Origin of the sequence: Moraxella sp. CTOTU47618, assembly GCF_032017425.1 — a bacterium.
Lineage (GTDB): Bacteria > Pseudomonadota > Gammaproteobacteria > Pseudomonadales > Moraxellaceae > Faucicola > Faucicola tetraodonis.
Genome location: NZ_DALZPW010000005.1, coordinates 56,593 through 114,263 on the forward strand (window position 1 = coordinate 56,593; position 57,671 = coordinate 114,263).

At 44.5% G+C, this 57,671-nt stretch carries 55 protein-coding genes and 1 tRNA gene (1 of these 56 running past the window's edge); 24 read left to right on the plus strand and 32 right to left on the minus strand.

The window, feature by feature from the left end; genetic code table 11:
* From rplP to RTS09_RS05680, 12 genes are all read right to left on the minus strand, one after another.
* Window positions 1–144, minus strand: partial view of a 50S ribosomal protein L16 gene (gene rplP / locus RTS09_RS05625; protein ID WP_007115552.1) — the 5' end (the start) only. Its footprint begins 270 nt before the window's first position; only the first 144 of its 414 coding nucleotides appear in the window; the start codon lies at window positions 142–144; its stop codon lies beyond the left edge, outside the window.
* 5 nt (window positions 145–149) lie between these two features.
* The gene (gene rpsC, locus RTS09_RS05630) at window positions 150–902 is read right to left on the minus strand and encodes a 30S ribosomal protein S3 (RefSeq protein WP_007115551.1); all 753 of its coding nucleotides are present in this window, start codon (window positions 900–902) and stop codon (window positions 150–152) included.
* Window position 903: 1 nt separating this feature from the next.
* Complete coding sequence (rplV, locus tag RTS09_RS05635; RefSeq protein WP_007115550.1) at window positions 904–1,233, minus strand: 50S ribosomal protein L22; 330 nt, start codon at window positions 1,231–1,233, stop codon at window positions 904–906.
* Between the two features lie 10 nt (window positions 1,234–1,243).
* Entirely contained in the window at window positions 1,244–1,519 is a 276-nt protein-coding gene (rpsS, locus tag RTS09_RS05640) for a 30S ribosomal protein S19 (protein ID WP_007115549.1), read from the minus strand.
* 11 nt (window positions 1,520–1,530) lie between these two features.
* Entirely contained in the window at window positions 1,531–2,361 is an 831-nt protein-coding gene (gene rplB, locus RTS09_RS05645; RefSeq protein ID WP_007115548.1) for a 50S ribosomal protein L2, read from the minus strand.
* Between the two features lie 10 nt (window positions 2,362–2,371).
* The gene (gene rplW / locus RTS09_RS05650; protein WP_007115547.1) at window positions 2,372–2,695 is read right to left on the minus strand and encodes a 50S ribosomal protein L23; all 324 of its coding nucleotides are present in this window, start codon (window positions 2,693–2,695) and stop codon (window positions 2,372–2,374) included.
* Window positions 2,692–3,294: a 50S ribosomal protein L4 gene (rplD, locus tag RTS09_RS05655; protein WP_007115546.1), complete on the minus strand. Its 603-nt coding sequence runs from the start codon at window positions 3,292–3,294 to the stop codon at window positions 2,692–2,694. Before rplD ends, rplW begins: the two co-directional genes overlap by 4 nt.
* Window positions 3,295–3,308: 14 nt before the next feature.
* Window positions 3,309–3,947: a 50S ribosomal protein L3 gene (rplC, locus tag RTS09_RS05660; RefSeq protein WP_007115545.1), complete on the minus strand. Its 639-nt coding sequence runs from the start codon at window positions 3,945–3,947 to the stop codon at window positions 3,309–3,311.
* Window positions 3,948–4,015: 68 nt separating this feature from the next.
* On the minus strand, window positions 4,016–4,327 hold the full coding sequence (gene rpsJ, locus RTS09_RS05665; RefSeq protein WP_007115544.1) for a 30S ribosomal protein S10: 312 nt from the start codon (window positions 4,325–4,327) through the stop codon (window positions 4,016–4,018).
* A 347-nt stretch (window positions 4,328–4,674) separates the two neighbouring features.
* The gene (locus RTS09_RS05670) at window positions 4,675–6,240 is read right to left on the minus strand and encodes an Rne/Rng family ribonuclease (protein WP_312115660.1); all 1,566 of its coding nucleotides are present in this window, start codon (window positions 6,238–6,240) and stop codon (window positions 4,675–4,677) included.
* 70 nt (window positions 6,241–6,310) lie between these two features.
* Window positions 6,311–6,958 (minus strand): HAD family hydrolase, encoded by a 648-nt coding sequence (locus tag RTS09_RS05675; RefSeq protein WP_312115663.1) that lies wholly within the window; start codon window positions 6,956–6,958, stop codon window positions 6,311–6,313.
* Window positions 6,951–8,048, minus strand: coding sequence for an RluA family pseudouridine synthase (locus tag RTS09_RS05680; RefSeq protein ID WP_312535101.1), 1,098 nt, complete (start codon window positions 8,046–8,048; stop codon window positions 6,951–6,953). The genes RTS09_RS05675 and RTS09_RS05680 overlap by 8 nt, the downstream gene beginning before the upstream one ends.
* 661 nt (window positions 8,049–8,709) lie before the next feature.
* Between RTS09_RS05680 and RTS09_RS05685 the strand changes: the two genes are divergently transcribed.
* Window positions 8,710–8,856, plus strand: coding sequence for a hypothetical protein (locus RTS09_RS05685; RefSeq protein WP_219331656.1), 147 nt, complete (start codon window positions 8,710–8,712; stop codon window positions 8,854–8,856).
* A gap of 50 nt (window positions 8,857–8,906) precedes the next feature.
* Complete coding sequence (locus RTS09_RS05690; RefSeq protein ID WP_312535102.1) at window positions 8,907–12,716, plus strand: Rne/Rng family ribonuclease; 3,810 nt, start codon at window positions 8,907–8,909, stop codon at window positions 12,714–12,716.
* Window positions 12,717–12,821: 105 nt separating this feature from the next.
* Here the strand turns inward: RTS09_RS05690 and RTS09_RS05695 are convergent, their stop codons facing one another.
* Window positions 12,822–13,739: a DUF808 domain-containing protein gene (locus RTS09_RS05695; RefSeq protein WP_312535104.1), complete on the minus strand. Its 918-nt coding sequence runs from the start codon at window positions 13,737–13,739 to the stop codon at window positions 12,822–12,824.
* A gap of 416 nt (window positions 13,740–14,155) precedes the next feature.
* Between RTS09_RS05695 and RTS09_RS05700 the strand changes: the two genes are divergently transcribed.
* The 3 genes from RTS09_RS05700 to RTS09_RS05710 all read left to right on the plus strand — a co-directional run bounded on the left by RTS09_RS05700 (window position 14,156) and on the right by RTS09_RS05710 (window position 17,905).
* Window positions 14,156–14,998 carry a DsbC family protein gene (locus RTS09_RS05700; RefSeq protein WP_312535106.1) on the plus strand — a complete coding sequence of 281 codons (843 nt, stop codon included), beginning with the start codon at window positions 14,156–14,158 and terminating at the stop codon, window positions 14,996–14,998.
* A 176-nt stretch (window positions 14,999–15,174) separates the two neighbouring features.
* Entirely contained in the window at window positions 15,175–16,512 is a 1,338-nt protein-coding gene (locus tag RTS09_RS05705; protein ID WP_312535108.1) for a homoserine dehydrogenase, read from the plus strand.
* Window positions 16,513–16,726: 214 nt separating this feature from the next.
* Window positions 16,727–17,905, plus strand: a complete 1,179-nt coding sequence (locus RTS09_RS05710) for a thiolase family protein (protein ID WP_312535110.1) — start codon at window positions 16,727–16,729, stop codon at window positions 17,903–17,905.
* An 86-nt stretch (window positions 17,906–17,991) separates the two neighbouring features.
* Here RTS09_RS05710 and RTS09_RS05715 read toward each other — a convergent pair whose 3' ends face one another.
* On the minus strand, window positions 17,992–18,633 hold the full coding sequence (locus RTS09_RS05715; protein WP_312535112.1) for a DUF1294 domain-containing protein: 642 nt from the start codon (window positions 18,631–18,633) through the stop codon (window positions 17,992–17,994).
* Window positions 18,634–19,129: 496 nt separating this feature from the next.
* Between RTS09_RS05715 and RTS09_RS05720 the strand changes: the two genes are divergently transcribed.
* Together RTS09_RS05720 and RTS09_RS05725 are read left to right on the plus strand one after the other, a co-directional pair.
* Window positions 19,130–19,963 (plus strand): DUF2382 domain-containing protein, encoded by an 834-nt coding sequence (locus tag RTS09_RS05720; RefSeq protein ID WP_050324662.1) that lies wholly within the window; start codon window positions 19,130–19,132, stop codon window positions 19,961–19,963.
* 172 nt (window positions 19,964–20,135) lie between these two features.
* Entirely contained in the window at window positions 20,136–20,699 is a 564-nt protein-coding gene (locus RTS09_RS05725) for a DUF2382 domain-containing protein (protein ID WP_175405680.1), read from the plus strand.
* Window positions 20,700–20,851: 152 nt separating this feature from the next.
* Here the strand turns inward: RTS09_RS05725 and RTS09_RS05730 are convergent, their stop codons facing one another.
* The 7 genes from RTS09_RS05730 to RTS09_RS05760 all read right to left on the minus strand — a co-directional run bounded on the left by RTS09_RS05730 (window position 20,852) and on the right by RTS09_RS05760 (window position 28,644).
* The gene (locus RTS09_RS05730; protein WP_312535114.1) at window positions 20,852–21,769 is read right to left on the minus strand and encodes a LysR family transcriptional regulator; all 918 of its coding nucleotides are present in this window, start codon (window positions 21,767–21,769) and stop codon (window positions 20,852–20,854) included.
* Window positions 21,770–21,905: 136 nt separating this feature from the next.
* Window positions 21,906–23,228, minus strand: a complete 1,323-nt coding sequence (paeA, locus tag RTS09_RS05735) for a polyamine export protein PaeA (RefSeq protein WP_050324660.1) — start codon at window positions 23,226–23,228, stop codon at window positions 21,906–21,908.
* Window positions 23,229–23,395: 167 nt separating this feature from the next.
* Window positions 23,396–24,568 (minus strand): acetyl-CoA C-acyltransferase FadA, encoded by a 1,173-nt coding sequence (gene fadA, locus RTS09_RS05740; RefSeq protein ID WP_007115528.1) that lies wholly within the window; start codon window positions 24,566–24,568, stop codon window positions 23,396–23,398.
* Between the two features lie 30 nt (window positions 24,569–24,598).
* Entirely contained in the window at window positions 24,599–26,755 is a 2,157-nt protein-coding gene (gene fadB, locus RTS09_RS05745; RefSeq protein ID WP_312535115.1) for a fatty acid oxidation complex subunit alpha FadB, read from the minus strand.
* Between the two features lie 318 nt (window positions 26,756–27,073).
* Window positions 27,074–27,454, minus strand: a complete 381-nt coding sequence (locus tag RTS09_RS05750; protein ID WP_312535117.1) for a 5-carboxymethyl-2-hydroxymuconate Delta-isomerase — start codon at window positions 27,452–27,454, stop codon at window positions 27,074–27,076.
* Between the two features lie 11 nt (window positions 27,455–27,465).
* Complete coding sequence (ybaK, locus tag RTS09_RS05755; RefSeq protein WP_312535118.1) at window positions 27,466–27,936, minus strand: Cys-tRNA(Pro) deacylase; 471 nt, start codon at window positions 27,934–27,936, stop codon at window positions 27,466–27,468.
* A 207-nt stretch (window positions 27,937–28,143) separates the two neighbouring features.
* Window positions 28,144–28,644, minus strand: coding sequence for a c-type cytochrome (locus RTS09_RS05760; RefSeq protein WP_312535120.1), 501 nt, complete (start codon window positions 28,642–28,644; stop codon window positions 28,144–28,146).
* A 538-nt stretch (window positions 28,645–29,182) separates the two neighbouring features.
* On the opposite strand from RTS09_RS05760, the gene rpsU reads away from it, so the two are divergent.
* A complete protein-coding gene (gene rpsU / locus RTS09_RS05765; RefSeq protein ID WP_007115522.1) occupies window positions 29,183–29,398 on the plus strand; it encodes a 30S ribosomal protein S21 in 216 nt (71 codons plus the stop codon).
* Between the two features lie 131 nt (window positions 29,399–29,529).
* Window positions 29,530–29,976: a GatB/YqeY domain-containing protein gene (locus RTS09_RS05770; protein ID WP_138018538.1), complete on the plus strand. Its 447-nt coding sequence runs from the start codon at window positions 29,530–29,532 to the stop codon at window positions 29,974–29,976.
* Window positions 29,977–30,041: 65 nt separating this feature from the next.
* On the opposite strand, the gene RTS09_RS05775 is transcribed toward RTS09_RS05770, so the two are convergent.
* The 4 genes from RTS09_RS05775 to RTS09_RS05790 all read right to left on the minus strand — a co-directional run bounded on the left by RTS09_RS05775 (window position 30,042) and on the right by RTS09_RS05790 (window position 33,209).
* Window positions 30,042–30,668 (minus strand): Maf family protein, encoded by a 627-nt coding sequence (locus RTS09_RS05775; RefSeq protein ID WP_312535122.1) that lies wholly within the window; start codon window positions 30,666–30,668, stop codon window positions 30,042–30,044.
* Window positions 30,669–30,686: 18 nt separating this feature from the next.
* Window positions 30,687–31,172, minus strand: coding sequence for a rod shape-determining protein MreD (mreD, locus tag RTS09_RS05780; RefSeq protein ID WP_159676651.1), 486 nt, complete (start codon window positions 31,170–31,172; stop codon window positions 30,687–30,689).
* Between the two features lie 11 nt (window positions 31,173–31,183).
* A complete protein-coding gene (mreC, locus tag RTS09_RS05785; RefSeq protein ID WP_036598406.1) occupies window positions 31,184–32,011 on the minus strand; it encodes a rod shape-determining protein MreC in 828 nt (275 codons plus the stop codon).
* 166 nt (window positions 32,012–32,177) lie between these two features.
* Complete coding sequence (locus RTS09_RS05790; RefSeq protein WP_065253383.1) at window positions 32,178–33,209, minus strand: rod shape-determining protein; 1,032 nt, start codon at window positions 33,207–33,209, stop codon at window positions 32,178–32,180.
* Window positions 33,210–33,826: 617 nt separating this feature from the next.
* Here RTS09_RS05790 and gatC point away from each other — a divergent pair.
* The 7 genes from gatC (at window position 33,827) to RTS09_RS05825 (ending at window position 39,153) form a co-directional block, all read left to right on the plus strand.
* Complete coding sequence (gatC, locus tag RTS09_RS05795; RefSeq protein ID WP_036598404.1) at window positions 33,827–34,129, plus strand: Asp-tRNA(Asn)/Glu-tRNA(Gln) amidotransferase subunit GatC; 303 nt, start codon at window positions 33,827–33,829, stop codon at window positions 34,127–34,129.
* A gap of 57 nt (window positions 34,130–34,186) precedes the next feature.
* Window positions 34,187–35,683, plus strand: coding sequence for an Asp-tRNA(Asn)/Glu-tRNA(Gln) amidotransferase subunit GatA (gene gatA, locus RTS09_RS05800; protein WP_312535123.1), 1,497 nt, complete (start codon window positions 34,187–34,189; stop codon window positions 35,681–35,683).
* A gap of 11 nt (window positions 35,684–35,694) precedes the next feature.
* On the plus strand, window positions 35,695–37,191 hold the full coding sequence (gene gatB, locus RTS09_RS05805; protein ID WP_312535126.1) for an Asp-tRNA(Asn)/Glu-tRNA(Gln) amidotransferase subunit GatB: 1,497 nt from the start codon (window positions 35,695–35,697) through the stop codon (window positions 37,189–37,191).
* 46 nt (window positions 37,192–37,237) lie between these two features.
* Window positions 37,238–37,314: transfer RNA gene (locus RTS09_RS05810), tRNA-Pro, on the plus strand.
* A 163-nt stretch (window positions 37,315–37,477) separates the two neighbouring features.
* Window positions 37,478–37,753, plus strand: coding sequence for a hypothetical protein (locus RTS09_RS05815; protein ID WP_312535129.1), 276 nt, complete (start codon window positions 37,478–37,480; stop codon window positions 37,751–37,753).
* Window positions 37,754–37,851: 98 nt separating this feature from the next.
* Window positions 37,852–38,349, plus strand: coding sequence for a L,D-transpeptidase family protein (locus RTS09_RS05820; protein WP_312535131.1), 498 nt, complete (start codon window positions 37,852–37,854; stop codon window positions 38,347–38,349).
* Between the two features lie 195 nt (window positions 38,350–38,544).
* Window positions 38,545–39,153, plus strand: coding sequence for a nitroreductase family protein (locus tag RTS09_RS05825; protein ID WP_050324646.1), 609 nt, complete (start codon window positions 38,545–38,547; stop codon window positions 39,151–39,153).
* Between the two features lie 295 nt (window positions 39,154–39,448).
* Here the strand turns inward: RTS09_RS05825 and RTS09_RS05830 are convergent, their stop codons facing one another.
* Complete coding sequence (locus tag RTS09_RS05830; protein WP_312535133.1) at window positions 39,449–40,996, minus strand: CYTH and CHAD domain-containing protein; 1,548 nt, start codon at window positions 40,994–40,996, stop codon at window positions 39,449–39,451.
* A gap of 297 nt (window positions 40,997–41,293) precedes the next feature.
* Here RTS09_RS05830 and rlmD point away from each other — a divergent pair, with 297 nt between their 5' ends.
* The gene (rlmD, locus tag RTS09_RS05835; protein WP_312535135.1) at window positions 41,294–42,805 is read left to right on the plus strand and encodes a 23S rRNA (uracil(1939)-C(5))-methyltransferase RlmD; all 1,512 of its coding nucleotides are present in this window, start codon (window positions 41,294–41,296) and stop codon (window positions 42,803–42,805) included.
* Here rlmD and RTS09_RS05840 read toward each other — a convergent pair.
* Entirely contained in the window at window positions 42,802–43,986 is a 1,185-nt protein-coding gene (locus RTS09_RS05840; protein ID WP_312535226.1) for a DUF1615 family protein, read from the minus strand. The genes rlmD and RTS09_RS05840 overlap by 4 nt on opposite strands.
* Before the next feature lie 568 nt (window positions 43,987–44,554).
* Here RTS09_RS05840 and RTS09_RS05845 point away from each other — a divergent pair.
* The 4 genes from RTS09_RS05845 to RTS09_RS05860 all read left to right on the plus strand — a co-directional run bounded on the left by RTS09_RS05845 (window position 44,555) and on the right by RTS09_RS05860 (window position 49,678).
* Entirely contained in the window at window positions 44,555–46,972 is a 2,418-nt protein-coding gene (locus tag RTS09_RS05845) for a RelA/SpoT family protein (RefSeq protein ID WP_203172281.1), read from the plus strand.
* A gap of 29 nt (window positions 46,973–47,001) precedes the next feature.
* Window positions 47,002–47,916: a bifunctional DNA-formamidopyrimidine glycosylase/DNA-(apurinic or apyrimidinic site) lyase gene (gene mutM, locus RTS09_RS05850; RefSeq protein WP_312535141.1), complete on the plus strand. Its 915-nt coding sequence runs from the start codon at window positions 47,002–47,004 to the stop codon at window positions 47,914–47,916.
* 234 nt (window positions 47,917–48,150) lie between these two features.
* Window positions 48,151–48,561: a hypothetical protein gene (locus RTS09_RS05855; protein WP_076775203.1), complete on the plus strand. Its 411-nt coding sequence runs from the start codon at window positions 48,151–48,153 to the stop codon at window positions 48,559–48,561.
* Window positions 48,562–48,778: 217 nt separating this feature from the next.
* The gene (locus tag RTS09_RS05860; protein ID WP_082168260.1) at window positions 48,779–49,678 is read left to right on the plus strand and encodes an alpha/beta hydrolase family protein; all 900 of its coding nucleotides are present in this window, start codon (window positions 48,779–48,781) and stop codon (window positions 49,676–49,678) included.
* A gap of 110 nt (window positions 49,679–49,788) precedes the next feature.
* Here the strand turns inward: RTS09_RS05860 and RTS09_RS05865 are convergent, their stop codons facing one another.
* The 4 genes from RTS09_RS05865 to RTS09_RS05880 all read right to left on the minus strand — a co-directional run bounded on the left by RTS09_RS05865 (window position 49,789) and on the right by RTS09_RS05880 (window position 53,911).
* Window positions 49,789–50,520 carry an RluA family pseudouridine synthase gene (locus tag RTS09_RS05865; protein ID WP_312535146.1) on the minus strand — a complete coding sequence of 244 codons (732 nt, stop codon included), beginning with the start codon at window positions 50,518–50,520 and terminating at the stop codon, window positions 49,789–49,791.
* A 147-nt stretch (window positions 50,521–50,667) separates the two neighbouring features.
* The gene (gene hemL, locus RTS09_RS05870) at window positions 50,668–51,993 is read right to left on the minus strand and encodes a glutamate-1-semialdehyde 2,1-aminomutase (RefSeq protein ID WP_312535149.1); all 1,326 of its coding nucleotides are present in this window, start codon (window positions 51,991–51,993) and stop codon (window positions 50,668–50,670) included.
* A gap of 393 nt (window positions 51,994–52,386) precedes the next feature.
* A complete protein-coding gene (locus RTS09_RS05875; protein ID WP_312535152.1) occupies window positions 52,387–53,493 on the minus strand; it encodes an RNA-guided endonuclease InsQ/TnpB family protein in 1,107 nt (368 codons plus the stop codon).
* 106 nt (window positions 53,494–53,599) lie between these two features.
* Window positions 53,600–53,911 (minus strand): YqfO family protein, encoded by a 312-nt coding sequence (locus RTS09_RS05880; protein WP_138018521.1) that lies wholly within the window; start codon window positions 53,909–53,911, stop codon window positions 53,600–53,602.
* Between the two features lie 215 nt (window positions 53,912–54,126).
* Between RTS09_RS05880 and RTS09_RS05885 the strand changes: the two genes are divergently transcribed.
* Window positions 54,127–54,561 carry a YeeE/YedE family protein gene (locus tag RTS09_RS05885; RefSeq protein WP_138018520.1) on the plus strand — a complete coding sequence of 145 codons (435 nt, stop codon included), beginning with the start codon at window positions 54,127–54,129 and terminating at the stop codon, window positions 54,559–54,561.
* Between the two features lie 23 nt (window positions 54,562–54,584).
* Complete coding sequence (locus RTS09_RS05890; protein WP_312535158.1) at window positions 54,585–55,013, plus strand: DUF6691 family protein; 429 nt, start codon at window positions 54,585–54,587, stop codon at window positions 55,011–55,013.
* Here RTS09_RS05890 and RTS09_RS05895 read toward each other — a convergent pair.
* Window positions 55,010–55,672, minus strand: a complete 663-nt coding sequence (locus tag RTS09_RS05895; protein ID WP_312535161.1) for a TetR/AcrR family transcriptional regulator — start codon at window positions 55,670–55,672, stop codon at window positions 55,010–55,012. The genes RTS09_RS05890 and RTS09_RS05895 overlap by 4 nt on opposite strands.
* Before the next feature lie 259 nt (window positions 55,673–55,931).
* Here RTS09_RS05895 and RTS09_RS05900 point away from each other — a divergent pair, with 259 nt between their 5' ends.
* Window positions 55,932–57,659 carry a GMC oxidoreductase gene (locus RTS09_RS05900; RefSeq protein ID WP_312535164.1) on the plus strand — a complete coding sequence of 576 codons (1,728 nt, stop codon included), beginning with the start codon at window positions 55,932–55,934 and terminating at the stop codon, window positions 57,657–57,659.
* Window positions 57,660–57,671: the final 12 nt, after the last annotated feature.

The window sequence follows — 57,671 nt, forward strand, 5'->3', positions numbered from 1 at the left end:
TTCGATTTGACGGGCAGTCATACGACCACGTTCTACTGATTTAAGTCCGATTGTACCAAAAGATACGCTACTACCACGGTGAGCTAACCCCGTATTACGTCCTTTTTGTACTTTACGAAACTTGGTACGTTTTGGTTGTAACATATCGATTAACCTCTGTCTTTAGCTGGGCGCTCACTACGTGGGCGGTCGCTACGATCATTACGAGCACGACGTTTTTGAGGTGCACGTGCTTGCTTTTCTTCTTTGACTGGATTATATACACGGTTCATGCCGTCAAGCACTTCACCACGGAAAATCCAAACTTTTACACCGATAGTACCGTAAGTGGTTTCTGCGCGTACATTTGAGTAGTCAATGTCAGCACGTAATGTATGCAAAGGTACACGACCTTCACGATACCACTCTGAGCGAGCAATCTCAGCGCCGCCAAGACGACCTGATAGCTCAACTTTGATACCTTGTGCGCCAGCTTTCATACTGTTTTGAACAGCACGTTTCATAGCACGGCGGAACATGACACGACGTTCAAGTTGTGAAGCAATACCGTCAGCCACTAGACGTGCATCTAAATCTGGTTGGGTAATTTCTTCAATGCTAACTTGTGCTGGTACGCCCATCAATTTGGTAAGTTCTTTTTGTAGGCTTTCAATATCTTCGCCTTTTTTACCAATGATGATACCAGGACGTGCCGTGGCGATAGTGATTTTAGCTGCGCCTGTAGGACGTTCGATGCTAATACCGCTGATCATCGCTGCTTTAAGCTTTTTCTCTAAATATTTACGAACTTGTAAGTCGTTGATTAAGTATTCAGAGTATTTTTTTGGATCTGCATACCAGTTAGCGTTTGATTTACGGATTACGCCAAGACGGATGCCGATTGGATGAACTTTCTGTCCCATATTATGCTCCTACCTTAACTGTGATGTGGCAAGTACGTTTGCTAATACGGTCAGCACGACCTTTGGCACGTGGTAAAACACGTTTTAACGTAATACCTTCATCCACATAAATGGTAGAAACACGCAATGTATCGATGTCTAAACCATTGTTATGCTCAGCGTTAGCAATCGCAGATTCTAAGCATTTTTTAACCAATTTAGCGGCTTTTTTGTTGCTAAAGGTTAAGATATCTAATGCACGCTCGATTGATTTGCCGCGAACTTCGTCAGCAACTAAGCGTACTTTTTGTGCCGAAATGGCGGCACCGCGTAATTTTGCAGTTACTTCCATGATGAGCACCTTATTTCTTAGATTTCTTGTCAACGCCATGACCACGATATGTACGGGTTGGGGCGAATTCACCAAGTTTATGACCAACCATTTGCTCGTTTACGATAACAGGTACATGTGTACGACCGTTATGAACAGAAATAGTTAAGCCGACCATTTGTGGCAAAATCATTGAGCGACGTGACCAAGTTTTGATTGGTTTGCGTGAGTTAGTTTCTAACGCATTCTCAACTTTGGCAAACAAGTGCGCATCGATGAATGGACCTTTTTTCAATGAACGAGGCATGAAATTATTCCTTATTTCTTATTGACGCGACGACGGCGGATAATCATGTGGTCAGTACGTTTGTTAGAACGTGTTTTAAGGCCTTTAGCCTTTTGACCCCATGGGCTGGTTGGGTGTTTACCGAAGTTACGACCTTCACCACCACCGTGTGGATGGTCAACTGGGTTCATTGCAGTACCACGAACGGTAGGACGAACGCCACGCCAGCGGTTGGCACCTGCTTTACCCAATGATTTAAGGTTATTTTCAGTGTTTGATACTTCACCGATAACCGCACGACAATTTACGTGGATACGACGAGTTTCGCCTGAACGTAAACGAACGATTGCATAGATACCATCACGACCCAATAATTGAACCGCAGCACCTGCTGAACGAGCGATCTGTGCACCTTTACCGATTTTAAGTTCGATATTGTGAATCACTGTACCCACTGGAATGCTACGTAGTGGTAAGCAGTTACCTGGGCGAATTGGTGCAGTTTCACCAGAAATAACGGTATCGCCTTGTTGCAATTTTTTTGGTGCGATGATGTAACGACGCTCACCGTCTGCATATTTAAGTAGTGCGATGTGCGCAGTACGGTTCGGATCGTACTCAATACGCTCTACAACAGCAGGGATGTTGTCTTTGTTACGTTTGAAGTCAACAACACGGTAATGCTGTTTATGACCACCACCGATATGACGGGTAGTGATGCGACCGTTGTTGTTACGACCACCAGTTTTGCCTTTTGACTCTACTAATGCTGCATAAGGACGACCTTTATGAAGGTGTGGATGCACCACTTTCTCGACAAATCGGCGACCTGGTGATGTCGGTTTGGCTTTTACGATAGGCATTGTGTAATCCTTATTCGTTGTCAGCAGCAGGTTGTTCTGCTACGTCGGCTACTTGAACATCTTGACCAGCTTTTAAGGTCACATAGGCTTTTTTGAAGTCTTGACGACGACCTACCGTGCGACCAAATCGCTTTGTCTTACCTTTAACATTCAAAGTGTTAACTTTAACTACTTCAACACCTTCAAACATTAATTCTACGGCTTTTTTAATCTCTTTTTTTGTCGCGTTGGTGTCAACTTTGAATACTTGCACACCTAAAGTATCGCCCAAGATTTGAGATTTTTCTGAAAATACAGGTGCTTTTAGTACCTGATATAGTCTTGCGTTATTCATGCTAACACTCCCTCAATTTCTTTGGCGGCTGCGACAGACATGATGACTTTGTCAAACGCAATCAGGCTAACTGGATCAACTTCAGTGCTACCTAGTACGCTGACGTATGGAATATTGCGAGCAGCTAAGTAAAGATTTTCGTCAACTTCATTGGTAACGATCAATGCTTTAGGGGCATTTAAGTCTTTAAGTTTAGCAATAAGCTCTTTGGTTTTTGGTGCTGAAATGCTGATGTCATCAACCAATACTAAACGGTCTTGACGAATCAATTCAGCAAGAATGCATTGCATGGCACCACGGTACATTTTACGGTTCACTTTTTGTGACCAATCTTGTGGTTTGGCTGCAAATGCGCGACCACCACCGACCCAAATTGGGCTACGGATGGAACCTGCACGTGCACGGCCAGTACCTTTTTGACGCCATGGTTTTTTACCACCGCCAGATACTTCACCACGCGTTTTTTGAGCACGGCTACCTTGACGACCACCCGCTAAATAAGCGGTAACTACTTGGTGTACAAGTGCTTCGTTGAATTCACGACCAAATGCTACGTCTGATAGCTCAACCGCCGAACCTGTTACTGTATTTAGATTCACGTTAATCCCCTTGATTAAGCTTTAACTGATGGACGTACGATAACGTCGCCACCGTTGGCACCAGGAATTGCACCCTTGATAACTAGGATACCTTTTTCAGCATCAACTGAAATCACTTCTAAGCCTTGTACGGTCACACGTTTGTTACCCATTTGACCTGGCATTTTTTTGCCTTTAAATACACGACCCGGTGTTTGGTTTTGACCTGTAGAACCCACAACGCGGTGAGATACTGAGTTACCATGTGTCCAATCTTGTGAACGGAAGTTGTGGCGTTTGATACCACCTTGGAAACCTTTACCTTTGCTGGTACCAATTACGTCAACGATTTGACCTACTTGGAACAAGTCAGCAGCGATTTCACTACCTGCTTCGCGGCCTTCAAGTTCGCTGTCTTCGACGCGAAATTCCCAAGTGCCACGACCTGCAGCAACACCAGCTTTTGCAAAGTGACCTTTTTGAGCTGCATTAACACGAGAATCACGACGTTCGCCAGTTGTTACTTGGATAGCTTGGTAGCCGTCTGTGTCTTGTGTTTTGATTTGAGAGATACGGTTGGCAGTAACTTCAACAACAGTTACAGGAATTGAAACACCTGCTTCTGTGAAGATACGAGTCATGCCGCATTTTTTTCCGACTAAACCGATCGCCATGTTGTTAACCTCTTAATTTTTACTGTTATTCAATATAGGTCTGAGTCCTAAGGATGAAACCTAAGGGGTTAGCCTAATGCGATTTGTACATCAACACCCGCCGCCAAATCTAACTTCATCAGTGCATCGACTGTTTTGTCAGTAGGCTGAACGATATCTACCATACGTTTGAATGTGCGGATTTCGTATTGGTCACGGGCATCTTTGTTCACGTGTGGTGAGGTTAAGATGTTAAAGCGTTCAATGCGAGTTGGTAGCGGTACTGGACCACGAACTTGTGCACCTGTGCGTTTTGCGGTATCAACAATCTCTTGAGCTGATTGGTCAATCAGACGATGGTCAAAAGATTTAAGTCTGATACGGATTTTCTGGTTAGCCATGCCAGTAAGCTCCTAATATAAAGTTTGATATGGGTTAATTTGCGTTGGGTGTTAAGCTGTTATTGAGTAAACACCTAACTTGCATTTTTTACCTGTTCTTGACAGGCACTTTTTGAAAATAAAAAAATTTCAGTCCCACTCAAACTATTAACTTGCAATACATAGATAGCATTATTAATAGTCGGTGAAACTGTATTCTTTAATTTCGTGTCGCAATCAATGGAGCGACTGTATTAAAGGGCTTGTTCGCTTATCGTTAAAAGATAGAAACTGACGAATCATCTTCGTCGCCCTGCAATAAGTTAAGTGGGCTGTATTATACCGATTTTTTGGGTAAAAGCAATAGCCTAATCTAGCAAAATATCATATTGTTCTTGATTGAAACGGTTATCACTTTCTAAGTTAATCGGACGACCCAGCAAATATTCCATCTCTGCCACCGTATCCGCTTCAATGGTTTCAAGCAAATCAATCACGCCACTATTTGCGACCACGGTAAATTTCTTAGGGGCGTTGTAGGTTCTAGCGCAGCGCATCAATTCGCGGAAAATCTCCAGACACACGGTTTCGGCGCTTTTGACAAAGCCTTTACCGCCACAGGTTGGACACGGCTCGCAAAGCTGTTGCTGTAGGCTCTCTCGCGTGCGCTTGCGAGTCATTTCTATCAGCCCAAGCGCTGAGACTTCGCTGATGTTGGTTTTGGCATAGTCACGTTTGAGCTGTTCTTGCAGGCTTGCTAGCACTTCATCGCGGTGTTGTTGCTCTTGCATATCGATAAAGTCAAGAATGATAATCCCGCCCAAATTACGCAGTCGCAGCTGACGGGCGATAGCGTGGGTGGCCTCCAAATTGGTTTTATACACCGTATCTTCAAGAGAACGCCCTCCGACAAATGAGCCTGTATTGACATCAATGGTGGTCATGGCTTCGGTTTGATCGATGATAAGATAACCGCCTGATTTGAGATTAACACGGCGATTGAGCGCGTCTTTTAAATCATCTTCAACGCGGTGAACATCAAATAACGCCTGCTCGCCATCATACAATTGAATACGTGGATAAATCAGTGGGACAAATTCTTTGGCAAAGTGACGAATAGCGTCAAACACTCGGGCGTTATCGACCGTCACCCTTTCAGTCTGCTCACCAATCAAATCTCGAATTGCGCGCAAAGGTAGCGACAAGTCTTGATAAATCAGCTCAAAACGACGATGGGTCGGCGTTTGCTCACGGCGGGCTTGTACCATCCGCCAAAGCTGCAGTAGATAATAAATATCTTCTTCAAGTTTGGATTGCGGGATATTTTCGGCAGCGGTACGGGCAATCAATCCGCCTTGCAGATTGACTTGGTGCATCAGCTCGCCAAGCTGTGTTTTTAACCGCTCTCGCTCATCGCCATCAATCCGCTGTGAGATGCCGATATGTTCACCATACGGCAAGTACACCAAATAACGCGAAGGCAATGACACATCCGTCGTCAATCGTGCCCCTTTACTGCCTAATTGGTCTTTAATCACTTGCACCAAGATACGCTGTCCTTCATACAAGCGGTTTTCTATCAACTCGCTAGGCGGTGGCTGATAGGTGGTTGTGGTCATCGCCAGCGTAGTGGTGTCAGGGTCTAAGGTGTTGTCAATCGCGGGGTTTTGCGGTTTGGACGGTTCAATGGCTGAAAGCTTAGGACGCAGGGTCTGCATATCATTGACATGCAAAAACGCGGTGCGCGATTGCCCAATGTCGATAAACGCCGCCTGCATTCCTGGCAGTACGCGCACCACTGTGCCAAGGTAGATATTGCCCACTGAGCCAAGTTTGCTATGGCGTTCGATAAAGATTTCGTTCAGTATCCCATCTTCGAGCACCGCGACTCGGCTCTCAGATGGGCTGATGTTGATGAGTAGTTCTTCGGTCATTATTAACAGCTTTTTAAAATTTTTAGTTGCCGTTATTCTACTCGAAGTTAGTTATCTGCACAAAGCTAAACTAAATTAGCTGTTGTTTTAGTTCATTGATTGTTGTTACAAGCTTGGTTGGATGTTCTTTTGCCAAAACATCGGCTTTTTCACAGCCGTAACTTACAGCAATGCTATCCATCTGTATTGCATTTGCCATACGGATGTCATGAATACTATCACCGATAAAAACAGCGTCTTCAATTCTTGTGCTTGTTTCTACCAAGATTTGCTCAAGCATTAAGGGATTTGGCTTACCTGCAGTTTCGTCAGCGGTTTTGGTGAACGTAAAAAACGCTTGAATCCCAGAATTGGGTAGCACGCGCTCCAGACCTTTACGTTTTTTCCCTGTTGCAATGGCTAAGGTTTTGCCTTGTGCGTGTAAATCTTGAATCAATTCTTTGACACCATCAAACAATTTGTCATTGTCGCAATGCTTGACATAATACTCAGAGTAAGTGGCTAAAAGTTCATCATATTTATCGCTGTCATTAGGAAACAAAATTGGAAACGCATCGACTAACGCAATGCCGATAATAGATTTGGTGGCGTCATCGGTGACGGTTAAACCGTGCTTTTCAGCAGCATAGCGCATGGCATCGACGATTAAGCCAACCGAATCCATCAGCGTGCCATCCCAATCGAAAATGATTAGCGATTTGTTTTTCATGTTAATCATGTTGATTCTCTAGCAAATTTTGCATATCGACTGGCAATTCGGCTGTAATCGTTTCATATTCCGGAATAGCAAGCTGATAAGCATGCAAGCACAAGCGGCGCACGCTTTTATCGCCTTTAGCCACATTCGGATTATATTTATCATCACCCAACAGCGGATGCCCGATACTCGCCAAATGCACCCGAATTTGGTGGGTACGCCCTGTGAGCGGTTTGGCTTCAATTAAGCTGACTTTCTGACCATTTAACTCAAATTTTTGCAACACGTTAATTTGGGTTTGACTTGGCTTACTATCTTCGGATTTTATATCGACTTTGACACGGCGTTCACCGCTTTTGCCTTCTTGTGTGGCAGGCAACGTGTATTTTAATAGCGGTTTATCAATGGTTTGTGTTTCGCTACTTATCCAACCTACCACCAAACACAGATAGGTTTTTTGCAAGGTTTTTTCTCGCAAATGTTCTTGTAAAGTTTTAAGGGTTGAGCGTTTTTTGGCAATCATCAGCAAGCCAGAGGTATCTTTGTCAATGCGGTGTACCAGCTCAAGGTATTTTTTACCCGTTGCTTCTCGCATGGCTTCAATCACGCCAAAACTCTCGCCACTGCCGCCATGCACCGCCATACCCGATGGCTTATTGAGTACGATTAAACCTTCATCTTCATACACAATGCGCTCAAGCAAACTCTGGGCAAAATCAGGGCTAATCACTGGTTTTTCACGCGTGGCAAGCTTGATGGGTGCAATGCGCACCACATCATTGCGCTGCAGTTTATCGTGGGGTTTACAGCGTTTGCCATTGACACGGATTTCGTCAGAACGAATCATGTTATAGACGTGTGAGCGCGGCAGTCCTTTAAGACGACCCAACAAAAAATTATCCACACGTTGGTCATGCTGCTGGCGCGTGACGGTCAAGTAATTGACTTTAGCAAAATCTAAAATATCGTCATCTGCAGACTGAGGTTGTTTGCTCGGCGGTTGTTTGCTCGGCGTGCGTTTTGGGGTTTGATGAGCCGATTGCTGCGATGGGGTGTCGCGTTTTTTGCTAGGATGGGCAGGACGTTTGGGAGACTGCGAGTGCTCTGTCATATTTTAATAGCCGTTTACATAAAAATTTGCTATAGTTTAGCAGTTTAGTGCCTGTGCCGCTATGAATTCGCGCCATCAATTCGACTTAAACCCTGTTAAGCTTCCTTAGAATGGAGTGTATGCGGGATAATTAAACTGTCGCTTTTGCTGTCGCCCATACCGCCGAAATTTATTCATGGCAGTATGACTCACGATAGGGCGCACTAAACTGCCAATATTTATAGATTTTAAGACTGATTTTAATCAATATCAGCACACGACATACGAGTAACGAAGATAATTGTCATTTGGAAACATGTTCAAATAGTTTGTAAAGATTAGTGATATATAGAGATAACAGATAAATGGTGGGTTTTGTGCCTTACAACCACAAAACTGCTGGTAACGATTAGCGTATTATGCGCCTAGGTAAATGAACTCAGTAGTTGCGATTTTGAGATAAACGTTTACGGTTTTGGACGATTTACCATTTTAAATTGCCCACGCCTTTGTAAAACCTAACTTATCAGGCTTGCCATTTAAAGCGAAAACTAACGCTAACACTTTTTGACCAATAGGGAAACAGGGTTCATTCATTTGTCCTAAAACACACATTGTTTTGGGCTATAACCCCAAATCCAGCATGACGGCTATATTTACATAACAGGCTTACAACCTCGCTATGGCAATAATCCAACTTCATCATGCAATTTTTGGTGAACAACAAACCTTGTTATCAAGCGTTGTCAAGCCACTTGCGCTTGGTATCAGCGAGTATAGTCAAGACTGTTTGACGTTGTTTCGCCTAATATTTGATAGTAATGTTTGATAGCAACATTTATCTACGCTCGTATGTTTTGTGTGTTTAGGAGAAAACACATGAAACGCATCCTCATCAATGCTACCCACGCCGAAGAAATCCGTGTTGCCCTGTGCAATGGCAATCATTTGTATGATTTCGATTTAGAAAATCGTACCCGCGAGCAAAAAAAAGCCAATATTTATAAAGGTCATGTGACCCGTGTCGAGCCATCGCTTGAAGCCGTATTTGTGGAATACGGTTCACAACGTCAAGGTTTTTTACCGATTCGTGAAATCGCCCCAGAATATCTAGCAGGCGACCCTCGCTCTACCACTAACATCAAACAACTGATTAAAGAAGGCGATGAGCTCATCGTTCAGGTGGAAAAAGAAGAACGCGGTAATAAAGGCGCGGCTTTATCTACTCTGATTTCATTGGCGGGTCGTTATTTGGTATTGATGCCCAACAATGCGCGTGGCGGCGGTATCTCTCGCCAAATCTCTGGCAAGCTGCGCGACGAGATGAAGCAAGCGTTAAGTGAGCTAAGACTACCCAAAGGCATGAGCGTTATCATCCGTACCGCAGGGATTGGTAAAACCACGGATGAATTACAACAAGACCTTGACCATTTATTAAACATCTGGAAAGGCATCCAACAACAAAGCCAAAAATTTCCCTCACCTCGCCTGTTGCACCAAGAAGCGGGCGTAGTCACCCGTGCAGTACGCGACTACCTGCGTGATGATATCACGGAGATTTGGGTCGACAATGAATACGCCTATAATGAAGCGGCGAATTTTATTGAAGCGGTGATGCCGCAGCAAGCGAATAAACTGCGCAAATACACTGACTATGAGCCGATGTTTGCCCGTTTTGGGATTGAAAAACAAATCGAAACCGCCTACCAACGTGAAGTACGTTTGCCAAGCGGCGGTTCAATTGTAATTGACCAAACTGAAGCCCTCGTATCAATCGATATTAACTCATCAAAAGCCACCAAAGGCGCGGATGTCTCAGAAACGGCGTTTAATACCAATTTAGAAGCAGCAGATGAAATCGCCCGTCAATTACGCCTGCGTGATATGGGTGGTTTGATTGTTATTGACTTTATTGACATGGCAACCGATGACCACCAAAAACAAGTGGAAAATCGTCTCAAAGAAGCCACTAAAAACGACCGCGCGCGTATCCAATTCGCTGAAATTTCACGTTTTGGACTACTTGAAATGAGTCGTCAACGCTTGCGTCCGTCACTTGAAGAAGCGACAGGTTACCTCTGTCCCCGTTGTCACGGTACCGGTATGATTCGTGACTTGCGTTCACTTGCCTTATCAATCATGCGTCAAATCGAACAACGGGCGCTACAAGAGCGTCATGGCGAAATACAAGCCGAAGTGCCAACCGATATCGCGGCATTTTTACTCAACGAAAAACGTGAAACGCTGGTGTGTCTTGAGCAAGAAAGTGGCACGCGCATTACTATCTTGCCACATGCCCATCTTGAATCCCCCGAGTTTAATATCACTTATAACAGTGACGGGTTTGCGCCATCGAGCTATGAGCGTGTCGCCGAAAGCCAACAACAAGAATATAAAGACCGTGGCTACGATACTAGCAACTGGCACACGGATGACAATGAAGTCAGCCGTGTAGCACCGACAGGTAATCATAATGCCTGGAGCAATGCTAGCAACGCCGCCAACACCACGCCTAGCCCTGCAACGCCATCCAACAAGCCTCAGCAAACTGCTAACAATACGACTGCCGCCAAAGCTGCCGCACCACAACCCGTGCAGCCGGCCGCAACTGTGCCTGCAACTTCTGCAGTCGCTTGGCTATCGAACTTGTTTGCCCCTACCCAGCAAGCCCAAGTCACCCCACACTTTAGCGGTCAAGATGCCGCTTCGGCGATTGAAAGTCTCGTCAATACTGGCGCGCAAAGTTTGGGTGTGCAAGGTCAAATCAATCATGCCGCATTGACGGCAAGCATCCCTGCGGCGAGCGCAAACACCAGTGAAACTAGTGCCAATCCTTATCAAGAAGCGTCTCAACAACCTTCAGCCACGGCTGAATCAAGCGATAAAGATGCCGAGCGCCGTAAACGTGGTAACCGCAAACCAAAGGCTAAAAAACCAAACCGTTATCAATCTGAAACGAGTGAAGCAGAAGTTTCATCACAGGACACTGACAGCAATAAAGACAAGTCAAATGATGCGTCAAAAACTGCCAAAACTAGTGAGCTGCCAAAACGCGAGCCGAATAGTCGCCGTGACAGCCGCGGGGTCAAAGAACGTCGTGCTACACTAGCGAACGATGATAGTAACGTAGCTGCAGTCAATGATGTAACAGCGACTGATACCGCTGTTGCCCCTGTCGATGGTAGAAAAAATAACCAATCCAAAGCAGAAAAACCGAAAGGCGCAAAACAACGTGACCCCAACAGCGTGCAAGTTCAAGTATTTAAAACTGAACAACAGCAACCTATAGCTGCGGTTGAAACAACGCACCTCTCGCTAGATGCTAGCAAAGGGGAAATTGCAGAACCTGAGGTTCAGCCAATAGCATCGGCTACGATGCCCGAACCCACAACACCCGAACAGGCAATTGAGACGCCAGTTATCCCTAGCAGCATTACAGTGTCCAATGACGAGGTAGCAGAGCTTTCTACAGCATCCACACCATCTAAGCCATCCGCTGAGCAAGCCCCTGCCCAGCTAGCAGTGACACCGAGCCAAGGTCGTGCCAAAAATGACCCACGCGAAGTGTACAAGGCTTATCAAGCGCAATTTAGCCCAGTTGCCTCTGTAGTGAGTACTTCGGTGACAAAAATTTCAGGTACGGTGAGTCAGTTTATTAACCAGTACTTAGATAATGCCGCTGAAAAAATGGCAACCGACAGCGTGGTTAGCTGCTTTATCCAAGCCATCGATGCTTTTAATCATCAAGCTGCTACCACCACGACCACCTCAACAAAAGATAATGTCGTAGTGGCTGAACAACAGCGTTTTGGGCAGTACTTTAGAAATTATGGCTATGCCAGTCTATCCGCGCAAAACTTGGATGATTATCATACGGCCATTCTGCCAGCCAATCAGTTCCAACGCCAAGCAGGCAAAACTGACGCTGCGCTACCAGCGGTAACTAGACGCGCTATCAATGACCCACGCGGTTCCTTGGTTAATACCGCTATCGCTCAAGCGCCGACTAACTCAAACCCGTCAGTTGCTGAGCCTACCTCCAATCAAACTGACAGTGTCACCGGTCAAGTAGAAGCAGCCTCAACTCAATCAGCGTCGCCTAGCCAAAATCACCTGCCATATCAAGCAGGTAGCGTAGGCGCATGGATTGTGGCGCGCTTGGGCGAGCAAGGTCATGCGTTGATTGAGCAAGGTAAATTGGTCGAAGCTTACTTGCAAGCGCACAATGCGCCAGTCGCTAACCAACCAACCGAGCCAGTCTATGCGACAATAATAGCGGATGATGCTATAGTGAATCAGGACGTTGACTCAGTGCCAACGTCTGATGAACCCGCATTAGACCATAACACTGCTACCGAAGCGCTTGAACAAACGGACGTAGAAGATAGTGCAGAAGCGGCTGCACAAAAACGTAAAACCACACCGGTAAGTTATAAGAACATGATTGAAAGTGTGGCAGAGCAAATGAAACCGGCAACCGTTGGTATGCTGACCTTGGCAACCCCAAAAGCACCAAAAACCCGTACGCGGAAAGCTAAGTCGAGCGAAAAACCAGCAGCCAAACCCAAAACGCGTACCAGTAAAAAGGTGGAAAATGCCGTTGTTGTCACTAAAAAATCGACGACCACCGCCCAAACTGAATTGGCGCCCTCTCACGATGAATCGGAAGCGCCGCAGCACAATCAGTAAGTCAATCGCGTTTGCATGTATGTATAACAATAAAAAAGCAGTTCAACATGAACTGCTTTTTTATTTTAGCGACAAATTTTAGATACAATGAATTGGCGGGCTTGTTTAATGGGCAGGCTTGTTACGAATTTTTGAAATGACTGTCATGATCGCAACTACCACCAAACCTGCTAGCAAACCAACCAGTGCATTTAATAGGTTGGTGGTTAAGCCTGAAAACGCCCCTGACAAGTCACCTAAATGTTCAATCCCATGATGTAATGCGCCAACGCCATGTGCCAAAATACCACCACCCACCAAGAACATCGCCAAAGTACCGGCGATTGATAGCACTTTCATCAAAATAGGCGCAAAGGTTAATAACGCCTTACCTATACTTTGTGCCGCTGATGACGACTTTTGCTGCAAGTGCAGCCCTAAATCATCTATCTTGACAATCATAGCTACAAAGCCATACACACCCACTGTCATGATGAGTGAAATTACTACCAGTGTTATCGCTTTATCCAGTAAAGGCACCGTTGCCGCAATGGTGCCGAGGGAAATCACAATGATTTCAGCCGATAAAATAAAGTCCGTTCGCACTGCCCCTTTGATTTTCTCTTTTTCATGCGCCACCAAATCTATGCTTTCATTGGCATTGGCTGCTACCCGTTCGGCTTGCTCGGGGTCATTGCTGCCAGCGTGGGGCCAAAATTTGTGCACCACTTTTTCTGCCCCTTCATAACACAGATATAAACCACCAATCATCAATAACCCGGTCACTAAGGCTTGCGAAATCGCACTAATAATCAAAGCCAGTGGCACCAAAATCGCTTTATTGACTAAGGAGCCTTTGGCGACACTCCACACCACAGGTAACTCGCGATCGGCTTTTACCCCTGACACTTGATTGGCGTTAAGTGCCAAATCATCGCCCAACACGCCCGCCGTTTTTTTGGCAGCGACTTTTGTCATCACCGATACATCATCTAGGATGACGCTAATATCGTCGAGTAAGGTTAACAAACTAGCAATTGCCATGATAAATTCCTAAAAAATAGTAAAAGATGAAAAAATAATAATAGTTATAACTAGCTGACGATTTATTAGTTTACAAATTTGTCATTCAAACACAATGTTTAAATTGTATTGCAACTTATCAAAAGTTATTTGCTTAAACGCTGAATTTTTTTAAAAAACCTAGTTAAGCAAACTTTGTTAAACAACCTTTTAATCCATTAATAGAACTTGGCTTTGAGCCGGTTGCTTTTAGCGCACCAAAAGATTGAAACAAGCGGAAAGATTGAGACGAGCAGAAAGATTGGAACGGGCAAAAATGTGAGCCCCGACCTAGTAGACCTGATAGATTATTAACAATAAGTTGACAGGGGTAGCGCTCATACGCCATAACAATATGGTAAAATAAAAACCTATATTAACGTTCTGTGGGTTTTCTCATGCTCATTCGTTTTGCAACTTATCGTTCTAAAACCTCATTAGCTACCCGTTTAATTACCAGTGTCATCACCGTGGCTGGCATTGTTGGTTTGGCAGGTTGTGATAATGCCCAATCGCGCACACCCGTCAATTCTGAAAGTCAGAAACACGAAGCGAGTAGCAGCTCAGCCACCGTGACAAAAAATGAATCACAGCTACAGCAAATGCTAGCGGCAAATTTAGCCAAATCAGGTATCACCGCCAAAATCACCTCGGTGACAGCGACCAGTATGCCAAATATCTTTTGGGTCAAAGCCGAAGGTTTACCGGCGTTTTTTACCGATGCGACAGGTCAATATGTGGTACAAGGCGATATCATCAAAGTCGGTGGTGCCAAACCTGAGCACATCTCAGCGAACTTGCAAGCGCAAGATGCGAAAGCCAGCCTTGCCACCATTGATAAAAAAGACATGATTATCTTCCCTGCCAAGGGGCAGACGAAAGCGGCAATATATGTGTTTACCGATGCAGATTGTGGTTATTGCCGTAAATTCCACAGTGAAATTGATGAAGTAAATGCACTGGGTATCGAAGTACGTTATCTACCTTGGCCACGTAGTGAACAGACCATGCCAATCATGGAAAAAATCTGGTGTAGCAGTGACCGCAAAAAAGCCTTAACCGATGCCAAATTGGGCCTGCCTATCAATGCACCGACTTGCAGTAACCCCGTACGTAAAATTTATGAATTAGGCGCAAATTTGGGTATCAATGGCACCCCAGCCGTGTTTGACACAGAAGGTCATCAACTTGGCGGTTATGTGCCACCTGCTGAATTGGCACAGGCGCTCAACCTCAAATAAGTTCATCACCCCTGATGGGATAAAAACCAGCTAGTGCTCATTAGCTGGTTTTTTTATTTTAATTTTTTTGGGCAATTAGATTTTATACCTTACCAATCACAAGTTAGCATGGTATATTTACCTAGCCTATTTTTAAACTTTTATTTTTATATTTTTGACATTTGAGAATTTTTTTTATGAATAATCGACCTATTCAATTAGCGATTTTAGGGCTTGGTACTGTGGGTACTGGGGTGGTTGAACTACTACAAAACAACCTTGATGAAATGACGCGTCGCACAGGACGTGAGATTAAAATTACCCACGTAGGCACGCGTCGCAACCGTACCGATATCCCAACAGACATCAAACAATCTGCCGATTTGCTTGATATCGTTCAGCAAGATGATGTGGATATTGTGGTGGAATTGATGGGCGGTACCACCACGGCTAAAGAGGTGATTTTAGCGGCAATCGAGCATGGCAAACATATTGTGACTGCCAACAAAGCATTACTGGCAGAACATGGCAATGAGATTTTTGCCAAGGCGGATGCCAAGGGTGTCAAAGTGGCTTATGAAGCCGCAGTTGCCGGCGGTATTCCGATTATCAAAATTTTACGTGAAGGCTTAGCTGCCAACAAGATCGATTGGCTTGCAGGTATCATCAATGGTACAGGCAACTTTATCATGACTGAAATGCGCGATAAAAAGCGGGACTTTGCAGATGTCCTCGCTGAAGCCCAAGCGCTGGGGTATGCCGAAGCCGATCCGACATTTGATGTCGAAGGGATTGATGCTGCGCATAAATTAACGCTGCTTGCGTCCATTGCGTTTGGTATTCCATTGCAATTTGACAAAGTTTACTGTGAAGGCATTACCAAAATCACCCAGCAAGATGTGCGTTATGCCAACGAGCTTGGCTACCGTATCAAGCATTTAGGGTTTGCTAAACGTCGTATTCTAGACAGTGGTGAAGAAGGTATTGAATTACGTGTACACCCTACTTTGATTCCAAAACAGGTGTTACTTGCCAATGTGAATGGGGTAAAAAATGCCATTATGGTTGACGCAGAGCCTGTCGGACAAACCTTGTATTACGGTTCGGGTGCCGGCGCAGGCGCGACCGCATCAGCCGTGATGGCAGATGTGGTGGACATGGTACGCGCCCTTGCAGAGACCCATGATTCAACCGCTAATTTGGTGCCACATTTGGCGTTCCAGCCTGAGACACTCAATAACACACGCATTTTATCGAGCGATGAAATGATCTCAGGCTACTATCTGCGCCTACAGGTCAAAGATGATTTGGGCGTACTAGCAGAAGTCACCCGCATTTTAAGTGAGTCTAAAATTAGTATTGATGCAATTTTGCAACAGCCAGCGCATGATGATACTAGCACTGACTTGCCTGTCATTATTATGGTTGACCCCGTTGTTGAGCGCAATATGAATGAAGCGATTGCCAAAATTGAAGCGTTAGATACCGTGACCGATAAGGTGATACGCATTCGATTGGATGAGTTAATGCAGTAAGATTTGGGGAGACTTAATTGGCATATTTTACAGTGTTTTCAGTAGTTTAATTTACATTTTAACTATGATAATATGAAATGTATCGCATTAGCAAAACTTAAAACATCTATTGTGATTGGCATGGTTGGCGTTTACAGCCTTGTTTATAGACCGTAATGATTTATGTCGTAGTTTGCTTGTCACCACAAAAACCATAACGCAAAGGAAATTTAATATGGAAAATTCAGTCGTAATCGTAGATGGCGTTCGCACCCCAATGGGTGGATTCCAAGGTGATTTGAACGAAGTATCAATGCCAGAGCTTGGTGCAACCGTCATTAAAGAAGCCGTTGACCGTGCTGGCGTAAAACCAGAAGAGATTGACGAAGTTATCATGGGTTGTATCTTAACCGCCGGTGCAGGACAAAGCCCAGCGCGTCAAGCGATGCGTAAAGCAGGTATCCCAGATGCCACAGGCGCAGTCAATGTCAACAAACTTTGTGGTTCTGGTATGAAAGCTATCATGCTAGGTGCCAACTCAATTCGTAGTGGTGAGTTTGATATCGTGGTAGCAGGTGGTATGGAATCAATGACCAACGCCCCTTATGTACTACCAAAGGCACGTGGTGGTTATCGCATGGGTGATGGCGAGATCAAAGACACCATGTTCTTAGATGGTCTTAAAGATGCTGATACCGGCAAGTTAATGGGTGCATTTGCGCAAGAAATGGCAGATAAACGGGGTATCACACGTGAGGCGATGGATGCATTTGCTATTGAATCGCTAAAACGCGCCAACACCGCCATCAATGAAGGTCACTTCAAAAACGAAATCGTTCCGGTTACTGTCAAAACTCGTAAAGGCGATGTAGTCATTGACACGGACGAACAACCCGGTAAAGCCAATGTAGACAAAATCCCAACCTTAAAACCCGCGTTCTCAAAAGATGGTACAGTCACTGCCGCTAACTCAAGCTCAATCTCTGATGGGGCAGCCGCCGTTGTATTGATGTCAGAAGACAAAGCCAAAGAAAAAGGCTTAAAACCACTTGCACGTATCGTTGCCCAAGCCACTCACTCACAACACCCAAGCGAATTTACTATCGCACCTATCGAGTGTGTGAAAAAAGTTTTAGCAAAAGCTGGCTGGAGCAAAGAAGACGTTGATCTTTGGGAAATCAATGAAGCATTCGCCATGGTAACCATGCTTGCTATGCAAGAAAATGACCTTGATCATGCTAAGGTTAATATCGAAGGCGGTGCTTGTGCATTGGGTCATCCCGTGGGGGCATCGGGTGCGCGTATCGTAGTCACACTCATCAACTCACTCAAACGCACAGGCGGTAAAAAAGGCATTGCTAGCCTATGTATCGGTGGCGGTGAAGCGGTTGCCTTAGCGATTGAATTAATCTAATTGTCTCATGCTAAAAAAAATCCCTAATCTATATTAGGGATTTTTTTACTCAACGATCGATCTATAACAATCAATCTATCAAGCAATCATCTGATTTTTAGGTTGATATAACTTATGATTGCCAAAGCTAAAAGATTACCCATCACTGTCAAGTAAAAAGCCCTACGAAATTCTGGTTTGGTTGATTTATGGCGCAATAACCAATGGGCAAACGCCGCCCCTACCCAACCCCCAGCAAAAGCTAATTTATGGAGTGACGCTTCTTGCACGCGCCAATCTCCATTTTGTGCAGCTTTTTTATCATGCGCGTATAGCAGATAGGTCGCCAAACTTATCGCAAAATACCAACCAATAATCCATAAGGGTAAGTGCTTAACCAGCACAACAGCGGTCAGTAACATAAAAAACAGCACCCCAATAGCCACCCACGTGAGTAATGTTTGATTTTTAAGGTCATTTTGAGCTTGACGAACTTGGCGGGCATGTTGCTGGGCAATTTTTTGTCTGACAAACGTCTGTTGCTGCACGTTGATAGCACAGGGTTTGCCATCTCTGCCTTGCCCTATTTCAAAAACTACCGCTTCATTAAGCACAGGACGTTGGTTTGCTCGGTATTCACTGATATGAAAAAAGATGGCTGAGTTTTGTAAATTGTTATCCGTCCGCTCAATAAACCCAAAGCCTTTGTCATCTTGCCAGCGGGTTATTTTGCCCTGATATTTTGTCATCGAAAATCACCTAATATATATGTTGATAACTCATTATTTTTTATTACTTATCTTTTATAACGCCTTATTGGGTGGGCAATGGTGTTTCGCGCTAAGTGCTCTACCCGACTTTTTTCTATGTTTTTAATTTATTGCTAAAAGCCAATTTTTTTTACGCTTGGTTGCAAAAGTTACTTAAGACAACTGCCAATTACACCCTCTAAACAAAAATTTATCAAATCCTACTACTTAATGGGAGCTTTTTTCAGTAATCTTGTTTGCAAGTCGAACGATTAAGCGTATGACATTTTTCATCGTTTTTATCATCGGCGATTTCAACAATCAAGCATCTGTTTCAACAACCAAGTAGCTGTGAAACATCTAATTTGTTGAATTTTAAAAATTTTATTATAACAATTTTCATTTAACTATAAAAAACTATCTTATATTTATTTAGTTTTTAACTTAACTACCTTAATAAAAAATAAACAATAAGATATCTAAAGGAGATTTTTCCATGGCAAGTTTAATACGTTTACGCGATATCCAAGATACCCACGTTGACCTTTTAGGTAACGATTATTTTGATCCAACTGGTAAAACCGCTTATGGCGCCAATGGCGACAAAGTGGGTAGTATTCAAGGTGCTTTAGTTGATGAGAGCACAGGCCGTATTCGCTATTTCATTGTTGATGTAGGTGGCTGGTTTAGCTCGAAAGAAGTTTTAGTACCAGCGGGTCTAGCTCGTATTCAAGACGACAATGTATACTTTGATTCGCTCAGCCGAGATACTGTTGAAACAATGGATAGCTACGATCCTGACTACAATTACAGTATTGAAGAACAAACGGTTCGTGACCGTCACGTATTTGACCGTGCTGCCACACCTGTTAAGCTTACTGATAACGATTACCAATCACCTAATACATTACAGTTACTTGAAGAACGCATTTCAGTCAATAAGGACAAAATCGTAGCAGGTTTACTAAAAGTTGGTAAACACGTTGTGTCTGAGCCACGCACTGTCAACGTTGAGTTAACTGAAGAACAAGCGCATATCCAGCGTACGCCAGTTAACAGACCTACTGACCGCAGCATCGGTGATAATGACAATGCCACTATTGAGGTTGAACTTGAAGCAGAACGTGCAAATGTCAACAAACAAACTTATGTCACTGAAGAAGTTAACGTAGATAAAGTGGCACAAACTCGCACTGAGACCTTTAATGAAACCGTTCGCCGTGAAGAGTTAGATGTACAAAAAGATGGCGTTGAGCGTGTAACAGGTGTTGATACCGTCGATGGTAATGTATCACCTGCAATTGATCCAAATGCGCCCCGTAAACTTTAATAATTAATATCATTAGATAATTGATTACTATAGATTTTAACTTCTGCCAACGGTGTTGCCATTGGCTTGAAAAAGGCAGATGATTTCATCTGCCTTTTTTGTGGTTGTTATATATTATTACAGGATTTTGGAACAATAACTTTGCAATGGAAAACACTTTATGAAAAACCCGATGACAAATACTACCGAACTAGACACTAATGATACCCATACTCATGATAACATTGTTAAAACCGTCGATCTTCGTGAAGATACCACTAACACCTTAGAGCTATTAGCTGAACGCCCCCAAGTGCAAATTGAGCGATTTATCAAAGACAATATTAAATTATCAAAAAAAATTATTAGCCAAACAGTTAACGTTCCTGTGACACTCAATCAAGAAGTCTTAGTGATTGAACATGTGTTTACGCAGCCTAGTGCCTCTCATGATAATTTAGTTAGTGTGGTTACTAATAACGTCAATGTGCCACAGTTGATGGTGAATGGGCAAGCGATTACTTTAGGCGATACTCCGATTGAGATTCCTCTACTTCAACAAACAGCGAAAGTGAATATTGAAACCATTGTGGCGGAAAAAGTACAGTTAATGACCCAAAACGTCAGTCATGAAACGCAAATTCCTGTGACATTGCGTCATGAAGAATTGGTGACTGAAAAAGTTGAATATGATGAGCCTACGGTATTAGCGACAACGCATATCGCCCCTGAAGAGGTTAACCTAGTTTCAAAGTAATCCCATTCTACTTTGGGTGAGCTCGCTTTGGCTTCTGTTGGCGTGTCTTTTGTTGGCGTATGTTGATATGTAATTTGGGTGTGGCATTCATCAACATAATAGTGGTGTTGTAACATCACATCCAGCATTTTTAATCGGTTAGGTTTAATCGATTAGGCTCGATGATGGGCGGGTATTGTAGATTTATGGGTAATCTCTGGCAGTAAATCTAAAAACCCTTGAATATAAGCCACCTCTTTACTTGTGGTACGGGTCGCCGCATAAAGCTGGCAAAACACACCTTCCCCCAATGCCCTTGATATTACCCAGCCTTTTTTTTCGTATTCATTGACCACCCAATTCGGTAATGAGGCAACCCCTCGTTCGCTCGCAACTAGCTGAATTAACATGGCGGTCAATTCTGTGGTTCTTAGTTTCTTGGGCGCAAGTCCTGCAGGCGCAAAAAAATGCGCGATGATATCGAGCCGCTTGGCTTCCACAGGATAGACGATAAGCGTTTCATCAATCAAATCTTCTGGCAAAATCGGCGATTTTTTATCGACTAATGGGTGCGTCGGTGACAACACCAACCGACTTTCATATTGGAATAACGGCAGATAGCTGATTCCCTCCAAGGGTAAGCGACTGGCTGTGATAAGCACATCAATTTCTTCATCGAGTAGCATTTGGTGGGGCTCAGGTTCAAAGCCTGAGCTAAAGTCCAGCTCAACGTCTTGCCATTCCCTGCGATAACGATTAAGAATAGGCATCAACCAATCAAAACAGCTATGACATTCCGAGGCCAAACGTAATTGTCCCGTTTGACCACGACCCAGTCTTTTAAGGTTGGCGGTGGTACGATTAAATTGCGGTAGCACACTGTCCGCAAGTTTGAGTACTTCTTTGCCTGCTGGGGTAAAGCTTAGCGGTCTTGAGCGGCGATTGACGAGGCTAACACCATAATAATTTTCGATTTCTTTGAGCTGATGGGACACCGCTGATGCCGTGACATACAAGTCCTCAGCCGCGGCAGCAAGCGAGCCTTGCTCACGTAGTGCGGTCAATAATTGAAGGTGGCGGATTTCAAGCATAAAATAATTTTACCGTTTGCCAAGCCCAAAAGAAAAAAGTTCACGATTTGGTGAAACCATGAACTACTTTAACAAGAAACGTGAAAAAAGTTAATCAATTTCAAGTCAAAGCGGCCGTATTACTCAATCACTTTGACTAACTATCACTGATAATGTGCTCTTCTTCATCTTTGAAATTACGCGTCACAAGTAACTGGTCAATTTTATGATGATCAATATCGACTACTTCAAATTTATAACCTTGATATTCAACAAAATCCGCAGGGCGAGGAATTTTGCGCAGTTTGTACATCATAAAACCCGCTAAAGTTTCATAATTATCCCAATCAGGAAAATCTTCGATACCGAGCGCATGTTTGACATTTTCAATCGGTGTAGTACCTTCAATCAGCCATGAGAATTCATCACGCTGGATAATCTGCTGCTCATCTTCAATCGGTGCGACCCAATCCCCCATCACTGTCATCATGATATCAGAGAGCGTAATGACACCGACAATGAGCGCATACTCGTTCATTACCACAGCAAATTTTTCTTTACTAGAGCGAAAACGATCTAGCAGCTCGGATAAGGTTAATGTATCGGGGATAATTAATACATTACGAATCGTAGTTTCATTGAGCAAAATTTGCGACTGGTTACTAAGAAGTTTTACCAAGATATCCTTGGTATCGACATACCCAATCACTTCATCAATATGGTCTTTACATACCAAAAATTTTGAATACGGGTAATTGGCGATTTTTTGGCGGATACTTTGCTCAGACTCGCCAAGGGTGAAATACACCACATCCTCACGGGTGGTCATGCTAGAGGGCACGTTGCGTTCTTCAAGCTCAAAAACGTTTTCGATAAAGTGATGTTCTTGCTTGAGCAACACCCCCGCTTGCGCCCCTGCATCCACCACGGCAGAAACATCATCAAAGGTGATATTTTCTTCTCTTACCATGTTGATTTTGAAAATTCTAAAAATCAGATTTGCCAACCCGTTGATAATCCAAGCCAGCGGCTTAAATACTTTGATTGACAGCAGTACAGGCTCAATCACCGCTAACGCCACGCGTTCTGGGTTAATCATGCCAATGCGTTTAGGAATCAAATCAGCAAACAAAATAAACAACAAAGTGACCAGCAAAAATGACATTATAAAACCGATATTATCGAGCATTTTGCCTTGATAAAAGGGGGAGATAAGGTCAATAAAGTAGGGACGAAGCGCAGACTCACCCACAATACCGCCCAAAATTGCCACGGCATTTAGCCCAATTTGTGAGGTAGCAAAAAATTCGGCAGAATTTTCTTGTAAATGTAGAATTTTATTGGCGCGATTGTCACCCGATTCTGCCAACAACTTTAGCTTGATGCGCCTAGCACCTGCCAAGGCAATTTCGGAGATGGAGAAAAAACTGGAAATCAACACTAATATACAAATAATTAGTAGATTTTGGAATAAACTCACAATACACCTATATTTATCTATTTTTATCTAGACAACATAACAGATTTGGTAAAAAATTTCTTAGACTTTATAGTAAAGCAATATTAGTAAAAAAACATGGCTGAAGAAAACTGGCCGCGTAAAAAAACCCTTGATTGAAATCAAGGGTTTTTGTTACAACAAACTGTTTATACACGTTCAATAATGGTGGCAATCCCTTGACCCAGACCAATACACATGGTGGCAAGACCGAGTTGGGTGTCTTGTTGTTCCATCACATTTAGAAGTGTGGTGGTGATACGTGCACCAGAACAGCCTAGCGGGTGACCTAATGCAATAGCACCACCATTTAGGTTAACGATGTCTAGTTTGTCTTGTAGGTTTAAGCCCTTAAGAACCGATAAGCCTTGTGCGGCAAATGCTTCGTTTAGCTCGATGGTTTGCATATCGTCGATGCTCATGCCAGCGCGTTTTAAGGCTTTTTTGGTGGCAGGCACTGGCCCATAACCCATGATAGCGGCATCACAGCCTGCAACTGCCATACCGCGAATACGGGCACGCGGTGTTAGTCCTAAATCTTTGGCTTTTTGTGCAGACATGATAAGCATCGCAGATGCACCATCAGATAAGGCTGATGAGGTGGCAGCTGTTACGGTACCGCCTTTAGGATCAAATACGGGGCGTAATGCCGCAAATGATTGCATGTTGGCATCAGGACGAATCACCTCATCGATGGTGCAAAGTTGTAGGTTACCGTTTTCGTCATGACCTTCAATGCCGATGATTTCGTTCTTGAAACGACCTTGCTGTGTCGCTTCCCAGGCACGGCGATGTGATTCTACACCAAACGCATCTTGTTCTTGACGGCTGATGTTATTCATACGTCCAAGCATTTCAGCGGTTAAACCCATCATGTTAGAGGCTTTTGCATAATATTTTGAAGCCTCTGGGTTGATGTCAATACCGTGCATCATGCCCACGTGACCCATATGCTCAACACCGCCGATAATGAACACATCACCTTGACCGGTCATGATTTGTGCCGCTGCGGTGTGAAGCGCTTGCATGGATGAACCACATAGACGGTTGACCGTTTGACCTGCCGTAGTACGTGGTAATTCAGCCAATAAACCAATGTTACGACCAATATTCATACCTTGCTCTAGGGTTTGGTTGACACAGCCCCAGATAACATCTTCTACAAGTTTGGTATCAAACGGGTTACGCGCTACCAAGGCTTTAACAAGCTCGGCAGACATGCTGTCAGCGCGTACATTGCGAAACATACCATTTTTTGATTTGCCCATTGCGGTACGAACGCCATCGACAATCACGACATCTTTTGGACTTAATGTAGTCATTTTATTCTCCTTAAAATTTATAATCGTCGATTACGCTTGTGGGTAAAAAGTTTTACCATTTGCCGCCATATCACGAATCATTTGTGGCGCTTCATAGGCTTTACCTAAGCTTGCGTATTTGTCGCAAAGGGCTAGGTAATTTTGTAGACCGATTTGGTCGATGTAACGACATGGGCCACCACGGAATGGCGGGAAACCAATACCCATAATCATCGCCATGTCTGCTTCTGCAGGCGTCGATACGATGTTGTCCTCTAAGCAGCGAACCGTTTCATTACATAATGCAATCATCAGACGATCGATGATTTCTTGGTCTTCAAACTGTTTTGGCGCATCGATAAATGGTTTTAATAATTCAACGGTTTGTGGATCGGCAGTTTTAACTGGCTTACCTTTTTTATCCGTTTCGTATTTGTAGAAACCAACGCCATTTTTTTGACCTAAGCGATTGGCTTCAAACAATATCTGACCGCTCACTTTGTAGTCTGGTTTCATACGGTCTGGGAAGCCTTCCGCCATGACTTCTGCCCCGTGAACCCCTGTGTCGATACCCACAACGTCCATCAAGTAAGCAGGACCCATTGGCCAGCCAAATTTTTCCATGACTTTGTCGATTTGAACAAAGTCAGCACCTTGTTTGATCAATAAGTCAAACGCACCGAAGTAAGGGAATAATACGCGGTTAACTAAGAAGCCTGGGCAATCATTTACCACCACTGGCACTTTACCCATTTTTTCTGCTAACGCTACCGTAGTCGCTACTGCTTCTTCGCTTGATTTTTCACCACGAATTACTTCAACTAGGGGCATACGATGGACTGGGTTAAAGAAGTGCATGCCCACGAAGTTTTCTGGGCGCTCTAGTACCGAAGCTAGGTAGGTGATAGAGATGGTCGAAGTGTTAGATGCGAGGATACAGTTGTCTTTAACTAGCCCTTCAACTTCTTTTAATACCGCGTGTTTAACTTTTGGATTTTCAACAACCGCTTCAATCACGATGTCAGTCTCACCAAAATCACCGTAGTTGAGCGTAGGACGGATACGGCTTAAAGTTTCGCCCATTTGTGCTGGGGTTACTTTACCGCGTGCCATACCGCTTGATAGGTGTTTGCTGGCCTCGCGCATACCTAAGTCAAGTTGCTCTGCCTTGATGTCTTTCATGATGATTGGCAAGCCTTTTGAGGCGGCTTGGTAAGCGATACCACCACCCATGATACCTGCGCCCAATACAGCAGCTTCTTTAATATCATGCGCTTTGGCGCTGTGAGTTTTAGCAAGTTTACGAACGGCTTGGTCGTTTAAGAATAGACCGACTAGGCTTTCTGCTTGTGGGGTTTTTGCTGCTTTTGCAAAACCTGCAGATTCAATTTCTAACGCTTTGTCACGTGGTAGGTTCACCTGTCTTTCGATGGACTCTAAGGCAATTTTTGGTGCTGGGTACTGGGCTGGATTGGCTTTTGAGAACAGTACACCTTTGGCTGAGTTAAATGCCATGGTTTGTTCTAGGGCATTTAATTTGACTGGATTGATTTTTTCGTCATGGCGTGCTTTCCAATCTAGATCGCCTGCGATACATTTTTTGACTAAATCAATCGCTGAAGCTTCTAACTGGTCAGCGGCAACAACCGCATCCACCATACCGACTTTCAATGCAGCGGCTGGTTTTTGTGCTTCGCCAGTTGCGATGATTTCTAAAGCGTTATCGATACCGATGATACGTGGCAAACGCACTGAACCACCAAAGCCTGGGAAGATGCCCAATTTAACTTCGGGTAAACCGATGCTCGCTTTGTCACTCATGACACGGTAGTCACACACCAACGTCATCTCTGTACCGCCGCCCATGGATGCGCCATTGATTGCCGCAACTTTTGGAAAAGGCAAATCTTCAAAACGGTTGAATGTTTTGTTGATGTCAAGTACCCAAGAAGCAATCTCGCCTTCTGGTTTTTTGAAATTACCAACAAATTCAGTGATGTCCGCACCAGCGATGAAAACTTTTTTTCCTGAAGTAACGATGAGACCTTTAACGTCTGAAGATTGTTCTAATGCCGTGACTGCTTCGCCAAATTCTTTGATGGTGGCTTGGTCAAATTTATTAACGCTCTCAGTTTGATTATCGTAGTTTAATTTAGCAATACCGTCTTCGAGTAGCGATACCGAGATGCTATTTCCTTGATAAATCATTGCTAACTCCTTGAGTTATGTTGAAATCAACGGGGAAAACCGAAAAAATGATGTTTTGCACGATGTCTTTATATGATGTCTTTAAAAGATGCTTGTTAAAAGATGCTTATTAAAATTTTTACATACCGCAGACAAAACAAAATCTTGACTAGTTTACTATGTTTGCGATAAGTTGAGAATAACGCAAATGACTGTTTAGTCATTGGCTAGCAACGGGCCGCTGCTACTGCAGGTTTTGTTGCCAAACCTACTATCTTGCCACTGGGCAAAAGTCAGCAAAAATGTGCTTAAAGTAGCCAATTTTTATCCCTAAATCCTCTATTTGAATTCGACATACTGCTTGACATAATTGGCGCTTAGCGTGGTGGAATTGACGCAAATCTGTAAATTGCCAGCAGGCACCTCACTTTCGAATTCCTGCAGATGCGCTTTGATAGCATCGGCAATGCGCTGCGCCAATGATTGAATGGTAGCGTCATCCCGCCCTGGCATCAGATAAAAATGCGCCATAACAAAGGCTTCATCTCCGCTATTGGTCAGTCCTACTAAGACATGATTTGGGTAGTAGATACGTGATTTGATATCACTTTGTAGCTTAAAGTTGCCAGACTGCCATAGCGTATCATTGACCCGCGCTAACAGGTTATCGGGCTGACTAATAATGTGGTTGTGACTCACTTCAATAATGACATTGGGCATGGTGTTATCCTTTATTCTTGAATTAAATCTGCAAACTTGGCGTTTACTGCGCCTGCTAAATCTGACGGTGACAACTCAATCTCCAAGCCGCGTCTACCGCCACTACAATAAATGGTCGCAAAGTGTTGTGCCGACTGATCGATGACCGTGGGCAGGCGTTTTTTTTGACCGAGCGGGCTTACCCCACCTAGCACATAGCCTGTGGTACGTTCTACCAATTTGGGGTCTGCCATTTGGGCTTTTTTACTACCGATGGCTTTGGCGATTTTTTTTAGGTTTAGTAAATGCTCAACAGGCAGTATCGCAACAGCGAGTTTGTCATTGTCATCTTGCACCACCAAGGTTTTAAATACCCGCTTTGGCTCAACTTGTAGTTTTTCTGCTGCTTCAAGCCCATAGCTTTCACTATGCGCGTCGTGATGGTATTCATGTAATTGGAATTTGATTTTTAGTTTTTTGGCAAGATTAACGGCAGGTGTCATGGCGGTTTCTTAACAGGGTTTGGTGATTGAACATAGTCATTCATCATAACCAAACTGCGGGTTAAAACAAAGCACATTGGGTATAAAAAACGTATAAAAAAACCAGCCAACTATTTTGCTAGTGACTGGATTTAGTAAAGTGCTAGATACTAGTTGTTGCATAGGCTTGAACATATAGCCTTTATTTTATAAATGGCGCATTACCCATTAGCTTGCTTTTGAGACCATATAATCAACGGCAGCTTTTACTTCATCATCTGAGGCTTGGCTACCGCCTTTGGCTGGCATTACACCGGCTTTTCCTTGATAGCCGCTGATGGCGTGTTTATACAGCGTGTCTTTACCTTGCGCAATGCGAGGTGCCCAAGCGGCTTTATCACCAAATTTTGGTGCGCCCATCAAGCCTGCCGTGTGGCAAGTGGTGCATACACTACCAAACAATTTTTCGCCAGCATCAGCAGAAACTTGGGTAGCGGTTGCTGTCGTCGTGGTGGCAGCGGCTGAGGCGGCTGTCGGTGGCACAAATGAAGCAGGCTGTGAAGCCACTGGCATGGGATGGTTTGCACGAGCGATTTCACCTTGCTGTGCGGCAATTTCTTCGGTTGGTTTGCTTTCAGCTGACTCATGCTTACTACATGCGCTCATGGTAAGACCTAAGGCAAGCATAAGACTGGCTAGCGTGGCATTGCGTGTTGATATCGGTAGCATAACCTTTTCCTTTCAAATAAGGTGAAATCTAATTTCACATCAATGTATAAATTTTTAATAGCCCTACAAACTGTTTTTGCATGGTAATGTTTTACGTGGTAATGTCGACTGGCAAATGGCTAGTACGACATCTAGCGCTATGTTGTTATCACATGAGAAGTAGTGACTATATTAGCATTACTGCCGTATGAATAAAATAACATTTTAAAGCCACCTTGCTAAATCATTACTATCATTGTGTATTTTGTTACAATAACCGGCAAAAATTTTTTACTGGTTAGATAAAACAAGGCAATTGGCTAGGAGGAGGATTTTTTAATTTAACAGGTTATGAAAAAGCTAAAATTTACATTGACTTACATTCAATATTTAGTTAAAATTCGCACCTATTTTTATCCTAATCTGAGCTGATGCCAAACCATGGGTAGGTTGGCTAATAATCACCTATACAGCCGGATTAATGTTCCTGACCCACTAACCCCGCTTTGTTGATAGCATTTTCATTTTCTATCAATAAGCCTAGACTTAAGGAGTCTACATGCCAGCAGTAAAGGTAAAAGAGAACGAACCTGTAGATATCGCAATTCGCCGCTTTAAACGTGCTTGTGAGAAAGCCGGTATTTTAGCAGATGTACGTAAACATGAGTTCTATGAAAAACCAACTCAAGAACGTAAACGCAAAAAAGCAGCTGCGGTAAAACGTTACAAAAAGAAAATGTCACGTGAATCAGTACGCACGACTCGTCTTTACTAAGGTAATTTGTCGACAGACAACCCAATACCAGTAAATGATAAAATCCACTTTGTTAAGTGGATTTTTTTATGCTATGTTGCTAACCACAATTTTAAAAACGCCATTAGCTAACATTAGGGAGCGTTAAAACCATGACTACCATAAAAGACACCCTGACCGATGTGGTCAAAACCGCCATGAAAGCGCGTGAGCTTGAAAAAGTTAAAGTGCTACGCAACGTACAAGCGGTGATAAAACAAATCGAAATTGACCGCCAAATAACGCTCGATGATCCAGGTGTACTAGACATCTTACAAAAGCAAACCAAGCAGCGCCAAGAGTCGCTCGCGATTTTTGCCGCCAATGGTCGGGAAGACTTGGCACAAAAAGAACAATTCGAGATTGATGTGATTAGTCAATTCTTGCCACAACCCATGAGTGAAGCAGAAATTGCCAATCTGGTAGCTGCTGAAATTGCTGAGCAAGGTGCCACTTCAATGCAGCAAATGGGCGCTGTGATGAATGCGTTAAAAGTCAAAACCGCAGGTCGCGCTGACCCCGCTTTGATCTCAAAGTTGGTCAAAGCGACATTGGGTTAACCCTTTAAAACATGATAAAAAAGCCATAAGATTTGCACTTATGGCTTTTTTTAAGTTTATTTTTACTAATGGGCTTGCATCACCTGAGAAAGCAAGTCTAAAGTTTCTACCAGTGGCAGTCCAACCACATTGCTATAGCTACCGTCAATCGCTTTGACCCACGCAGCGCCCAGCCCTTGAATGGCATAACCGCCAGCTTTGTCTTGTGGTTCACCCGTATGCCAATAATGCGTCATCATGCTGTCAGTGAGTGCGATAAATTTGACATCAGTTCTCACCACAGTGCGCTCAGCATAATCCATCTGCCATTGACCGCCCCGCTGCGCCAGTCGGCTCACTTGCACCGCGGTCCATACTTGGTGCGAGGCATTGCTCATTTGCCGCCACATCGCACAGGCATCGGCAAAATCGTTAGGTTTTTGCAGTACTGCCCCATCCGGCAATACGCCAATAGTATCGGCGGTAATTACCACACACTCGGTCATAGCGGTTGGCAAAACTTGTAAAGCAGCTTGCGCTTTTTGACTCACCATACGCCCAATATAGTCAATCGCTGCTTCCTCTGCTAGCCGTGTTTCATCAATGTTGACTGCCGCGCAAGTATGTGGCACCGCAACTTGATCTAACAACTCACGCCGTCTGGGTGAGGTGGACGCCAAGATAATCGGTATAGTGGCATTAAATTGATACATAATAACTTCTCAATACGCTCATCGCGTATAACGCAGCATGACAGCGACTAACAGCGGCCAAATTAAGGTACTGACGGCAACGGTATAAAGTAATTGGGGTGCAAACACCCCTTGGGTAAATAAATGCAGAAAAATTAACGCAAGTTGATAAATCAGCAAACAGGCGCCAGCAAGCAGCCATACCAAGTTTGAGGACAGTTGGCGTAAATAACCACTGACAAATTTGATAAAAAATGCCACCAGCACCGCACATAAGGCTTGCTGACCGATTCGGCTATCTGTGAGTAAATCAGCAAACAGACCAACCACAAACGCCAATCCCATGCCAATCAAAGTCGGTTGAAATATCAGCCAAAAAATCAGCATCATAATCATCCACATCGGACGAAATAGCGCAATCTCTGCCGAAAGCGGATACACACTGAGTACCGATGCGATAATAAAACTGATTGCCATCACAATATATAAATGCTGTTTGGTTTTTTTGCGCTGAACGACGACCATAATCAGTGATTTTAAACCTTTTGCTGAAGCAGTAAAACATAAGACGTATTGATAAAATTGGCAGCGGGTTTCACCATAATCTTGGCATAGCCCCCCGCTTGCTCGGCTTCTACTTTTGCCACGCGCCCAACAGGAAATCCGGCAGGAATACGACCGCCAAGCCCTGATGAAATCAGCTCATCGCCAATGCGTACATCTGACGCCTTAAAGATATAATCTAGCACCAAATACTGCGGATTACCTTTGCCCGATACGATGGCTTTTTGCCCGGTACGTTTGATAGTCACTGCAACGGATTGTTGGTCATCGCTGATTAACACCACACGGCAGGTATCGGGATAAACATTGACGACTTGTCCAAGAATGCCGTTTTCATCAATCACCGTTTGCCCGACAATCACCCCGTCTTTGCTGCCTTTATTGATGACCACCATTTGCCGCAGTGGATTGCTATCGGTACCAATCACGTGCGACAACAGCAAATTAAACTGGTCTGGCGTGGTGGCGGATAAAATCCCTTGCAGTCGGGCATTTTGCGCGACAAGATAGTCTTGCTGCTGCAACTGCGCTTTGGCGTGGACAAGCTCAGCTTTTAACTGGACATTCTCACGGCGTAACGCTTCTTTTTCGGTCATGGTACTATCAAGCCAACCTGCAAAAAAACTTGGATAAGCCGATACTTGATAGATGGGCTGCATGGCGGCATGGGTCACGGTACGTACTGGCTGAAACCAACTGCTATTTTTACTATCCAATAACATCAGCACAATCGCCGCAAACACCACAATAAGGGTCTTGCGAATGGCGAGTGGTTGTTGGGTAAAAATGGTAAGTGACATAAGTAACATCCAAGTAAAATCCGTGACAGTCAATACAGCAAGCGCTAACAACACGGATAAGGGTAGCAAAAATCTTTTAAAGAAAGCTATCGTAAAATCATCTTGTCAATAAAGCAATAAAACCGCTATTAAAAAATAGCGGTCAACGGTAACACATCAGTTAACATCAGACAAAAATCATATTCAATGCTTTGTTATTGATAAACTCTAACGCTTTACCACCACCTCGGCTGACACAAGTCAAAGGGTCTTCGGCTACCGTGACAGGCAAGCCTGTCTCGCGCGAAATCAGCTCATCAAGATTGCGTAATAGTGCACCACCACCGGTTAATACAATACCACGCTCTGCGATATCGGCTGATAATTCAGGCGGGGTTTGCTCAAGCGCCGCTTTGACACCTGAGATAATACCAGCAATAGGGTCGCTTAAGGCTTTTTGGATTTCGGCGGATGTCACCACAAATGATTTAGGCACCCCTTCTGCCATACTACGACCACGCACTTCCACTTCCAAGGGGTTTTCAGGATCTTCAATTGCCGTCCCTACTTCAGTTTTGATGCGTTCAGCCGTGGTTTCACCAATCACACAGCCATGGGTACGGCGGACATGAGTAATAATCGCTTCATCGAACACATCACCGCCGATACGGATGGAGTCGGCATACACACAGCCTGATAGTGCAATCACCGCAATCTCTGTGGTACCGCCACCAATATCCACCACCATCGAACCACTGGCTTCATGAACGGGTAATCCTGCGCCAATCGCAGCTGCCATAGGCTCTTCAAGCAATAAGGCTTTGTTTGCGCCTGCCGATTCAACCGCTTCACGAATCGCACGACGTTCTACCAAAGTAGATTTACAAGGCACACAAACAATCACGTTTGGATTGGCCAAAAAACGTTTCACTTTCACTTTGTTGATAAAATGCTTGAGCATTTTTTGAGTCACTTCAAAATCGGCAATCACACCGTCTTTGAGTGGACGAATCGCAGTGATATTATCTGGGGTACGACCTAGCATTTGTTTGGCATCAAGACCGACGGCCGCAACGGTAGGATTTTGGGTACGGTTACTACGAAGCGCAACAACCGTTGGTTCATTGAGGACCACACCTTTACCTGGGGTGAAAATTAACGTGTTGGCAGTGCCAAGGTCGATGGCGATATTACTTGATAAAAATCCGAAAAGGCTCATGTATCATTTCCCAGTGATAACAAAACTACACTGCAAGCAAAGCAGAAATTAGCGGGGTGTTTAATCGCACATCGAGTCAACAACGCATTTTTTAAAAGCGTTTATTTAAAAGCCTTTAATGCCGATGTTTCTAATGCCCATGTTTCAAAACCACCCTATTGTGCCCACTAGCAAAAAATCTGAAGCAAGCTACTTACAGCCGCTGTATTTTACATAAAAAATAGCAAGAAACTCTTAACGATTCACAGTTAAAAGGCTATCTTTTTAGATAAAAAAGGTGACGATGATTTTAAAGAGGTTTAGGCAATAGTGACTTTAATGCGATTAATTTGCGTTTAGTAAGAATAGTGCTAGATTATAGCGGTAAAATATCGCAAAATATAGTGATTTAATCACATTCTATCTTTATTCACGAATTTTTTGTGACAAATTATTTAGGTCACATCACCCTATTTTTTCAAATTTGTTATTAAAAGTAACTAAACTTATGCAACTGTTTTTATCAGGTTTTAGCCTCTTTTATTATAGCCTGCTGCTATAATTGGCTGGTTTAAAATCGCATCGAACATTTGCCTTGTTTGTCCGTTTTATTTTTGTTTGTACTTAAGGAACTCATCATGTCGCAGACGCTTTCAACTGATGAAATTATGAACATCGCCAAACTTGCTCGACTTGGCGTGACCGCTGAGCAGGCAGATAGTTATGCCAATGACCTAAGCAAAATCCTATCGATGATGGATATTTTGGCAGAGGTCAATACTGACAATATCGCACCGCTTACCAATGTCCATGATATGACCCAGCCACTGCGAGAAGATGTTGTTGGCGGTAATGGGGTCGAAGTCAATCGTGAGCTAAATCAGTCCATTGCGCCAAGTGTCGCTGATGGCTTATACCTTGTGCCACAGGTCATTGAATAAGCCACAGCTCATCGAATAACTTGTCAAATTTTTGTTAATTAATTATAAGTGAAAATTATGTCTGAACTACATACGTTTTCGGTTGCCCAATTGGCGGCAGGTCTAAAAAATAAAGACTTTAGCAGTACCGAACTTACCCAACATTTTCTTAATCGGATTGCCCAGCATGATAAAGTCATCAACAGCTTTATCACAGTCACGCCTGAACAAGCATTAGCGCAAGCTGCCGCCGCCGATAAATTATTGGCAGAGGGCAAAGGCGCAGACTTGACGGGCGTACCACTGGCTCATAAAGACATTTTTTGTACCCAAGGCGTTTTAACCACTTGTGGCTCAAAAATGCTAGAAAACTTTGTGGCGCCTTACAACGCCACCATCGTTGAAAACTGCCAAAATGCAGGCTTAGTCATGCTTGGCAAAACCAGCATGGATGAGTTCGCGATGGGCTCGGACAATGAGTCATCTTACTTTGGCGCCGTGCACAACCCTTGGGATATCAGCCGTGTACCAGGCGGTTCATCGGGCGGTAGCGCGGCAGCGGTTGCGGCAGGTTTTGCGCCCCTTGCCACAGGCTCAGATACCGGCGGCTCAATTCGCCAACCTGCGTCATTTTGTGGTTTGACAGGGATTAAGCCAACTTACGGACGTGTCTCACGTTATGGCATGGTGGCGTATGCGTCAAGTTTTGACCAAGCTGGCAGTTTTGGTAAAACCGCAGAAGACTGCGCCTATTTGCTCAACGTGTTATCAGGTCATGACAGCAAAGACTCAACATCCGCCAACAAAGATGTGCCGGATTTTGTCGCTAGTTTGACTAGCAAACGCCAAGCCAATGCCAGCCATGATAAACCGCTTCAAGGGTTACGCATCGGCATCCCAACCGAATACTTTGCCGATGGCTTAAATAGCGAGGTTAAAGCCAGTGTAGAAGCGGCATTAAAACAATACCAGGCCTTGGGTGCAAGCTTGGTGGATGTGAATTTGACCAAACCTGAAATCACCCTTGCCACTTATTATTTGCTCGCCCCAGCCGAGGCTTCATCTAACTTATCGCGTTATGATGGGGTGCGTTATGGCTACCGCTGTGATAGCCCAAAAAACTTGGAAGATTTATACACCCGCTCACGTTCTGAAGGCTTTGGTGCCGAAGTACAGCGCCGTATTTTGATGGGTACCTATGCGCTATCAGCGGGTTATTTTGATGCCTATTATGTCAAAGCGCAAAAAGTACGCCGCCTCATCAGCCAAGATTTTACCAAAGCCTTTGAAAGCTGTGATGTCATTGCCACCCCAACTGCGCCAACGACGGCTTATAAAATCGGTGCAAGCCTTAGCCCTGCCGAAATTTATATGGGGGATGTTTATACCATTGGCGTGAATTTAGCCGGTTTACCTTCATTAAGCCATTCAGTGGGTTTTGATGGTGACAATCTGCCTGTGGGCTTACAGCTGATTGCAAAAGCATGGGATGAAGAGACGCTACTGCAAACTGCCGATGCGTATCAGCAAGTCACTGATTTTCACCAACAACTATCACCCATCGCCAAAGCCTAAGGAGCCTTGTTATGACAAACGAAAATAAACCGCAAGCGCCTTTAGTGGATGACTATGAAGTGGTTATCGGTATCGAAATCCACTGCCAACTCAACACCAACACCAAAATCTTCTCATCGGCTTCAACCCTATTTGGGCAAGAGCCCAACACCCAAGCCAATATTGTTGACCTAGCCATGCCAGGGGCGCTACCTGTACTCAACAAAGATGTGGTAGAAAAAGCGGTAATGTTTGGGCTTGGCGTCAATGCTGAAATCGGCATGATGAACGCCTTTGACCGTAAAAATTATTTTTATCCCGACTTGCCAAAAGGCTACCAAATCAGCCAAATGGCGCACCCGATTGTCGGTACAGGCTATATCGACATTGTGGTCAATGAAGGTGAAAAAAACGAATACCCCAAACGTATTCACATCACCCGTGCTCACTTAGAAGAAGATGCGGGCAAATCGGTGCATGATGCGGTGCCACAAATGACAGGCGTGGATTTAAACCGCGCCGGTACGCCGCTGATTGAAATCGTCTCAGAGCCTGATATGCGCTCAGCTGCCGAGGCAGTTGCCTATGTCAAAGCCATTCACCAGTTGGTCACTTGGCTCGGTATTTCTGATGCCATTATGGCGGAAGGCTCATTCCGTGCCGACTGTAACGTCTCCGTGCGAAAACCCGGTGCCGACTTGGGTACTCGCTGTGAGATTAAGAACCTTAACTCGTTTCGCTTTATTGAGCGTGCCATCACGGTTGAAATCGAGCGTCAAATTGACTTGATTGAAGACGGCGGCAAAGTCATACAAGCCACTCGCCTGTACGATCCCGACAAAGACGAAACGCGCTCAATGCGTACCAAGGAAGAAGCCAACGACTACCGCTACTTCCCAGACCCCGACCTTTTACCTGTGCATATTGATACCGCAACTTTTGAACAAATCAAAAACGCCATGCCAGAATTGCCAGTGGCACGTCGTGAGCGTTTTCAATCGGCGCTTGGCTTACCTGAATATGATAGCCGTATTTTAACCGCTAGCCGTTCGCTCGCTGATTACTTTGAGCAAGTAGTGGCAAATGTCGGTCATGATAGCGCCAAACTGGCTGCCAACTGGATAATGGGTGACCTGCTCGGCGCGCTCAACAAAGATGAAAAAACCATTGAGCAAAGCCCGATTTCGGTGAGCCAATTTGCCAAACTGCTAGCGCGTATCAAAGACAATACCTTATCAGGCAAACTGGCTAAACAAGCCTTTATCGCCCTATTCGCTGGCGAAGGCGGTGACGATGAAACAGCCGTGGATAAAATCATTGCCGATAAAGGTTTAAAACAAGAAACCGATACAGGCGCAATTAAGACGATTGTCGAAGACGTGTTGAAAAACAACCAAGCGATGGTCGATGAGTACAAGTCAGGTAAAGAAAAAGCCTTTAACGGTCTTGTCGGTCAAGTGATGAAAGCCTCCAAAGGCAAAGCCAACCCGGCGCAAGTTAATCAGCTGTTAAAAGAACTAATTGGATAAGTTGGTATTGCAAATTCTGTCATTTTTGGTAGAATAGTACACCTTTCGGGGCGTAGCGCAGTCTGGTAGCGCACTTGCATGGGGTGCAAGGGGTCGCGAGTTCGAATCCCGCCGTTCCGACCAAATTAAAAAGGCTTACGTTTTCGTAGGCCTTTTTCTTTTTTAAGTTTTTGTTATACCTATTGTTACAGTATTTTTACGTGAATGTGAAAATAGTTTTTTTTGTTTTGATAGATAATTTATTGATAAAATTTTCTCCCTATTTGACTGTATCTTTTGAAAAATCATGAGCGCGATCATTAAATCATTCCTTGCTAAGTATAAACTGACAAATTTGGCTGCGGCTTTGGTATGGGTGGTTTTACCACTTACTGCGCAAGCCGATAGCGGTCATCAAGCACAAACCAACAAAGATGCGATTGTACGCTCTTGTCCCAATCGTCTATGCCCCGTGGTGCAGACCCTACCCAAAGGCATCAAATTTAGCTGGATATTAGCCAAAAATGGCTTTGTGAACATTGCTGATTCTACCTTATGGGTATCCACTGCTGACATCAAATAACTGATTGTGTGTTTTCAAATTTTTCTTAAAAAGCCTGTCATGAATATGATGGGCTTTTTTGTTATGATAGTCTAAGCTTAATATTGAACGAGTCGATTATGCCTTACCCAAAAATCATTATTTCAATTGAAAAACAACAACTTACTTTACATCTGAGCCCCACCCAATCACAAACTTACCCCATCTCTACCGCCAAAAATGGTATTGGACAACTGCAGGATACTGGCTGCACACCGCTCGGTGCGCACGTGATTAGCGAAAAATTTGGTGATAATTTACCTATCAACAGTGTATTTGCGGCACGTCAATTTACCGGCGAAATTTATGACGATCATTTGGCAACTACATTCCCCAATCGAGACTGGATTTTGACACGGATTTTGTGGTTAGAGGGAAATGAAACGGGCTTTAATAAAGGCGCCAATGAGCAAGGGGTGTGTGATACCAAGGCGCGTTACATTTACATTCATGGGACGCCCAATACCGAGCCGATGGGCATTCCGCTTTCTCATGGCTGTATCCGCATGCGCAATCAAGACATTATCACACTGTATGACCAAGTGGATATTGGTACAGCGGTCGAAATTTTGCCGTAAATTTATCAAAATTAACCTTAATAATATATTAGATAAAATTAATAAATACAATTAATGGTTAAAAAAAATTACAAAATAGTTTTTATTTATTAGTATTTTAGGCATATAATAGCCGTGTCACATCAATCGGCTTTAACTTTAATTAATATTAATAAGGTAGATTGATTATCAAATAACAATGAAAAGGAGCTGATTATGTCAGTCGAAACATTACACAATATTGCAGAAACTCGCCGTTCTATCTACATGCTCAATGACCAATTGCCTGTCTCAAAAGATGAGGTAGTTAAACTGGTTGAACATGCCGTGTTACATACCCCCTCTTCATTCAACTCACAATCAAGCCGCTTGGTGGTATTGTTTGGTGAAGATCATCAAAAACTTTGGCAAATTACCGAAGATTTGCTACGCGCGATGGTAAATGATGATGAAAAATTCAAATCAACTGCCGATAAAATGGCCATGTTTAAAGCCGGTGCAGGGACTATCTTGTATTTTGAAGACCAATCAGTGGTCAAAGGCTTACAAGAACAATTCCCGCTGTATGCGCATAATTTCCCAGTATGGGCAGAACACACCAGTGCCATGCACCAATATGCGATTTGGAACGCCTTAGCCGCGCTCAACATCGGTGCAAACTTACAGCATTACAATGGTGTGATTGATGAAAAAGTGGCAGAAACATGGAACATCGATAGCAACTGGAAACTCATTGCGCAGATGGTATTTGGTGGTATCGCCGCCCCAGCAGGTGAAAAAACCTTTGAACCTATTGAAAAACGCTTAAAAGTTTACGGAAAATAATTTTTTAATGTGCACTACAATGCATGTCCTAGTGCTAGTGCTAGTGCTAGTGACAGCAAAAAGCCAATATCTGACGGTATTGGCTTTTTTATATAAATTTGATTGCCATTAACTAAAAAATTAGCTCAGTAAAAACCCGACAATATACCGCATATTATCTACTGTCGGTATCGAAATTAGCGGCTAAATGCTGTCATCCATGACTGACCTAACTAGTCATACAGTGATTGACTGATTAGTGCTTTCTGCAGAGGCAATTTTCTTTAATTCACATGTCTACAATCAAGCCAAACTACTACCAAAACTTTGGCGCATTTTTAACCGTTTTTAGACTCACCGCGCATTGCTCGGCACTCGCTTGCTCACGCCCGCTAAACCAACCCACCGCAAATAGTGCATTTGGGTCGGTTTTGGCTTTTTCCAAATAATTGGCATGACCGACCACGTTGTCATTATATTCACCGAGTACGTCTTGTGCAGGCTCTAAGTATTGCAAGAAAGCATTGAGCTCAGCTGCTTTTTTTCCTTTTTTGCCATTGGTTTGGCTGGCAAAAAGCGGCGCAGCAAACTCACTGACATAACGCAGGCTTTTTAGGTCTTTACGGACACCATGCTGGCTTTCAGTATCGAGACTGGCAAATTTATCACTTGCCACGGCAATCGCGGTAAATAGTTTTTCCAACTTCTTGGCAACAGTGGCTTTGGCTTTTGGGTTGTCCGCAGGTACGGCTAAATGGGTAAAACCAATCAGCTCTAAGAGCAGAATTTGAAAATCATTGGCTCTGACGGCATCAATCGGCATGATATCGACTGCCGTTGACCACTCGACATGCGGTGCACCGACTGACTCTAGCAGGGGCTGGGTTTTTATTTGCAAGATTTCTTTATCGCGATACTCCCCTAACAAGCTAAAGGTTTGTTTGAGTACCATCAGCCAATTTGGGTCAATATAATCTTGGGCAAATTTGAAATGTTTGAGGGCAGTACGTAAACGCCGAATGCCGACACGCAGTTGGTGCACTAAGTTGCCATCGGGACTGCCTTCAGCAATTGCAGAGGCATTGGGCAAAATCTGCACTAGGCAGTTATTGACCACTGCCTGCAAAAACGCAAATTGGCTGATGCCTTTATGTAATTGCAGCACAGCCAAATCCGCTTTGACAGGCTCGGCAAATTGCTTATTCGCGAGTAGCAAACTACCCCGCTGGGCTTTGGTAACGGTTGATAAATATAATTTGTATTTTTTGCACCAAGTTTTTGCAATGTCAATCAAATCACTTGGGTCACCTTCAAGCAGCTCAAATTCAATTTCATGAATATCCGATTGGGTTAACCCATGATTATTGGCGTGTTTTTGTGAGTTTAGGCGACCTATGCCAACCTTACCGATATCATAAGCGATTTCGATGCGGCTGTTATTTTTCTTAATTTGGCGAGAAGTGCGCTGCACATCGGTGAAATATTGCACGGTTAAGGCTTGAGCGAGCTGGTCGAGCGGCATGATGTTCGTCAGCTGCGCTACGACTGTTGGCTCTGTAATCAGTGAAACATCGGGCACAAAGCTACTAACATCAAGGGTATCTGGCGTACCCGTCAGGCTCAGCACGGTATTGAGCTCAACGCGTTTGGCAACGCCATCACCCGCTGTTTTGAGGGTTTGTACCCATTGGCTGTCTTCAAAACGAATACGCAGGGCGATGCCTTGTTTGGCAAGGTCTTGATTGGCGGTATCAAAGTAATACGCAGATAGGCGCTGTTGCCGCGCAGTTTTGGTGTCGATGCTTTTTCTTAAGACGCTTTGTTGATAGCTTGGGACAGCAAACTTGAGTTCTAGTTCGTGCATGATGGTGTCGATTAACCTATATAGCTAACGGATAAAACACCATCATAGCACAACTTTGCTTTTTAAAAATAACCACTTGGCTCATTTGTTGTTGGTAAAATTTTAAAGCATTTACATAACGCTCTATGATAAGTGATGACCAGTTACGCAATCACATCCAAACCTTCTTCTTTTAGCGATTTAAAGTCAGGTATTGATATAAAAAAAATCCATTTTAAGCTATCATAACCACAAAATTTTGATGAATTTTGTAATAAATATTTACACTGACCCTCGATTAAATAGGTTTTTTAATAAATGTCAAACGCTACCGCTGACCAAACGTCGTCTTCGCAACTCACCAAAAACCCAAGCAAAAAAATCAAACCCACCGCGCGGGTGCGTAAACGTTTGCAAGACGCCCCACCCGTTACCCTAACAGTGACCAACCTTGCTCATGATGGACGTGGCGTGGCAAGTTACGGTGACCAGCCCGACCATCACCTCGATAAACATGGCAAAAAAGTATTCGTTAGCTTTGCGCTGCCCAACGAGACCGTGAGCGTCAAAATCACAGGCTCACGTAAAAGCATGGAAGAAGGGGACGCGGCTCTCGTACTGGCAAACCCAAACCCTGAACGCACGACCCCGCCTTGCCCGCATTTTGGGGTGTGTGGTGGCTGTAGCTTACAGCACTGGCAACCCGATGGGCAGATTCAATTTAAGCAATCTGTACTGGCAGAGCTGCTCGAACACCAAGCCCATATCCAGCCTGAACACTGGCTTCCGCCATTGGTGGCTGACCGTTTGGGCTACCGCACCAAGGCACGTATGGGCGTGCGCTATGTCGAGAAAAAAGGCACGGCATTGGTCGGTTTTCGTGAGCGCGCCAGCAATTTTTTGGCAAATTTAAATGAATGCCATGTGCTTGATCCGCGTGTCGGCTTTGAAATTGAGAACTTAAAAGCGCTTATCAGTTCGCTTGACGCCCGTGACCATATTCCACAGCTTGAGTTAGCGATGGGTGAAACGCTTGATGATGTTATCGATAGCAAAAAATCCATCGCCGTCATTGTCCGTCACATGGTGGATTTAGGTGAGCATGATATCGCAAAACTGCAAGCCTTTTTTGCCGAGCGTAACTGGCAGTTATTTTTACAGCCCAAAGGTAGCGACACGGTACATCGTATTGACCCATTGTATGAAAATACTGCCCATGCGCGCCCATCAAGCCTGACTGTGCCACCGACAGGCGGTTTGTTTTATCGGTTGCCCGAGTTTGATGTGACGTTTGAATTCTCGCCACTGGATTTTACCCAAGTCAATTTGTCAGTCAATCGTAAAATGACCAAGCTGGCAATTGATTTATTAGCGTTGCAGCCAGGCGAGCGAGTGCTTGATTTGTTTTGCGGCTTGGGCAATTTTAGTCTGCCACTGGCGCGTCAAGTGGGTGATACGGGCTTTGTGATTGGGGTGGAAGGCAGCAGTGAGATGACACAGCGCGCCAAAATGAATGCCACCGCCAACGGCTTGCACCATACCGACTTTTTTGCCCAAGATTTGACCAAAGATTTCTCGAGTGAGCCTTGGGTTGGGCAAGTCGATGCGCTGCTGATTGACCCACCCCGCTCAGGCGCCTTAGAAGTGATGCAGTATCTGGATAAATTCAATGCCAAGCGCATCGTCTATGTGTCGTGCAATCCGATTACGCTTGCCCGCGATACCGCAGTGCTGCTTGACAAAGGCTACAAGCTCACCCATGCTGGCGTGATGGATATGTTCCCGCACACAGGGCATGTGGAAAGTATTGCACGCTTTGAGAAACGCTAAAATTTAGCTTTATTCATACAATTTAAATAGCGTACGTTGACTTTGTCGGCGTACCATTTGGTATTGTAGTCACGGCTGAGTTTTGCGCCAGAGATGACCACCTGTGGCATGATGGCAGTAGGTGCATTTTTGCCAGTTTTCATTTTGTAAAGACTACCGATGGTGCGATAGGTTTCGGTATTTTCAAAATCTTGGCTTTTTTCTTTTGCCAAGTCCATACGCACTTGTCGCTCTGTTAGGCTAATCATGCCTTGTTGTATCATTGATATCAGCGCCTGCTCACTTTGGCTGATATTGGCACTGATTTTATTGCCTTTTTCATAAATCAATAAATCGCCATCATAGTCTATTTCGGCTTTGGATAACTCTTTTAGCATTTTTTGGAAAGCCGCATTACGGCTTGAATACATCCCTGAGTTGTAGTCAGCAAAGCGATAAATCGGGTCTTGATAATTGGCTTTATACAGTAGTAAGCGATGGATACCATAGTACAATCCGCCATATTGGCTATATAGGTCTTTACGCAGTTCAAGGTTATTGCCATTCATCCGGCGATGGTCACGCGCATAACTTACTTGCACCTGCATTGAGCCTAACGTGGTAATCGGGTCTAATTTTTCTTCGATATCCCCACCCACCAATTTGGTGACGCTGTTCAGCTTGCTGGCATAATATTTGCTTGAAAAATACGCAAACATCTGATGATAAATATCGTCAAGTTCTTCTTCAGTTTTGACTTTAGCGATTTGTTTTTCAAAGCTGTTATCGGGGGTAGGCTCAGTTTTTAGCATGGTGCGAAAATACGGGGCTAGCGTTGAGCCTAATTTTTCTTCCAACTCTTCATTCATCGCTTTTAGGCTTGATTGCCCCAAATTCGGGACGGGCGGATTGGCTTTAAAATTAGACTCTTGGTCGATAATGGCGACAGCGGTACAAATATTTTGCGCGTTTTTTTCTATTTTTAAGGTATCAAATATTTGGTTGATGTCTTGTGCCCAGCTTTTGCTATCTTGTCCACGTTTGGGAATCAGTTTGGCAATTTGTTTGGCACCAATGGGCGAGTTAGCGTCGGTTTGCGTTTGAAAATAATCACACCCTGTCAATCCAAGCGATAAAGTCAGCGTTATCGCCAACATTGACAGGGTTTTACCAAAGTTCGCAAGGCTTATTGCGCGGGTCATGGTAAAATCTGACGCTATAGTAGTCGCATTTGTAACAAAATGAGATGGTAATTTCATTAAACTCACCTATACTGAACAAGATAGTTTTATCTTAATTTGGATTGAAGTTCGGGCAAATCACTGATTGGGCAGTTGACTGACACTAACTTGAGTGGTACAAAAATTTTATCGACGGGTTGACTTGCAATTGTTTGCTAATAGACACATCTTAATAAAATTAACACATGAATAAGCGTAATAAAGTTAGTGTTAAATGGCTAAACGTGGGCACCCCAAAACGGTTATGATATATAAAACGGTTAAGATATATAAAGTGGCTATGGCATTTATTTTATTTTAACCTTTAACATTTATTTTAAGGCCTAACACGCCCAAAACCAACGCACTATCATAGCTAAAACGCGCTGCTATAGCGACTACTCTGTCATATTTTATTATTGCTAGCGCAGTATCAAATCAAACTTAATCACACAAAAATTCACAGGGAAAGTGAGTTGATAATTTTAAACGAACAAGGTTAGTTTTTTTGCTCTTTGAGGAAATCTGGTAAGTAAGGTGTAGAATTGACATGGTAAAAATACGAGAAAGTTTGCCGCTATTGGATGGAAAAGACGTTGATCATGATAGTACCACGATGATTGCGAGTATCACTGCCAGCCAGCGTCATTTCACCCATACTGACTTGCCCATTGTCTCTGAGCCTGCCAGCCACATCATCGATGAGCATACCATTGATACCGAAGCTTGGCTGGCATCGATGGCAAAACGCGCTCATCTCACTGAGCTGCCTGAGCTGACCAAAGCCTGTCAACTACTCAAAAATCAAGATTTAAGTACCGAAAGCAACCGCTCTAATGCGTTTTTGACTGGGATTGGGATTGCCGATATTTTGGGTTATCTGTACCAAGATGAAGACACACTCGTTGCTGCGATGTTATACCGTGCTGCGCGTATCCAAATTTTTACTCCCAAACAAATCCAAGCCACCTTTGGCGATGAAGTCGCAGAGCTGGTGCAAGAAACCCTAGCGCTGGGGCGACTGTCTGATTTGATAGAAAACAACAAGCGCTTAGAAGACCACTTTAATAACAACCAGCGCGAGCAGTTATCAGGCATTTATAACATGCTCATCTCGATGACCAACGATGTGCGCGTGGTGCTAATCAAATTGGCTGAGCGTACTTTTGCGATGCGAGAGCTGTCGTATGCTAGTCCTGAGCGTCAGCAACGGGTCGCGCGTGAGGTCATGACAATCTACGCGCCGCTAGCGCATCGTATGGGTATTGCACAGCTTAAATGGGAGCTTGAGGACTTATCGTTTCGTTATCTTGCGCCTGACCGCTACAAAGAAATCGCCAAATTACTCTCTGAAAAACGTAGCGAGCGCGAAACCTATATCGACCGGGTTGCCCAACAACTGCGTGAGGCGTTAGCTGCCCAAGGGATTGACGGGGAAATCACCGGTCGTGTCAAACACATCTACTCGATTTATCGTAAGATGAAACTCAAATCACTGTCGTTTGACCAGTTATATGACATCCGCGCACTGCGGGTACTGGTGCATAACAATGCCGATTGTTATCACGTATTGGGGCTGGTGCATGGTTTGTGGCGCTATATTCCCGAACAGTTTGATGACTATATCACCAACCCAAAAACCAATGGCTATCGCTCGCTACATACCGCGGTGATTGCTGAGAACAAATCGCTTGAAGTACAAATTCGTACCTTTGACATGCACTATGAAGCTGAACTTGGCATGTGTGCACACGTCAACTACAAAGAAGGTACCAAAAACAAAAAAGACGACTATCTGACCAAAAAAATCAGCTCACTGCGTCAGTTATTGCTCAATCAAGAAAATGCTGACAATCATGACCCGTTAAAATTTGTACTAGATAAACATGTTGAGCATGAGCATGGCGAGCTCGATGAAGAAGAACAAGTCGTTGATTTTGGTGAATTTGAGCGGATTTATGTGTTTAGTCGTGATGGCGATATCATCGAATTGCCCAAAGGCTCAACTGTGCTTGATTTTGCCTATCATGTGCATACCCATGTCGGCAATCGCGCCCAAGCCGCTCGCGTCAACAAACGCTATGTGCCGCTCACCTATCAGCTCAAAACAGGCGAACAAGTTGAAATTATTACCAAGCAATCACGCGAGCCAAACCGTGATTGGCTAGTGGCATCCTTAGGTTATATCAATACCAGTCGCGCTCGTAGCAAATTGCGCCAATGGTTTAATAAGCAAGACCGTGATAAAAATATCGAAACAGGTAAGCACATATTAACCAAAGAATTGGCGCGCATGTCGGTACACCCTAACAGTATCGATTTAAATGATTACGTCAAATTTTTTAATGCCAAAAACAGTGATGATATTTTGGTAGGACTAGTCAATGGCAACGTTGAATTGCATAATTTGACCGGTCATATCAGTCGTCATCTAGATTTAGAGCCCGAAGTCACTGATACTGAGCTTATCCCCAGTATTCACCCCAAAGCCACAGGCAAGCTAGATGCGTATAAAATCGAAGTCGATGGCTTGGATAACATCGCTATTCACTTGGCAAATTGCTGCTCACCTGTGCAAGGTGAGCCAATTGCGGGTTATATCACCCAGTCCAATGGCGTATCCGTCCACCGCAGTGATTGCGTCGAATACGAGCGACTGGTGGAGCGGGAGCCTGAACGCGCCATTAGTGCCGCTTGGTATGGCAATAAAGGCAAAAGCCAATTGGTACAAATATACCTTGAATCGTATGACAGGCGGGGCTTACTCAAAGACCTGACCCAAATCATCGACCAAGAAAATGTCAATATCCGCCAAGTCGATACCCTAAGCGGGGATGATGATATCGCGCGGTTGAATTTTACCATAGAAGTGACGGGGCTAAGTCAGTTGTCCAAGCTTTTGGCAAAACTAGAGCAGCAACATGGTATTATCTTGGCGCGTCGTATCGTCAATAACAACAAATCTTAATGCTTTAATAAATAGGAGTCACACGGCATATGCCAGAATTGCCCGAAGTGCAGACGACAGCGACGAGTCTGCAAACTTTGCTCAATCAAACCGTTGAAAAAGTTAGCGTCTTTCAGCCCAAATTGCGCTGGGCGGTGCCTGATGACTTGGTGATTTTGGTAGATTATCAACTTGTCGACATTGAGCGCCGAGCCAAATATCTGATTCTCACCTTTAAAGGTGCCGCGGGGCAAAAAAAACTGCTCATCCACTTGGGGATGTCGGGTAGCTTACAGCAGCATCCTGTGGGGTTTGACAAGCGTAAACACGATCACGTGATTTTGACGTTTAATAATGGCAAAAAACTCACCCAGCTACATTATCATGACCCACGGCGGTTTGGCATGTTGCTATGGTTAGAGGACTATGAAGACAAGCTGATTACCCATTTGGGTGTAGAGCCTCTCTCAGAAGACTTTAGCGCTGACTATCTATATCACCATATCCATAATCGCAAAAAACCGATTGAACGCCCCATCAAATCAGTGATTATGGCGCAAGAGATTGTGGTCGGTGTGGGTAATATCTATGCAACCGAAAGCCTATTTTTATCAAAAATTCATCCGTTGACCCCTGCTCATCTCATCAGCCATGAACAGCTCACCACCTTGGTCGCCCATATTCGACAAGTCCTACAAACATCGATTGAAAAAGGCGGTTCAACGTTAAAAGATTTTACCGTAGCGGATGGACAAACGGGGTATTTTCAGCAAACGTTATTGGTGTATGGGCATAAAGGCGCTGATTGTCCGAGCTGTGGCACTACCATCGAAAACGTCAAAATCAATCAGCGTGCCAGCACGTTCTGTCCCACTTGCCAGCCGCTGATAACCCACAAAAAATCAGTGAAAAAATCAGTGAAAAAACCACTCAAAAAAACGCTTAAAAAACTGCTCAAAAAATAAAGGCTCTCCATTAACGTAAAAAAACCTGCAGCAAAGACAATTTTACTTGATAATTCTTGGCAAAATTGATGTAATGTTCCTGAATTATTCAGCAACAACCTAGCAAAACTTGTTGGCTATAACCTGTCAGTCAACCCCAGTTATCTAGTTGCCTAATTATTTATTTATTCATTGATTTAGTTAGTTAGCTAGTTACCTCGTTAATGGGGGCTTGCTGCCAGTTAGGAACCTGCTATGAAACTATTAAATACGATTGCGTCAGCCGTAGCCTTGATGGTTGCAACGACGACTTGCAGCTTTGCCGCTACCGAAATTGATGAAAAAGATTTTGGTCCAACCTATGGTTCCATGGTCGCTGATACCATTGTGGGTAAGCCATTGGGCGCATTGGCAGTGGTGGGCGGCGTGGTGACAGCGATTGCCAGTATGCCATTTACCATCTATAACGATGAAATCGATCAGGTAGAACGCAAGCTGATTCTTGAGCCACTGGCGGCACTCGATCGCTGCTTGGGCTGTACCCCTGCTGAAGACCAATATTTTCGCTCCCAGCGCCCCAATAATAACCAAGTGCGCATCACCGTTGATGGACCTTCTGAGATTTTAATCGACACCAACCAAAAAGTTGTTGTGAAAACCCCTTAGTTTTTTCGTCAACGGTTCAAGCAAGCAATTGGTCACCGCTGATTGCTTTTTTTATGACTGTTATGTTCATGATAATTTTTTTGCACCGATAAATTGTTTGCTATAGTCGCTTTTAAACGAGTCTGCTCATCATTTGTCAAAATTTGGCTTACTGCTCGTATAAAAAGCGCTCGTATAAGCTTGTATAAAAAGTTGATTACCAAGGAAGATAACCGTCATGTCAAATCTAACGCTAAAAACACCGTCAGCCTTAGCCTCACACCCTACGCAGCAAACCATTCAAATAGCCACCAAACACCCTGCCACACTGGCGGCGACGGTGTTTCGACCCGATACGGTCAAAGCAGCCGTGATGATTGCGCCGGCAACAGGCATCAAACGGCAGTTTTATCAAAATTTTGCGCAGTATTTGATGGAGCATGGCTATGGCGTCATCAGCTATGACAATGAAGATATTGGCGAGTCGATGCAAGGCGACCTCAAGCACTCTAATGCGTCACTGATTAGTTGGGGGCGCTACGATATGACTGCGGTGCTTGATAGGCTGATTCAAGAGTTTCCCAATACCACCTATCATCTGGTCGGTCATAGCGCGGGCGGTCTATTATTTGGTTTGATGCCCAATCATCACAAGTTCACATCCGTGTTTAACGTTGCCTGTTCGTCTGGGCAAATCCGCAATATGGCGATGCCGTATCGTGCCAAAGCCATGTGGTTTATGGATGTATTTATTCCCGTGTCCAATGTGTTGTTTGGCTATACCCAATCAAGCAAAATTGGCATGGGCGAAGATTTGCCCAAAAATGTCGCCAAACAGTGTCGAGATTGGTGCAATGGCGCAGGCTATATCAAAACCGCTTTTGGTAAAACAGTGAAAACCCACTATTACAATGAGGTTAACTTGCCTGCTATGTGGGTGAATGCGCCCGATGATGATATCGCCAATGATAAGAATGTCGCCGATATGATTCGGGTGTTTCCCAACATGCAAGCCACCACCCGAACGCTAAAACCCAAAGATTATGGCTTACAGCATATCGGGCACATGAAATTTTTTAGCCGGCAAAACCAGCTACTTTGGCAGCAAACCCTGGATTGGTTACACCAACATGGGTAATTAAACAAGGGGCATGGTGATTATGCCCCTTGTTTGCTGCTAACAGTAGGATGAAAACAGCACTTTAAACCCTATCAATTTAAAAGATAGATTGCTAAAAACCCACACAGTTAAAACGGCACGGGGCTTTCCCATTCCATCCACACACCCGTATTGGGATGCTTTAAACGCAATTTGCGTGCATGTAAGCAAAGCCTAGGCGATAAATCAAACGCTTGACCATCCAATACATCTTGCGCGTAGATGGGGTCGCCAAGCATCACATGCCCGATATGCAGCATATGAACGCGTAGTTGATGGCTGCGCCCTGTGACAGGGTACAAGGCGACACGGCTCACCGCCTTACCCTCACGCAGTTCGTGGTGCAAGGTTTCATATTTCGTATAGGCGCGTTTATCCCAATTCATATCGACGATATGCTTGGGTTTTTGTGGTGGGTCGTAGCGCACGGGTACATCGATTTCGCCTTGCTGCGGCGGCGTTCCCCAGACCAGCGCTTGGTATTCTTTGCTCGGAATACGCTCGATAAATTGTTTGCTGATATGGGTTTGCGCCTCGCTATGACGCGCAAAAATAATAATGCCTGAGGTATCCATATCAAGTCTGTGAATAAGTTTGACGTTGGGGTCGGCTTTGAGCAGGCGCGATTGCAAGCTTACTTTGAGTTCTTTACCATCGACTGATAACAGCCCATGCGGTTTGTCGATGACCCAAATGTCGTCATCACGATAGAGGGTAACAGATTTGGCAAAGTCGTCAAAGAATGACTGCGGCTGCTGACTTTCTTCAAGATTACGCTGTGCAATGGATTCTGGGGTTAACGCTTGGGGGAGTTGTCGCATGGGTGGTTTTTATTCTCTAAAATCTATTTAATTGAAAATTGATAGTCTTTAAATCACTATTTGCGCTTTGACCTTTGGCAAACCTTGCCAAAGGCAACCGTCCAAACGCAATTAAAAATCCTTTGGCAAATTTTTTATGTGCAACCGTTATGCTTTCGCCATTATCGCAAAGACTTCTTTTGCCGCTTGCAAGGTCGCATCCAAGTCTTCTTGCGAATGCTCACTACTCATAAAGGCTGCCTCAAAGGCGGATGGCGCAAGATACACACCGCGATCGAGCATACCGTGGAAGAAGGTCGCAAATTTTTGCGCATCGCATTGGCACACCTCTTCAAAGTTTTGTGGTAGCTGGTTGTCAAAAGCGCCATCGGTAAAGAACAGCCCAAACATACCGCCACAGCGCGTGGTTTTAAAGCCAATACCCGCCTCCTTCGCCAACTGTTCAAGATTATCCGTCAAGTAAACGACTTTTTCGCTTAATGCGTCATAAAAACCCTCAGCCGTGAGCAAATCAAACATGGCAATACCGGCACGCATTGCCAGTGGATTGCCCGATAAGGTGCCTGCTTGATACACGCCGCCTAACGGTGCGATACATTCCATAATCTCACGTTTACCACCAAACGCCCCGACTGGCAGACCTGCACCGATGATTTTACCAAACGTGGTCAAATCGGGGGTAATGCCAAAATGGGCTTGCGCTGATTGTAAGCCAACCCTAAACCCAGTCATCACTTCATCAAAAATTAGCACAGCGCCATGCGCGGTACACTCGGCACGCAAAGTATCGTGAAATTGTTGCGTGGGTACAATCATGTTCATGTTGCCGGCGATAGGCTCGACAATCACACAAGCGATGTCATTGCCAAATTGCGCAAAGCAGTCCTTAATGGCTTGTGGGTCGTTGTAACGAATCGTGATAGTATGTTTGGCAAAATCGGCAGGGACGCCTTTTGAGCTGGGTTCACCGATATCTAGCATGCCCGAACCCGCTTTGACCAGTAGACTGTCGCTATGACCATGATAACAGCCTTCAAATTTGACAATTTTGTCGCGCCCTGTATAGCCACGTGCTAGCCGAATGGCGGACATGGTGGCTTCAGTGCCTGAGCTGGTCATACGGATTAATTCAACACTGGGAATCAATTCACAGATTTTGTCCGCCACCGTGGTCTCAAACGTGGTGGGGGCACCAAAGCTTAACCCGTCATCTGCTGCATTTTTGACCGCTTCGATAATATGGGGGTGCGCATGACCCAAAATCATCGGTCCCCATGAGCCCACATAATCTATGTAGGGTTTGCCTTCAGTATCATACATTTTGCTGCCACGGGCGCGGCTGATAAAGACAGGCGTACCCCCCACCCCTGCAAATGCCCGCACAGGTGAATTTACACCGCCAGGGATATGGGCTTTGGCTTGTCTAAACAGTAATTGGTTGGTTGTCGAGTTGTTTGAGTTATTTGAATTCATGGGACGCTCAGCTAGATAAATTTTTGCCTATTTTAACAAAATTCGGGGGTATTGAATACGCTTGCCGCCTATCTTGAATTTAGCTGGCTTGAATTTGGCTGGCTTGACTTTGGCTGACGAAAAATAGGGGCTCGTTGATAAAAAAATGTGATTTTGGCTTTTTTGATATGTCCCTATCTTTTGGCAGTAATGGTTTGGCAGCAATGGTAGCCACCTACTTGCTGCTCTCTTTAAAACTAAAAAACCCCAATGCCATGCACTGGGGTTATTGTGTTGTTGTTTTGCGGTTTTTGACCCATTATTTTGCTGGGCAATTATTTGTGGGCTTTAAACGAGATATTGGGTACTGCCAATTCGTTATATTCGCCTTTTTCATTTGACTTCCTCCCCTTGCTAAAGCAAGGGGATTCCTTCTACAAGACGGTCAAGCCCGACCGCAAGAATGTTCTTACTGGCATTGATATCTCTATCATGCCATGTGCCACACGAAGCACATATCCATTCTCTTATTCCAAGCGATTTTCTACCTTTCGGACTATTGGCGGTGATTTCACCGCAACACGAACATCGCTGGGTCGTGTATTTCTCATTCACGATTTCAAAACGGCAACCTGCGTTCTCGCATTTGTAGGTCAGTTGTCGTTTCAGTTCAAACCAGCCTGCATCGTAAACCGATTTGGCGAGTTTGCCTTTTTTACTATTAAATTGATTACTCTGAATATCACCGACCACGATTAGCGCATTATCTTTGACTAATTGGGTGGTGAATTTGTGTATCAGGTCTTGCCTTGTGTTTTTGATTTTGGCATGGATAGCCTTGATACGTTTTTTGTTGTTTGAGCGTTGGGCTATAGCTAATTGTTTTGCATATTTTAGCGTTTGCTTAATGGTTAGCTTGTCACCGTTTGAGGCGGTGGCACTGTCTTTAAGCCCTAAGTCAATACCTACACTACCTGTACCGCATGATTGTTTGGGATAGTCTTTAACTGTGATACAGGCATACCAACGGTTACGGCTGTCTTGGACGATTTCTAGTGTGTTAATTTGATATAGCGATAGGTTGTAGCTGTCCCATAGGTCGATGACCAGCTTTTGTCCTTTGGCTAGGCTTAGTTGCAAGGTGGATTTTAAGCCCTTTTTACCTGTTTGGTGTGTGGCGATGTGTTTGATGGCGGATTGTTTAAATGGTAGCCAGCCTAATGATTTACGTTTTGAATTTGGGTTGTTGGTTCGCCATGATAATTTAGCTTTTTTGAATTGTTTTCTAGCTTTGGCGTGGGTTTCGTTGATGGCTTGAATGGTTTGCGAGTGTAACCCCAGTAATTCACCGCTACCTTTGGTGTATTCGTTTAGGTCGTAGGCTGAAAGGAATTTGCCAGTTTTTTGTAGGTGCTTGTAACTCAAGTCATTGACGTAGTTCCATACGAAATTGACCGAACCGCTTAGGCGGTTGAGTTTATCAGTATGTTTGTCTCGTATGCGTAGCTTGAGTGTTTTCATGCAAATTATTTTAGCAAAATTTATGCAAGCGTTATAGTGTATGAGTTGCCTTATATCCACCGCCTAAAGTCGGTGGTTTTACGGCAACGGATGATAAACTGGATGACTAAATATCTTCAAGCTTTAGCACATCATAAGCGGGCGTTTCATACGGGTGTGCCTGTTTTAAGGCTTGCACCACCGCTTTGATGCGCTCATCTGCAACCACCATCTCGACTCGCCATTCTTCGATTGTTTGTAATTGATTGGTGGTACCAATAAAGGCTTGATTGCCTGCCAATGGCATAAACTGTCCTGTACCCAACACCTGCCAACAGCAATACTGATAATTGCCAATCTGCCCTGCCCCTGCATCAAACAAGGCTTGCTTTACAGCCTCTAGGTAATCGGTCGGTATGTAGGTGGTGAGTTTATACATGGGTTGCCTTATTAATTAAGCCGTTAAGCCCTATCATCATGGTTTTGTATTTGTTTTAATCTAGCTTTAATCTAACATAGTTTTTTTGCAAAAAGCGCGTTGGCCGTCGGTTTTTCGTTGATTATTCTCCCGTTTTAAAAAAATTTACCCTTAAACGCGCTATATATTATACAATATTATATAATATATATTATTGTGAAATGCTTAGGTGGCGTATGGTGTTATTTTCTATTGCAGATTATAGTCATCCATTGGTGGGTGGTATGTTGATTGGGCTTTCTGCGGTTATGCTGTGGTGGAGTATTGCCAAGATTGCTGGCATCAGTGGCATTGTCGCCAGTCTCTGGCAGCCAAACTCACCTGATTTTGCTTGGCAATTGGCGTTTTTTGTGGGCTTGCTGGTATCGCCTTGGCTGGTTGGTCGGTTGTTTGGTTTACCAACCATCGAGGTAACCCCATCGCCTTGGCTGTATGTCATCGCAGGGTTATTGGTCGGTGTGGGTACGCGGATGGGCTCAGGGTGTACCAGTGGTCATGGTATCTGTGGCAATGCACGTTTTTCACCGCGCTCACTGCTGGCCACCATTACCTTTATGTCCGCAGGGTTTGTGACGGTGTTTATCGGTCGTCATTTGTTGTCATTGATTTAATTGAGACGTTAGGGGCATATATCATGCGAAAAGAAATTGTGTTATTGATTAGTGGTATCTGTGGGTTGGTTTTTGGTACGGGGTTGATTGTCAGTGATATGGCCAACCCAAAAACCGTGCAAAGCTTTCTTGACCTAGCAGGCGATTGGAATCCTGCGTTGCTGTTTGTGATGGTTGGCGCGCTCATTGTCGCGACCATCGGTTTTAACTTAAGTCGCTTAAAAAAGACCAGTCTATCGGGTGCGCCGTTTCCACCGATTCGCCGCGGTATTGACAAGCGCTTGGCGATTGGGTCGATGATATTTGGTATCGGTTGGGGCATCGCTGGTATCTGCCCTGCCCCTGTGGTGGTTCTCATGGGCATGGGCATCTGGCAGGGGATGGTGTTTTTTGTCGCCATGCTGGTGGGTATGGGAATGGTGATAGCGTTTGATAAAACCCAATCAGCTTAGTCATCAGTAGGGTGAAATAACCGATAAAACCCACCCGCCATGAGCCAGCTTGCTAGTTGCTGTGGCGTTTCTGTTTGCCCTTGCCGCACCCAATGAATATAGGTGTGATACAGCATCCCTGAGGCAAATACCAGATTGTACTCCCCGCTTTTATCCTGATGTGGCGCTGTCGTAGCTTGGCAAGTCAATGCCTGCTTTTTGCGGTATTCAACAAAAATTTTGCTATTAAGGAGGGTGTCTAAAATCAGCCCTTCAAAGCCTTGATTGAGCAAAATCTTGGTCGATAATTCAAACTTGCTCAGATAGTCAAACACTTGTCGCAAAAACGCATAAAACTCGCCCTCGCTTGCCGCCGTCAAATCGATAAAAGGAAAATCATCTTCAATCTGCGCCAAATAGTCTTTGAGTAACGCAAGTTTGCTATCGTAATTGCGATAATACCCCATGCGACTCACGCCCGCCTTTTGGGTCAGCTCGGTGACGCTGATATCAGCAAATGGCGTGGATTCCATGAATTTGAGCAGCGCTATGGCGAGCGAACGTCTGACCACGGTATTGGCATTGCCCATGATATGCGCCTGCTGTCCAAAATCACTCAAGCTCGACTCAATACTCGTACCCGTGGGCGATGGAAGCGGTGTGAAGGTTGGCTTTGGCACGCGTTAATCCTTTTAACTCAATCCTTTATTTACTGTATCAAAACAAAACGAACCCAAATGTCACAGTTGCAGCAGCCTGCTGAAAAATTAGTATACCCTAATTAGGTAGCAGGTTGAACTGTTTAGCGGTAAACCGCTGTTATACAAAGACAGATGCAGCCAAAAAGCCACTGCAAAGTAGCCTGCGGCAGGTCAGCTATAAGGACAACTATTAAAGATAACTATTTAATTAAGTTAAGGACGATAAGGAAAGCGATATATGGAAGGTCAATCATTTGATACGGATTTTTTGGTTATAGGCTCAGGCTTTGGCGGTAGCGTCTCGGCGATGCGACTGACCGAAAAAGGCTATCGCGTGATTATCGCGGAGCAAGGCAAGCATATATCGCCCGAGACCATGCCCAAAACCGTGCGCGATATCAAGCAGTTTTTGTGGTTGCCTGCGCTCAAGTACAAAGGTTTTTTTTCGCTTCAGCTATTTAAGCATGTCATGGTGCTGCATGGTAACGCGGTGGGCGGTGGCTCAATCACTTATGCCAACACCTTATTACAGCCAGAAGACAAAATTTGGCAACAAGGTAGCTGGGCAGGGCTTCACGACTGGGAAGCGGTGATGCCACAGCATTATGAGACCGCCAAACGCATGCTAGGCGTGAGCCAAAACAAAAAAGTCGGCAACGCAGATTTGATGCTACAAAAAATGGCAAACCTGAGTGGCGTGGGTGATAGTTTTTATCTCACCGATGTGGGCGCCTACTTTAGTGACCATGACAAGTATGCTCATCCCCCTGTCAATGGTGACCCGTATTTTGGCGGCGCAGGTCCTAAGCGCAGTCCTTGTATAGGCTGTGGTGGCTGTATGGTGGGCTGCCGTTATGGCGCCAAAAATACCCTAGATAAAAACTACCTGTATTTTGCCCAAAAAAATGGCGCTACCCTGCTCGCTGAAACCAAAGTCACGGATATAGTACCGATAGCTGATGCTAGCAAATCGCCAAGCGACCCTGCCTATCAAAACGGTTCGCAAGGCTATCGGGTGACGCTGCAATCGGCGGATAAAGGGGAGTATCAAATCACCACCCAACAAATTGTACTGTCAGCCTCCAGCCTTGGTAGCCAAAAACTGCTGTTTGAGCAGCGCCATAAAGGCAATATGCCCCATATTTCCCCTTATCTGGGCAAGCGTATCTATACCAATGCTGAGTCCTTGCTAGGCGTACGATTTTTGGATGAGCAACATGGCGCCATGAGCGATGGCGTGGCTATCGGCTCTGGGGTTTATTTGGGCGATGGCACACACATTGAGGCGACGCGTTATCCTGAAGGTTTTAATATTGCCTCCTTTTTGGCGACGTTAAGCAATTATAAAAACGGCAAAAAAATGTCGCTACTGGCTTGGTTATGGTGTCTTATAGCGCAGTTTATTGTCAAGCCCCGTCAAGCGTGGCGTGCATTTCGACCGCATAATATGGCAAAACAAAGCCTTATCTTGCTATGTATGCAAAGCACGCCCTATGAGCTTGAAATGCGCTATCAAAAAAGCCCGTGGTGGCGGGCTTGGTTGGGTAGTCGCTACCAGATGCAAACCTATGGGCCTGCCATCCCCACCTTTATCCCCGAAGCAAGCGCGTTTGCCGAGCAGATGGCAACCCAAATGGGGGGAGTCGGTTATGGCGTGTTGTCGGAAGTATTTTTGAACATCCCAACCACCGCGCATTGTATGGGCGGGATTTCGCTGGGTAATTCTGCAGCAGATGGCGTGGTCGATAAGTACCACCGATTGTTTAATTATCAAGGGTTTTATGTCTGCGATGGCAGCAATATCTCGACCAACTTGGGCGTCAACCCAAGTCTCACCATAACGGCGTTGACAGAGCATGCCATGAGCCATATTCCGCACAAATCAACTCAGTCACCGTACCCTGCTGATACCACCAGGCAAAACGTGACGCTCGTTCAAAAAGATGCTAGCAAGATACCGGCTTAACTGCTATGTTGA

What these genes read in the sequence shown, in the direction of transcription:
- RTS09_RS05900 (WP_312535164.1), top strand. Translation starts at nt 55,932, where the DNA reads ATGGAAGGTCAATCATTTGATACGGATTTTTTGGTTATAGGCTCAGGC.
- gatC (WP_036598404.1), top strand. Translation starts at nt 33,827, where the DNA reads ATGTCGCAGACGCTTTCAACTGATGAAATTATGAACATCGCCAAACTT.
- rplB (WP_007115548.1), bottom strand. Translation starts at nt 2,361, where the DNA reads ATGCCTATCGTAAAAGCCAAACCGACATCACCAGGTCGCCGATTTGTC.
- RTS09_RS05710 (WP_312535110.1), top strand. Translation starts at nt 16,727, where the DNA reads ATGGAAAATTCAGTCGTAATCGTAGATGGCGTTCGCACCCCAATGGGT.
- RTS09_RS05705 (WP_312535108.1), top strand. Translation starts at nt 15,175, where the DNA reads ATGAATAATCGACCTATTCAATTAGCGATTTTAGGGCTTGGTACTGTG.
- rlmD (WP_312535135.1), top strand. Translation starts at nt 41,294, where the DNA reads ATGTCAAACGCTACCGCTGACCAAACGTCGTCTTCGCAACTCACCAAA.
- RTS09_RS05700 (WP_312535106.1), top strand. Translation starts at nt 14,156, where the DNA reads ATGCTCATTCGTTTTGCAACTTATCGTTCTAAAACCTCATTAGCTACC.
- mutM (WP_312535141.1), top strand. Translation starts at nt 47,002, where the DNA reads ATGCCAGAATTGCCCGAAGTGCAGACGACAGCGACGAGTCTGCAAACT.
- RTS09_RS05725 (WP_175405680.1), top strand. Translation starts at nt 20,136, where the DNA reads ATGACAAATACTACCGAACTAGACACTAATGATACCCATACTCATGAT.
- RTS09_RS05830 (WP_312535133.1), bottom strand. Translation starts at nt 40,996, where the DNA reads ATGCACGAACTAGAACTCAAGTTTGCTGTCCCAAGCTATCAACAAAGC.
- RTS09_RS05760 (WP_312535120.1), bottom strand. Translation starts at nt 28,644, where the DNA reads ATGCTACCGATATCAACACGCAATGCCACGCTAGCCAGTCTTATGCTT.
- RTS09_RS05845 (WP_203172281.1), top strand. Translation starts at nt 44,555, where the DNA reads ATGGTAAAAATACGAGAAAGTTTGCCGCTATTGGATGGAAAAGACGTT.
- RTS09_RS05790 (WP_065253383.1), bottom strand. Translation starts at nt 33,209, where the DNA reads ATGAGCCTTTTCGGATTTTTATCAAGTAATATCGCCATCGACCTTGGC.
- RTS09_RS05775 (WP_312535122.1), bottom strand. Translation starts at nt 30,668, where the DNA reads ATGTATCAATTTAATGCCACTATACCGATTATCTTGGCGTCCACCTCA.
- RTS09_RS05675 (WP_312115663.1), bottom strand. Translation starts at nt 6,958, where the DNA reads ATGATTAACATGAAAAACAAATCGCTAATCATTTTCGATTGGGATGGC.
- rpsC (WP_007115551.1), bottom strand. Translation starts at nt 902, where the DNA reads ATGGGACAGAAAGTTCATCCAATCGGCATCCGTCTTGGCGTAATCCGT.
- mreC (WP_036598406.1), bottom strand. Translation starts at nt 32,011, where the DNA reads ATGTCACTTACCATTTTTACCCAACAACCACTCGCCATTCGCAAGACC.
- RTS09_RS05715 (WP_312535112.1), bottom strand. Translation starts at nt 18,633, where the DNA reads ATGACAAAATATCAGGGCAAAATAACCCGCTGGCAAGATGACAAAGGC.
- RTS09_RS05670 (WP_312115660.1), bottom strand. Translation starts at nt 6,240, where the DNA reads ATGACCGAAGAACTACTCATCAACATCAGCCCATCTGAGAGCCGAGTC.
- RTS09_RS05730 (WP_312535114.1), bottom strand. Translation starts at nt 21,769, where the DNA reads ATGCTTGAAATCCGCCACCTTCAATTATTGACCGCACTACGTGAGCAA.
- RTS09_RS05680 (WP_312535101.1), bottom strand. Translation starts at nt 8,048, where the DNA reads ATGACAGAGCACTCGCAGTCTCCCAAACGTCCTGCCCATCCTAGCAAA.
- RTS09_RS05815 (WP_312535129.1), top strand. Translation starts at nt 37,478, where the DNA reads ATGAGCGCGATCATTAAATCATTCCTTGCTAAGTATAAACTGACAAAT.
- RTS09_RS05825 (WP_050324646.1), top strand. Translation starts at nt 38,545, where the DNA reads ATGTCAGTCGAAACATTACACAATATTGCAGAAACTCGCCGTTCTATC.
- rplV (WP_007115550.1), bottom strand. Translation starts at nt 1,233, where the DNA reads ATGGAAGTAACTGCAAAATTACGCGGTGCCGCCATTTCGGCACAAAAA.
- RTS09_RS05880 (WP_138018521.1), bottom strand. Translation starts at nt 53,911, where the DNA reads ATGTATAAACTCACCACCTACATACCGACCGATTACCTAGAGGCTGTA.
- RTS09_RS05840 (WP_312535226.1), bottom strand. Translation starts at nt 43,986, where the DNA reads ATGACCCGCGCAATAAGCCTTGCGAACTTTGGTAAAACCCTGTCAATG.
- RTS09_RS05865 (WP_312535146.1), bottom strand. Translation starts at nt 50,520, where the DNA reads ATGCGACAACTCCCCCAAGCGTTAACCCCAGAATCCATTGCACAGCGT.
- hemL (WP_312535149.1), bottom strand. Translation starts at nt 51,993, where the DNA reads ATGAATTCAAATAACTCAAACAACTCGACAACCAACCAATTACTGTTT.
- rpsS (WP_007115549.1), bottom strand. Translation starts at nt 1,519, where the DNA reads ATGCCTCGTTCATTGAAAAAAGGTCCATTCATCGATGCGCACTTGTTT.
- rplW (WP_007115547.1), bottom strand. Translation starts at nt 2,695, where the DNA reads ATGAATAACGCAAGACTATATCAGGTACTAAAAGCACCTGTATTTTCA.
- RTS09_RS05875 (WP_312535152.1), bottom strand. Translation starts at nt 53,493, where the DNA reads ATGAAAACACTCAAGCTACGCATACGAGACAAACATACTGATAAACTC.
- RTS09_RS05750 (WP_312535117.1), bottom strand. Translation starts at nt 27,454, where the DNA reads ATGCCCAATGTCATTATTGAAGTGAGTCACAACCACATTATTAGTCAG.
- RTS09_RS05695 (WP_312535104.1), bottom strand. Translation starts at nt 13,739, where the DNA reads ATGGCAATTGCTAGTTTGTTAACCTTACTCGACGATATTAGCGTCATC.
- rpsJ (WP_007115544.1), bottom strand. Translation starts at nt 4,327, where the DNA reads ATGGCTAACCAGAAAATCCGTATCAGACTTAAATCTTTTGACCATCGT.
- RTS09_RS05690 (WP_312535102.1), top strand. Translation starts at nt 8,907, where the DNA reads ATGAAACGCATCCTCATCAATGCTACCCACGCCGAAGAAATCCGTGTT.
- RTS09_RS05890 (WP_312535158.1), top strand. Translation starts at nt 54,585, where the DNA reads ATGCGAAAAGAAATTGTGTTATTGATTAGTGGTATCTGTGGGTTGGTT.
- ybaK (WP_312535118.1), bottom strand. Translation starts at nt 27,936, where the DNA reads ATGACACCTGCCGTTAATCTTGCCAAAAAACTAAAAATCAAATTCCAA.
- rplC (WP_007115545.1), bottom strand. Translation starts at nt 3,947, where the DNA reads ATGGCGATCGGTTTAGTCGGAAAAAAATGCGGCATGACTCGTATCTTC.
- rpsU (WP_007115522.1), top strand. Translation starts at nt 29,183, where the DNA reads ATGCCAGCAGTAAAGGTAAAAGAGAACGAACCTGTAGATATCGCAATT.
- RTS09_RS05855 (WP_076775203.1), top strand. Translation starts at nt 48,151, where the DNA reads ATGAAACTATTAAATACGATTGCGTCAGCCGTAGCCTTGATGGTTGCA.
- RTS09_RS05685 (WP_219331656.1), top strand. Translation starts at nt 8,710, where the DNA reads ATGGCAATAATCCAACTTCATCATGCAATTTTTGGTGAACAACAAACC.
- gatB (WP_312535126.1), top strand. Translation starts at nt 35,695, where the DNA reads ATGACAAACGAAAATAAACCGCAAGCGCCTTTAGTGGATGACTATGAA.
- mreD (WP_159676651.1), bottom strand. Translation starts at nt 31,172, where the DNA reads ATGGTCGTCGTTCAGCGCAAAAAAACCAAACAGCATTTATATATTGTG.
- RTS09_RS05860 (WP_082168260.1), top strand. Translation starts at nt 48,779, where the DNA reads ATGTCAAATCTAACGCTAAAAACACCGTCAGCCTTAGCCTCACACCCT.
- fadA (WP_007115528.1), bottom strand. Translation starts at nt 24,568, where the DNA reads ATGACTACATTAAGTCCAAAAGATGTCGTGATTGTCGATGGCGTTCGT.
- RTS09_RS05820 (WP_312535131.1), top strand. Translation starts at nt 37,852, where the DNA reads ATGCCTTACCCAAAAATCATTATTTCAATTGAAAAACAACAACTTACT.
- RTS09_RS05885 (WP_138018520.1), top strand. Translation starts at nt 54,127, where the DNA reads ATGGTGTTATTTTCTATTGCAGATTATAGTCATCCATTGGTGGGTGGT.
- RTS09_RS05770 (WP_138018538.1), top strand. Translation starts at nt 29,530, where the DNA reads ATGACTACCATAAAAGACACCCTGACCGATGTGGTCAAAACCGCCATG.
- RTS09_RS05720 (WP_050324662.1), top strand. Translation starts at nt 19,130, where the DNA reads ATGGCAAGTTTAATACGTTTACGCGATATCCAAGATACCCACGTTGAC.
- gatA (WP_312535123.1), top strand. Translation starts at nt 34,187, where the DNA reads ATGTCTGAACTACATACGTTTTCGGTTGCCCAATTGGCGGCAGGTCTA.
- fadB (WP_312535115.1), bottom strand. Translation starts at nt 26,755, where the DNA reads ATGATTTATCAAGGAAATAGCATCTCGGTATCGCTACTCGAAGACGGT.